The sequence below is a fragment of the Ideonella aquatica genome (genome assembly GCF_018069755.1).
Lineage (GTDB): Bacteria > Pseudomonadota > Gammaproteobacteria > Burkholderiales > Burkholderiaceae_C > Ideonella > Ideonella aquatica.
This window is the reverse complement of record NZ_JAGQDE010000013.1, coordinates 1-53,027: the sequence shown is the minus strand read 5'-3', so window position 1 is coordinate 53,027 and position 53,027 is coordinate 1. Positions and strand designations below refer to the sequence as shown.

Annotated in this window: 62 protein-coding genes (1 of these 62 running past the window's edge); 42 read left to right on the top strand and 20 right to left on the bottom strand. The window is 69.1% G+C overall.

All coding sequences use genetic code 11. The annotated features are described in order from the left end of the window. The 4 genes from KAK06_RS15070 to KAK06_RS15055 form a co-directional block, all read left to right on the top strand. Positions 1-963: the final stretch of an NADP-dependent malic enzyme gene (locus tag KAK06_RS15070; RefSeq protein ID WP_210802947.1), read on the top strand. The gene continues 1,335 nt to the left of window position 1, outside the view; only the last 963 of its 2,298 coding nucleotides appear in the window; the start codon falls outside the window, past its left edge; its stop codon occupies positions 961-963. A gap of 181 nt (positions 964-1,144) precedes the next feature. Then, the gene (locus KAK06_RS15065; protein WP_375140896.1) at positions 1,145-1,537 is read left to right on the top strand and encodes a guanyl-specific ribonuclease; all 393 of its coding nucleotides are present in this window, start codon (positions 1,145-1,147) and stop codon (positions 1,535-1,537) included. Between the two features lie 50 nt (positions 1,538-1,587). Then, a complete protein-coding gene (locus tag KAK06_RS15060; RefSeq protein WP_210802946.1) occupies positions 1,588-1,983 on the top strand; it encodes a barstar family protein in 396 nt (131 codons plus the stop codon). Beyond that, entirely contained in the window at positions 1,962-2,153 is a 192-nt protein-coding gene (locus KAK06_RS15055) for a hypothetical protein (RefSeq protein WP_210802945.1), read from the top strand. Before KAK06_RS15060 ends, KAK06_RS15055 begins: the two co-directional genes overlap by 22 nt. A gap of 540 nt (positions 2,154-2,693) precedes the next feature. On the opposite strand, the gene KAK06_RS15050 is transcribed toward KAK06_RS15055, so the two are convergent. Further along, positions 2,694-3,515: an exodeoxyribonuclease III gene (locus KAK06_RS15050; protein WP_210803038.1), complete on the bottom strand. Its 822-nt coding sequence runs from the start codon at positions 3,513-3,515 to the stop codon at positions 2,694-2,696. Here KAK06_RS15050 and pyrE point away from each other — a divergent pair. The 4 genes from pyrE to KAK06_RS15030 are packed head-to-tail and all read left to right on the top strand — an operon-like array spanning position 3,514 to position 5,472. Next, complete coding sequence (gene pyrE, locus KAK06_RS15045) at positions 3,514-4,194, top strand: orotate phosphoribosyltransferase (protein ID WP_210802944.1); 681 nt, start codon at positions 3,514-3,516, stop codon at positions 4,192-4,194. The genes KAK06_RS15050 and pyrE overlap by 2 nt on opposite strands. After that, on the top strand, positions 4,194-4,529 hold the full coding sequence (locus KAK06_RS15040) for a hypothetical protein (protein WP_210802943.1): 336 nt from the start codon (positions 4,194-4,196) through the stop codon (positions 4,527-4,529). Before pyrE ends, KAK06_RS15040 begins: the two co-directional genes overlap by 1 nt. Before the next feature lie 45 nt (positions 4,530-4,574). Then, entirely contained in the window at positions 4,575-5,039 is a 465-nt protein-coding gene (locus KAK06_RS15035) for a PACE efflux transporter (protein ID WP_247652893.1), read from the top strand. Then, the gene (locus tag KAK06_RS15030; protein ID WP_210802942.1) at positions 5,023-5,472 is read left to right on the top strand and encodes a GNAT family N-acetyltransferase; all 450 of its coding nucleotides are present in this window, start codon (positions 5,023-5,025) and stop codon (positions 5,470-5,472) included. Before KAK06_RS15035 ends, KAK06_RS15030 begins: the two co-directional genes overlap by 17 nt. Here KAK06_RS15030 and KAK06_RS15025 read toward each other — a convergent pair whose 3' ends face one another. Then, a complete protein-coding gene (locus KAK06_RS15025; RefSeq protein ID WP_310741100.1) occupies positions 5,473-5,931 on the bottom strand; it encodes a MarR family winged helix-turn-helix transcriptional regulator in 459 nt (152 codons plus the stop codon). 5 nt (positions 5,932-5,936) lie between these two features. Continuing rightward, positions 5,937-6,614 carry a ribulose-phosphate 3-epimerase gene (gene rpe, locus KAK06_RS15020; protein WP_210802941.1) on the bottom strand — a complete coding sequence of 226 codons (678 nt, stop codon included), beginning with the start codon at positions 6,612-6,614 and terminating at the stop codon, positions 5,937-5,939. Positions 6,615-6,686: 72 nt separating this feature from the next. On the opposite strand from rpe, the gene apaG reads away from it, so the two are divergent. Genes apaG through KAK06_RS14970 form a run of 11 tightly spaced genes read left to right on the top strand, consistent with a single transcriptional unit; the run spans position 6,687 to position 15,341 of the window. Beyond that, entirely contained in the window at positions 6,687-7,061 is a 375-nt protein-coding gene (gene apaG, locus KAK06_RS15015; RefSeq protein ID WP_210802940.1) for a Co2+/Mg2+ efflux facilitator ApaG/CorD, read from the top strand. Then, a complete protein-coding gene (locus KAK06_RS24420) occupies positions 7,061-7,669 on the top strand; it encodes a transporter-like protein (RefSeq protein ID WP_259373631.1) in 609 nt (202 codons plus the stop codon). The genes apaG and KAK06_RS24420 overlap by 1 nt, the downstream gene beginning before the upstream one ends. Before the next feature lie 28 nt (positions 7,670-7,697). Continuing rightward, positions 7,698-9,047 (top strand): transporter-like protein, encoded by a 1,350-nt coding sequence (locus tag KAK06_RS15010; RefSeq protein ID WP_310741099.1) that lies wholly within the window; start codon positions 7,698-7,700, stop codon positions 9,045-9,047. A 16-nt stretch (positions 9,048-9,063) separates the two neighbouring features. Next, positions 9,064-10,218: a murein transglycosylase A gene (gene mltA, locus KAK06_RS15005; protein WP_210802939.1), complete on the top strand. Its 1,155-nt coding sequence runs from the start codon at positions 9,064-9,066 to the stop codon at positions 10,216-10,218. A 10-nt stretch (positions 10,219-10,228) separates the two neighbouring features. After that, positions 10,229-11,197 (top strand): AEC family transporter, encoded by a 969-nt coding sequence (locus KAK06_RS15000; RefSeq protein WP_210802938.1) that lies wholly within the window; start codon positions 10,229-10,231, stop codon positions 11,195-11,197. After that, positions 11,194-11,697, top strand: a complete 504-nt coding sequence (locus KAK06_RS14995; protein ID WP_210802937.1) for a hypothetical protein — start codon at positions 11,194-11,196, stop codon at positions 11,695-11,697. Before KAK06_RS15000 ends, KAK06_RS14995 begins: the two co-directional genes overlap by 4 nt. Positions 11,698-11,733: 36 nt before the next feature. Then, positions 11,734-12,255, top strand: a complete 522-nt coding sequence (locus KAK06_RS14990; protein ID WP_210802936.1) for a DUF2796 domain-containing protein — start codon at positions 11,734-11,736, stop codon at positions 12,253-12,255. 2 nt (positions 12,256-12,257) lie between these two features. Then, positions 12,258-12,971 (top strand): ATP-binding cassette domain-containing protein, encoded by a 714-nt coding sequence (locus KAK06_RS14985; protein WP_210803035.1) that lies wholly within the window; start codon positions 12,258-12,260, stop codon positions 12,969-12,971. Continuing rightward, the gene (locus KAK06_RS14980; protein ID WP_210802935.1) at positions 12,968-14,233 is read left to right on the top strand and encodes an ABC transporter permease; all 1,266 of its coding nucleotides are present in this window, start codon (positions 12,968-12,970) and stop codon (positions 14,231-14,233) included. The genes KAK06_RS14985 and KAK06_RS14980 overlap by 4 nt, the downstream gene beginning before the upstream one ends. After that, positions 14,233-14,787: a DUF3299 domain-containing protein gene (locus tag KAK06_RS14975; RefSeq protein ID WP_210802934.1), complete on the top strand. Its 555-nt coding sequence runs from the start codon at positions 14,233-14,235 to the stop codon at positions 14,785-14,787. The genes KAK06_RS14980 and KAK06_RS14975 overlap by 1 nt, the downstream gene beginning before the upstream one ends. Continuing rightward, the gene (locus KAK06_RS14970; protein ID WP_210802933.1) at positions 14,787-15,341 is read left to right on the top strand and encodes a GNAT family N-acetyltransferase; all 555 of its coding nucleotides are present in this window, start codon (positions 14,787-14,789) and stop codon (positions 15,339-15,341) included. Before KAK06_RS14975 ends, KAK06_RS14970 begins: the two co-directional genes overlap by 1 nt. Before the next feature lie 7 nt (positions 15,342-15,348). On the opposite strand, the gene KAK06_RS14965 is transcribed toward KAK06_RS14970, so the two are convergent. Then, positions 15,349-16,386: an RNA methyltransferase gene (locus KAK06_RS14965; protein WP_210802932.1), complete on the bottom strand. Its 1,038-nt coding sequence runs from the start codon at positions 16,384-16,386 to the stop codon at positions 15,349-15,351. Between the two features lie 3 nt (positions 16,387-16,389). Beyond that, complete coding sequence (locus KAK06_RS14960) at positions 16,390-16,917, bottom strand: gamma carbonic anhydrase family protein (RefSeq protein WP_210802931.1); 528 nt, start codon at positions 16,915-16,917, stop codon at positions 16,390-16,392. Between the two features lie 102 nt (positions 16,918-17,019). Here KAK06_RS14960 and KAK06_RS14955 point away from each other — a divergent pair, with 102 nt between their 5' ends. Beyond that, on the top strand, positions 17,020-17,676 hold the full coding sequence (locus KAK06_RS14955; protein WP_210802930.1) for a putative pterin-binding protein: 657 nt from the start codon (positions 17,020-17,022) through the stop codon (positions 17,674-17,676). Here KAK06_RS14955 and KAK06_RS14950 read toward each other — a convergent pair whose 3' ends face one another. After that, complete coding sequence (locus KAK06_RS14950; RefSeq protein ID WP_310741098.1) at positions 17,677-17,967, bottom strand: AraC family ligand binding domain-containing protein; 291 nt, start codon at positions 17,965-17,967, stop codon at positions 17,677-17,679. Positions 17,968-18,126: 159 nt separating this feature from the next. Here KAK06_RS14950 and KAK06_RS14945 point away from each other — a divergent pair, with 159 nt between their 5' ends. Continuing rightward, entirely contained in the window at positions 18,127-18,402 is a 276-nt protein-coding gene (locus KAK06_RS14945; protein WP_210802929.1) for a hypothetical protein, read from the top strand. 16 nt (positions 18,403-18,418) lie between these two features. Here the strand turns inward: KAK06_RS14945 and KAK06_RS14940 are convergent, their stop codons facing one another. After that, on the bottom strand, positions 18,419-19,072 hold the full coding sequence (locus KAK06_RS14940; RefSeq protein WP_210802928.1) for a lysoplasmalogenase: 654 nt from the start codon (positions 19,070-19,072) through the stop codon (positions 18,419-18,421). Between the two features lie 100 nt (positions 19,073-19,172). Between KAK06_RS14940 and KAK06_RS14935 the strand changes: the two genes are divergently transcribed. Next, complete coding sequence (locus KAK06_RS14935) at positions 19,173-19,457, top strand: hypothetical protein (protein WP_210802927.1); 285 nt, start codon at positions 19,173-19,175, stop codon at positions 19,455-19,457. A gap of 149 nt (positions 19,458-19,606) precedes the next feature. Here KAK06_RS14935 and KAK06_RS14930 read toward each other — a convergent pair whose 3' ends face one another. The 5 genes from KAK06_RS14930 to KAK06_RS14910 form a co-directional block, all read right to left on the bottom strand. Then, positions 19,607-21,094 (bottom strand): aldehyde dehydrogenase (NADP(+)), encoded by a 1,488-nt coding sequence (locus KAK06_RS14930; RefSeq protein ID WP_210802926.1) that lies wholly within the window; start codon positions 21,092-21,094, stop codon positions 19,607-19,609. Positions 21,095-21,110: 16 nt separating this feature from the next. Continuing rightward, positions 21,111-22,451: a glucarate dehydratase gene (gudD, locus tag KAK06_RS14925; RefSeq protein ID WP_210802925.1), complete on the bottom strand. Its 1,341-nt coding sequence runs from the start codon at positions 22,449-22,451 to the stop codon at positions 21,111-21,113. A gap of 7 nt (positions 22,452-22,458) precedes the next feature. Beyond that, the gene (locus KAK06_RS14920; protein WP_210802924.1) at positions 22,459-23,415 is read right to left on the bottom strand and encodes a Bug family tripartite tricarboxylate transporter substrate binding protein; all 957 of its coding nucleotides are present in this window, start codon (positions 23,413-23,415) and stop codon (positions 22,459-22,461) included. Between the two features lie 20 nt (positions 23,416-23,435). After that, a complete protein-coding gene (gene kdgD / locus KAK06_RS14915) occupies positions 23,436-24,347 on the bottom strand; it encodes a 5-dehydro-4-deoxyglucarate dehydratase (RefSeq protein WP_210802923.1) in 912 nt (303 codons plus the stop codon). A 152-nt stretch (positions 24,348-24,499) separates the two neighbouring features. Next, entirely contained in the window at positions 24,500-25,231 is a 732-nt protein-coding gene (locus tag KAK06_RS14910; protein ID WP_210802922.1) for a FadR/GntR family transcriptional regulator, read from the bottom strand. Positions 25,232-25,373: 142 nt separating this feature from the next. Here KAK06_RS14910 and KAK06_RS14905 point away from each other — a divergent pair, with 142 nt between their 5' ends. Together KAK06_RS14905 and garD are read left to right on the top strand one after the other, a co-directional pair. Then, positions 25,374-26,333: a Bug family tripartite tricarboxylate transporter substrate binding protein gene (locus KAK06_RS14905; protein ID WP_210802921.1), complete on the top strand. Its 960-nt coding sequence runs from the start codon at positions 25,374-25,376 to the stop codon at positions 26,331-26,333. A gap of 7 nt (positions 26,334-26,340) precedes the next feature. Beyond that, on the top strand, positions 26,341-27,897 hold the full coding sequence (gene garD, locus KAK06_RS14900) for a galactarate dehydratase (RefSeq protein WP_210802920.1): 1,557 nt from the start codon (positions 26,341-26,343) through the stop codon (positions 27,895-27,897). Here the strand turns inward: garD and KAK06_RS14895 are convergent. Then, a complete protein-coding gene (locus KAK06_RS14895) occupies positions 27,875-28,807 on the bottom strand; it encodes a LysR family transcriptional regulator (protein WP_210802919.1) in 933 nt (310 codons plus the stop codon). The two genes, garD and KAK06_RS14895, sit on opposite strands and share 23 nt — an antisense overlap. A gap of 71 nt (positions 28,808-28,878) precedes the next feature. On the opposite strand from KAK06_RS14895, the gene KAK06_RS14890 reads away from it, so the two are divergent. Continuing rightward, on the top strand, positions 28,879-29,865 hold the full coding sequence (locus KAK06_RS14890) for an NAD-dependent epimerase/dehydratase family protein (RefSeq protein ID WP_210802918.1): 987 nt from the start codon (positions 28,879-28,881) through the stop codon (positions 29,863-29,865). Here KAK06_RS14890 and KAK06_RS14885 read toward each other — a convergent pair. Together KAK06_RS14885 and KAK06_RS14880 are read right to left on the bottom strand one after the other, a co-directional pair. Next, positions 29,817-30,527: a haloacid dehalogenase type II gene (locus tag KAK06_RS14885; RefSeq protein ID WP_210802917.1), complete on the bottom strand. Its 711-nt coding sequence runs from the start codon at positions 30,525-30,527 to the stop codon at positions 29,817-29,819. The two genes, KAK06_RS14890 and KAK06_RS14885, sit on opposite strands and share 49 nt — an antisense overlap. Next, positions 30,524-31,129 carry a DNA-3-methyladenine glycosylase I gene (locus KAK06_RS14880; RefSeq protein WP_210802916.1) on the bottom strand — a complete coding sequence of 202 codons (606 nt, stop codon included), beginning with the start codon at positions 31,127-31,129 and terminating at the stop codon, positions 30,524-30,526. The genes KAK06_RS14885 and KAK06_RS14880 overlap by 4 nt, the downstream gene beginning before the upstream one ends. Before the next feature lie 73 nt (positions 31,130-31,202). Here KAK06_RS14880 and KAK06_RS14875 point away from each other — a divergent pair, with 73 nt between their 5' ends. Next, positions 31,203-31,646 (top strand): hypothetical protein, encoded by a 444-nt coding sequence (locus tag KAK06_RS14875; RefSeq protein WP_210802915.1) that lies wholly within the window; start codon positions 31,203-31,205, stop codon positions 31,644-31,646. Here the strand turns inward: KAK06_RS14875 and KAK06_RS14870 are convergent, their stop codons facing one another. Continuing rightward, entirely contained in the window at positions 31,647-32,060 is a 414-nt protein-coding gene (locus tag KAK06_RS14870) for a DUF6249 domain-containing protein (RefSeq protein ID WP_210802914.1), read from the bottom strand. A 127-nt stretch (positions 32,061-32,187) separates the two neighbouring features. Between KAK06_RS14870 and KAK06_RS14865 the strand changes: the two genes are divergently transcribed. Genes KAK06_RS14865 through KAK06_RS14855 form a run of 3 tightly spaced genes read left to right on the top strand, consistent with a single transcriptional unit; the run spans position 32,188 to position 34,430 of the window. Further along, positions 32,188-32,769, top strand: a complete 582-nt coding sequence (locus KAK06_RS14865) for an RNA polymerase sigma factor (protein WP_210802913.1) — start codon at positions 32,188-32,190, stop codon at positions 32,767-32,769. Positions 32,770-32,780: 11 nt separating this feature from the next. Beyond that, positions 32,781-33,185 (top strand): DUF1192 family protein, encoded by a 405-nt coding sequence (locus tag KAK06_RS14860; RefSeq protein WP_210802912.1) that lies wholly within the window; start codon positions 32,781-32,783, stop codon positions 33,183-33,185. A 57-nt stretch (positions 33,186-33,242) separates the two neighbouring features. Then, a complete protein-coding gene (locus KAK06_RS14855) occupies positions 33,243-34,430 on the top strand; it encodes a cation:proton antiporter (RefSeq protein ID WP_210802911.1) in 1,188 nt (395 codons plus the stop codon). A 9-nt stretch (positions 34,431-34,439) separates the two neighbouring features. Here KAK06_RS14855 and KAK06_RS14850 read toward each other — a convergent pair whose 3' ends face one another. Both KAK06_RS14850 and KAK06_RS14845 read right to left on the bottom strand, forming a co-directional pair. After that, positions 34,440-36,002, bottom strand: a complete 1,563-nt coding sequence (locus tag KAK06_RS14850) for an acyl-CoA carboxylase subunit beta (protein ID WP_310741097.1) — start codon at positions 36,000-36,002, stop codon at positions 34,440-34,442. Further along, on the bottom strand, positions 35,999-36,988 hold the full coding sequence (locus KAK06_RS14845; RefSeq protein WP_210802910.1) for a Bug family tripartite tricarboxylate transporter substrate binding protein: 990 nt from the start codon (positions 36,986-36,988) through the stop codon (positions 35,999-36,001). The genes KAK06_RS14850 and KAK06_RS14845 overlap by 4 nt, the downstream gene beginning before the upstream one ends. A gap of 112 nt (positions 36,989-37,100) precedes the next feature. Between KAK06_RS14845 and KAK06_RS14840 the strand changes: the two genes are divergently transcribed. Both KAK06_RS14840 and KAK06_RS14835 read left to right on the top strand, forming a co-directional pair. Beyond that, a complete protein-coding gene (locus tag KAK06_RS14840) occupies positions 37,101-37,319 on the top strand; it encodes a biotin/lipoyl-binding carrier protein (RefSeq protein WP_210802909.1) in 219 nt (72 codons plus the stop codon). After that, a complete protein-coding gene (locus KAK06_RS14835; protein WP_210802908.1) occupies positions 37,316-38,869 on the top strand; it encodes a class I adenylate-forming enzyme family protein in 1,554 nt (517 codons plus the stop codon). The genes KAK06_RS14840 and KAK06_RS14835 overlap by 4 nt, the downstream gene beginning before the upstream one ends. On the opposite strand, the gene KAK06_RS14830 is transcribed toward KAK06_RS14835, so the two are convergent. Further along, positions 38,870-39,616 carry a GntR family transcriptional regulator gene (locus KAK06_RS14830; RefSeq protein WP_210802907.1) on the bottom strand — a complete coding sequence of 249 codons (747 nt, stop codon included), beginning with the start codon at positions 39,614-39,616 and terminating at the stop codon, positions 38,870-38,872. 103 nt (positions 39,617-39,719) lie between these two features. Between KAK06_RS14830 and KAK06_RS14825 the strand changes: the two genes are divergently transcribed. The 11 genes from KAK06_RS14825 to KAK06_RS14775 all read left to right on the top strand — a co-directional run bounded on the left by KAK06_RS14825 (position 39,720) and on the right by KAK06_RS14775 (position 51,460). Beyond that, entirely contained in the window at positions 39,720-40,733 is a 1,014-nt protein-coding gene (locus KAK06_RS14825) for a hypothetical protein (RefSeq protein WP_210802906.1), read from the top strand. Between the two features lie 169 nt (positions 40,734-40,902). Next, positions 40,903-42,018 carry a TRAP transporter substrate-binding protein gene (locus KAK06_RS14820; protein ID WP_210802905.1) on the top strand — a complete coding sequence of 372 codons (1,116 nt, stop codon included), beginning with the start codon at positions 40,903-40,905 and terminating at the stop codon, positions 42,016-42,018. A 90-nt stretch (positions 42,019-42,108) separates the two neighbouring features. Then, positions 42,109-42,744 carry a TRAP transporter small permease subunit gene (locus KAK06_RS14815; protein ID WP_210802904.1) on the top strand — a complete coding sequence of 212 codons (636 nt, stop codon included), beginning with the start codon at positions 42,109-42,111 and terminating at the stop codon, positions 42,742-42,744. After that, on the top strand, positions 42,741-44,801 hold the full coding sequence (locus tag KAK06_RS14810) for a TRAP transporter large permease (protein ID WP_210802903.1): 2,061 nt from the start codon (positions 42,741-42,743) through the stop codon (positions 44,799-44,801). The genes KAK06_RS14815 and KAK06_RS14810 overlap by 4 nt, the downstream gene beginning before the upstream one ends. Before the next feature lie 486 nt (positions 44,802-45,287). After that, positions 45,288-45,479 (top strand): hypothetical protein, encoded by a 192-nt coding sequence (locus KAK06_RS14805; RefSeq protein ID WP_210802902.1) that lies wholly within the window; start codon positions 45,288-45,290, stop codon positions 45,477-45,479. A 4-nt stretch (positions 45,480-45,483) separates the two neighbouring features. Continuing rightward, positions 45,484-46,044, top strand: coding sequence for an ABC-three component system protein (locus KAK06_RS14800; RefSeq protein WP_210802901.1), 561 nt, complete (start codon positions 45,484-45,486; stop codon positions 46,042-46,044). Further along, the gene (locus KAK06_RS14795; protein ID WP_210802900.1) at positions 46,038-46,538 is read left to right on the top strand and encodes an ABC-three component system middle component 5; all 501 of its coding nucleotides are present in this window, start codon (positions 46,038-46,040) and stop codon (positions 46,536-46,538) included. The genes KAK06_RS14800 and KAK06_RS14795 overlap by 7 nt, the downstream gene beginning before the upstream one ends. Continuing rightward, the gene (locus tag KAK06_RS24210; RefSeq protein ID WP_247652891.1) at positions 46,525-48,432 is read left to right on the top strand and encodes an ATP-binding protein; all 1,908 of its coding nucleotides are present in this window, start codon (positions 46,525-46,527) and stop codon (positions 48,430-48,432) included. Before KAK06_RS14795 ends, KAK06_RS24210 begins: the two co-directional genes overlap by 14 nt. 217 nt (positions 48,433-48,649) lie before the next feature. Next, entirely contained in the window at positions 48,650-49,030 is a 381-nt protein-coding gene (locus tag KAK06_RS14785) for a hypothetical protein (RefSeq protein WP_210802899.1), read from the top strand. A 342-nt stretch (positions 49,031-49,372) separates the two neighbouring features. Further along, positions 49,373-50,371, top strand: coding sequence for a TIR domain-containing protein (locus tag KAK06_RS14780; RefSeq protein WP_210802898.1), 999 nt, complete (start codon positions 49,373-49,375; stop codon positions 50,369-50,371). A gap of 30 nt (positions 50,372-50,401) precedes the next feature. Then, a complete protein-coding gene (locus KAK06_RS14775; protein WP_210802897.1) occupies positions 50,402-51,460 on the top strand; it encodes a hypothetical protein in 1,059 nt (352 codons plus the stop codon). Between the two features lie 277 nt (positions 51,461-51,737). Here the strand turns inward: KAK06_RS14775 and KAK06_RS14770 are convergent, their stop codons facing one another. Next, entirely contained in the window at positions 51,738-52,538 is an 801-nt protein-coding gene (locus KAK06_RS14770) for a hypothetical protein (protein ID WP_210802896.1), read from the bottom strand. Positions 52,539-53,027: the final 489 nt, after the last annotated feature.

Here is a 53,027-nt window from a genome sequence, read left to right as displayed (position 1 = left end):
GCCAAGAACCGCCGCGTGGCCTTCGCCGAGGGCGAGGACCGCCGCGTGCTGCGCGCGCTGCAGGTGATCGTCGACGAGAACCTGGCGCGCCCGGTGCTGGTGGGCCGCGCCAGCGTCATCAAGGCCCGCATCGAGAAGCTCGGCCTGCGCATCACCGAGGGCCGCGACTTCGAGATCGTCAACATCGACGAGGACACCCGCTACCGCGACTACTGGCAGACCTACCACCGCCTGATGGAGCGCCGCGGCGTGACCGAGCAGTTCGCCAAGATCGAGATGCGCCGCCGGCTGACGCTGATCGCCAGCATGCTGCTGCACAAGGGCGAGGTCGACGGCATGATCTGCGGCACCTGGGGCACCACCGCCATGCACATCCACCACGTGGACGCGCTGATCGGCAAGCGCCCCGGCGTGCGCAACTACGCCTGCATGAACGGCCTGGTGCTGCCGGGCCGCCAGGTCTTCGTGGTCGACACCCACATCAACTACGACCCCAGCGCCGAGCAGCTGGCCGAGATCACCATCCTGGCCGCCGAGGAGATGCGCCGCTTCGGCATCGCGCCCAAGGCCGCGCTGCTGTCGCACAGCAATTTCGGCTCCAGCGACCAGCCCTCGGCGGTGAAAATGCGCCAGACCCTGGCCCTGGTGCGCGAACAAGCGCCGTGGCTGGAGATCGACGGCGAGATGCACGGCGACACCGCGCTGGACGCCGCCTACCGCGCCGAGCTGATGCCGCGCAGCACCCTGAGCGGCGAGGCCAATCTGCTGGTGATGCCCAACATCGACGCTGCCAACATCAGCTACAACCTGCTGAAAACCGCCTCCGGCGGCGGCATCGCGATCGGCCCGGTGCTGCTGGGGGCGGCCAAGCCGGTGCACATCCTGACGCCGTCCGCCACGGTGCGCCGCATTGTGAACATGACCGCACTGACGGTGGTGGACGCCAACGCCGCCCGCCATTGACAACGTAAAGCAAGTAAGCAAATGCTTACTTGAAAGGCCTTGCGCTGCGCCGCCATGGTGCAGCGCACTTGTGGTTTTCCCGCCAATCCGGTAGCATGACTGTTTAAGTCTTCAGGGTAAACCCGTGGTCTCGTGCGATCCGCTGCTGGTGGGCAGAACCTTACGCAAGTGGGGGCTCACCATCGCATCAGCGGCGGTCGTCGGTGTGGCCGCAGTGGGTGTCCTGGGGGCTGCCGCGACGGCGGCGCAGGCCCGTGACACAGGCCCTGCGACCGACTCGGCGATGGCCACGGTCCGGCTGAACGATCTGCCGGACGAGGCCCGCCGCACCGACAGCCTGATCCGCGCCGGCGGTCCGTTCCCGTATGCCAAGGATGGCACGGTGTTCGGCAACCGCGAGCGACTGCTACCGCGCCAGCCCCGAGGTCACTACCGCGAATACACCGTGCGCACGCCAGGCTCACGCGACCGGGGTGCCCGGCGCATCGTCTGCGGTGGCGAGCGACCCAGGGAACCAGAAGCCTGTTATTACACCCAAGACCATTACGCGAGCTTCCGGCGCATCGTGCCCTGAAACCCGCGGACGACGAACGACAGACATTTGATCAACGGAGGAACGAGACCATGCTCTTGCAGACCGTCCGTCCCAACATCGTGCAGGCGATACGCGCGTACCGGGTCGATGACCTGATGCGCGCGGCACAGGAGTCGGGCCAGCATTTCCTGTATGCCAACCTCACCGAGGCACAGTCCAAACAGGACGTGCTGGAAGGCATCGCGAGCGCGTTCCTGTTCCCATCGCACTTCGGCAAGAACCTCGACGCCCTGTACGACTGCATGACCGACCTGGTCCACAAGTCGGGCCAGCAGCCGGGCTTTGTGGTCGTGCTTGAACAGATCCCCGACAACAGCCGCTTCGACCGCGAGTCGCGCGAGCAGTTGCTGGATGTGTTCCGCGACGCAGCTGACTTTTGGGGAGACCGGAAGATACCCTTCCGATGTTTCTATTCTTTTCAGTAGCCCGCTCCCAGGAAAACGGGTCATGGGAGCGGGCTGCTGAGACGGCCCAGGAAGCAGCCAAGCCTGCCGCGAAGGCGGCAGCCAAGAACGGCATCAATCCAAACTTCGGCATGAACATGCCGATGATGAGCAGCGCCTTCGACACGGCGATGTGGCTCAGCGCCGCCTGACCTGCTGGTCTGGCGCACAAGGCAAAGCCCGCTTCGGCGGGCTTTGTTGTTTTCGGGGGGCCTGACTGCTGCCCTGACCGGCCGCTGGGATGACTGCGGTGGTGTGACGCGGCGGGCGAGGGGGAGTTCGCTTGTCCTCATGTCCCCCGGCCTGCGGCCTCCTCCTTGACTTCGGCCAAGCGAACTCCCCCTCACCCGCTGCCCACGTTCACGCACTGCCCGCGCGAGCAGTCCCGCAACGGCTGCCCCAGACAAGGACCGAACGGCCAGGGCCTGGCGGCGCTGTCGGGGGCGCCGAGGAGCGCAGGACTGCAGGGCATTCCCTTCTGACTGGCCCACACTGTTTGAGCAGAGCGAGCCGCAGGCGAGCGGAGCGAGTTTGTGGGCCGCCCTGCAGGCCGAGCACCGCAGGGAAGTCGGCGCAGCCGACCGCCACCGTCTGCGACGACAGGCCCTGGCCGTTCGGGCCTTGGCTGCGCCACCACCTTTGCAGTCAACCCCCTCGACTGACTGCAAAGGGCAGTCAGCCGCCTTCAGGCGCTAGAGCTTGAACCCGTAGTCAATCGTCAGCGGCGCATGGTCGCTGAACTTCTGGTCCTTGTAGATCGCCGCCGCCTTCGCGTGTTCGGCCAGCGCTGGCGTGGCCAGGTGGTAGTCCAGGCGCCAGCCCACGTTCTTGGCGTAGGCCTGGCCGCGGTTGCTCCACCACGTGTAGCACTCATCGGTGGTGGTCGGGTGCAGGCGGCGGTAGACGTCGACCAGGCCGCCCTGGCCCTTGCCGGTGCCCAACAACTGGGTCATCCAGGCACGCTCCTCGGGCAGGAAGCCGCTGTTCTTCTGGTTGGACTTCCAGTTCTTCAGGTCGGCTTCCTGGTGCGCGATGTTGACGTCGCCCACCAGGATGAACTCGCGCGTCTTCTTGAGCTTGGCCAGGTGCGGCGCCATCGCATCCAGAAAGCGGAACTTGGCCTGTTGGCGGTCCTCGCCGCTGGAGCCGCTGGGAAAATAGCAGCTGATCAGGCTGAGCTGGCGGCCGGGCTTGTCGAAGCGCAGCTCCACCCAGCGGCCTTCGTCGTCGAACTCGGGCACCCCGAAGCCGATCTTCACGTCGCTGGGCTCGTGGCGGGTGTACAGGCCCACGCCGGAGTAGCCCTTCTTCTGGGCGTAGTGGAAGTGGCCGCGCAGCTCGCCCAGGTGGTCGAAGACCCCCTCGACGTCCGGCGCCTGCGCCTTGACCTCCTGCACCCCCATACAATCCGGCGCGTGGGCCTGCGCCCACTCGCGAAAGCCCTTGGTAGCCGCCGAACGGATGCCGTTCAGGTTGAGCGAAACCAGTCTGAAACCCACCGTCTGTCCCTTCATGTCGACCACGCCCACCACCGACGCCCTGGCCCAGGCATTCGTCATGTTCTCGGTGGAGGCGGGGGTGCTGCGCTTCGGCGATTTCACCACCAAGGCCGGCCGGAAGTCGCCCTACTTCTTCAACACCGGCCTCTTTGACGACGGTGCCAAGCTGATGCGGCTGGGTGAATTCTATGCACGCCGGCTGATCGCCTCGGGCCTCGAATTCGACATGCTGTTCGGCCCGGCCTACAAGGGCATCACGCTGGCCGCGGCGGTGGCCATCGGCCTGGCCAAGGAAGGCCGCAGCGTGCCCTTTGCGTACAACCGCAAGGAAGCCAAGGACCACGGCGAAGGCGGCACGCTGGTGGGCGCGCCGGTGCGCGGCCGCGTGCTGATCATCGACGACGTGATCACCGACGGCGCCTCCAAACGCGAAGCCGCCGACATGATTCGCGCCGCCGGCGCCACCCCGGTGGGCGTGGCCATCACCATGGACCGCCAGGAGCGCGCCAGCGACGACCCGGCCAACCGCCGCTCGGGCGTGCAGTATGTGGAGCAGGAGCTCGGTTTGCGGGTGGTCTCGATCGCCACGCTGGCCGACCTGATGGCCTTGCTGCAGACCACCGGCGATGCCGCGCTGGCCGCCAACCTCGAGCGCGTGGCGGCCTACCGCGCCCGCTACGGCATCGACGCCTGATGCGCCCGCTGGCCGCCGTGCTGCTCACGCTGCCGCTGGCCGTCCAGGCCGCGCCGGCCGACTACCGCTGCGAGGACGGCCGCGTGCTCAAGCTCACCAGCACGCCCTTCATGGCGCATGTGGAGCTGGACAGCAAGCGCTGGTCGCTGCGCCGCGTGCGCGAGGGCCGCGAGGCCGTCTACGTCGACGGCGCCCACAAGGCCAAGGTCGAGCTGCGCGGCCCGCGTCTGGACTGGACCGTGGCCGGTGAAGCCCTGCACTGCCGGCTGGTCCCGCGCAGCATCGCTCCTGAGAACGTCTACGTGCCGCCGGTGGCCTCAGCGCCCGCACGCTGATCCCTTGTCAGCGCGCCGGCAGCTTGGCGCCCCTATGATGGGCCGATGCCCCTGGCCCTGACCCCCATCGCCCGCCGCGTTGTGCAGGCCGTGCTCTATGAGGCGATCGCGATCACCGCGGTCGGCCCGGCCATGGCCTGGCTGTTCGACGCGCCGATGGCCTCATCACTGGCGCTGGCGCTGTTGTTGTCCAGCGTGGCCTTGGTCTGGAACGGGGTGTTCAACAGCCTGTTCGAGCGCTGGGAGGCACGCCAGGCGGTCAAAGGCCGCTCGTGGCGGCGCCGGCTGGCGCACGGCATCGGCTTCGAGGGCGGGCTGGTCGTGATGCTGGTGCCGCTGATGGCCTGGTGGCTCAACACCACGCTGTGGGCCGCGCTGCTGGCTGACCTGGGTATCGTCGCCTTCTTCTTCATCTACGCGGTGGCCTTCACCTGGGCCTTCGACCGCGTCTTCGGGCTGCCCGAGTCGGCCCGAGCCAACCCCGGGAACCCCCATGCTGAGCACGCGTGACGCCGCCCTGTCCGACCTTCCGAGGCTGGGCGAGCTGTTCGAGCAGTATCGCCAGTTCTACCACTGCCCCCCGGGCCGCGTGGCGGCCCAGGCCTTCCTGCAGCAACGCCTGGTGACGGGCGAATCTCGGGTGATCGTGGCCGAAACCGCTGCGGCCGGCGTGATCGGCTTTTGCCAGCTCTACCCCAGCTGGTGCTCGCTCGAGCTGGCGCCCATCTACGTGCTCTACGACATCTACGTGCAACCGGTGGCGCGGCGCCTGGGCGCCGGCCGGCTGCTGCTGCTGTCGGCCGTGAACGCGGCGCGCGACGACAACAAGCAGCGCATCGACCTGACCACCGCCCACGACAACATCGGCGCGCAGGCGCTGTACGAGTCGATGGGCTGGGTGCGCGACCAGGTGTTCCGGGCTTATTCGCGCACGGTGCGCTGATCAGCCCAGCTCGCCCGGCGCCCGGGCCAGCTCGTTGTTGCCCTGCACCAGGGCCACCAGCATGCGCAGGAACTCGTCGCGCTGGTCCGGCGGCAGCGGCGCCAGCATGCGGTGCTGGGCGCGCTGCATGGGCGCGATGATCAGCATCAGCACCCGCTCGCCCTCGGTCGTGAGGACCAGCTGGCGCACGCGGCGGTCGCTGGGCGAGGCCTGGCGCTGCAGCAGGCCGCGCTTTTCCAGGCGGTCGACCACGCCGCCGATGGTGGAGGTGTCGTAGCCGATCGTGCGCGCCAGGCTGCGCTGGTCCAGGCCCGGCTGCTGGCGCACGGCCTGCAGCGCGGCGAACTGCACCGGCGTGATGCCGAACTCGGCCGTCTCCTCCAGGAAGACCGCCACCGCGATCTGCTGCAGGCGCCGGATGTAGTGGCCCGGCAGGGCGTCGAGCGGGAAATCGGCCAAGATCGTCAGGCCAGCGCGGCGCGCATCTCGTCGATCACGGCCTTGTAGTCGGGCTTGCCGAAGATCGCGCTGCCGGCCACGAAGGTGTCGGCGCCGGCGTCAGCGATGCGGTGGATGTTGTCGCCCTTGACACCGCCGTCGATCTCCAGGCGGATGTCGCGGCCGCTGGCATCGATCAACTTGCGCACCTGCTCGGCCTTGCGCAGCGTGTGCTCGATGAAGCTCTGGCCGCCGAAGCCGGGGTTCACGCTCATCAGCAGGATCACGTCGAGCTTGTCGATCGTCCACTCCAGCACGTCCAGCGGCATGGCCGGGTTGAACACCAGGCCACACTGGCAGCCGGCACCCTTGATCAGCTGCAGCGTGCGGTCCACGTGGGTGGAGGCATCGGGGTGGAAGGTGATGATGTCGGCGCCCGCCTTGGCGAACTCCAGCGCCAGCGCGTCCACCGGCTGCACCATCAGGTGCACGTCAATCGGGGCGGGCGTGCCATCGGGCTTGACGGCGTGCTTCTTCAGCGCCTGGCAGACCATCGGCCCAAAGGTCAGGTTGGGCACGTAGTGGTTGTCCATCACGTCGAAGTGGATCCAGTCCGCCCCGGCTGCCAGGACGTTCTTCACCTCCTCGCCCAGGCGGGCAAAGTCGGCCGACAGGATGCTGGGAGCGATGCGGTAGGTGGTCATGACGGGTGTGGCGTGAAGGGGCTTGGCGCGGGCCGAAACCTTGATTTTACGGAGCCGCGCTAGGATGACCCGATGTCGACTCCGCAATTCAGCGTCTCGGTGGCCACGCAGTACCTGCCCGAGCAGTCCTCGTCCGCCGACCATGTCTGGGCCTTTGCCTACACCATCACGGTGCGCAACACCGGCGACATCGCGGCGCAGCTGGTGGCGCGCCACTGGATCATCACCGACAGCGCCGGCCACACCGAGGAGGTGCGCGGCCTGGCCGTGGTGGGCCACCAGCCACTGCTGCAGCCGGGTGAGCAGTTCGAGTACACCAGCTGGACCCGGCTGGCCACGCCGCGCGGGCGCATGCAGGGCAGCTTCTTCTGCATCACCGAGGACGCGCACTGGTTCGACACCCCGATCGCGCCCTTCGAACTGGCGCAGGCCAGCGCGCTGCATTGATGACCGGACTGGCCGCGCTGCTGGCGCAGGCGGATGCGGCGGCGCCCGCGGTCGAGCGCCACCTGTGGCTGGTGCGTCTGCTGGCCTGGGTGCGCGCCGACGGCCCGGCGGTGGACGAAGCCGATCCGCTGCGCGACGTGCCCTGGCCGGTGCGCCGGCTGCGCCACCTGCTGAGCGCGCTGGACCACGACGCCGACGCCCACGGCCGCGTCAGCGCGCTGCTGCGCCAGACGCTGGCCGCGCTGGACCCGGCCGGCCTGCTGGCCGATTTCGGGTTCTCGCCGCGCCAGGGCTTTGTCAGCGAACTGGCCGAGCGGCTGCGCCTGGGTCTGCTGCCGGGCACGCCGCAGACCCATGACCTGGGCGAGCTGTTCCAGCTGCTGTGCGCCGAGGGCGACGCCACCTGGCTGGCCGCGCTGGACGACGCCACGCTGCTGGGCCTGGCCGCGCTGTGCACCGACACGCCCGAGGAGCCGCCGCAGGCGGTGCTGATTGACGCCCTGCAGCTGCTGGCCGGCCAGATGCGCGCCGCCGGCCTGGCCGGGGGGGGGGGGCCCCGCCGCCCCCCCCCCCCCCCCGGCCGCGCTGGCCCAGCGCCCGTTTCATGAACTGGCGCGCACCGCGGAGGCCCTGCGCGTGGCCCACCGTGACGGCGCCGACGCCGCCGAGCGCCTGCAGCAGGCGCAGTACCTGCGCGCCGTGCTGCAGGCCTGCGTGGCCGCCGCCGACAGCGTGCGCCAGCACCTGGACGAACACGGCATCTCGGTGGACCTGGTGTTCCAGATCGACCAGCTGCGCCGCCGTCGCGAGCGCATGGAGCTGCTGCTCGATCTGCTGCTGGCGCCGCAGCCGGCCTCGGCCTGGCGCCGCCTGATCGAGGCCCTGGCCGAGGCCGCCGCCGAGCGCCGCGGCCTGGGCCGGCTGTTGGCGCGTCACTACGCGCTGCTGGCGCGCAAGGTCACCGAGCGCAGCGCCGAGACCGGCGAGCACTACATCACCCGCGACCGCGCCGGCTGGCTCGAGATGCTGCGCCACGCGGCCGGCGGCGGCGCGGTGATCGGCTTGACCACGCTGGCCAAGTTCGCGCTGGGCGCGCTGGCGCTGCCGATCTTCTGGGCGGGCCTGGCCGCCGGGCTGAACTACGCGATCAGCTTTGTCATCGTGCAACTGCTGCACTGGACCGTGGCCACCAAGCAGCCGGCGATGACCGCGCCCAGCATGGCCGCGCGGCTGGACGGCATCGGCCGCGACGAGCAGGCGGTGGAGGGCTTCGTCGACGAGGTGGCCCACCTGCTGCGCTCGCAGATGGCCGGCATCGTCGGCAACCTGGCGCTGGTGGTGCCGGTGGTGCTGGCGCTGCAGGGCCTGGGCTGGTGGTGGGCCGGCGCGCCGCTGGTGGGCCAGACCGACGCGCATTACGTGCTGCATTCGCTGGACATCCTGGGCCCCAGCGCCCTCTTTGCCGCCTTCACCGGCGTGCTGCTGTTTGCCTCCAGCCTGATCGCCGGCTGGGTGGAGAACTGGTTCGTCTTCCAGCGCCTGGACAGCGCCATCGCCTGGAACCCACGCAGCCGCGCGCTGCTGGGCCCTGAGCGCGCGCAGCGCTGGGCGCTGTGGTGGCGCGCGAATGTCTCGGGCCTGGCCGCCAACACCTCGCTGGGCCTGCTGCTGGGCCTGGTGCCGGCGCTGGGCAGCTTCTTCGGCCTGCCGATCGAGGTGCGCCACGTCACGCTGGCCATGGGCCAGCTGGCCGCCGCGTTGGGCGCGCTGGGCACCGAGCTGCTGCAGCAACCCGAGTTCTGGCGCTGCCTGGCGGCGATTCCGGTGATCGGCGCGCTGAACCTGGGCGTCAGCTTCTTCCTGGCGCTGCGCGTGGCGCTGGCCTCGCGTCAACTCAAGCTCAAGGACCAGGCCCGGCTGCGTGACGCCATCCTCGGGCGGCTGCGGCGCGCGCCGGCCAGTTTCTTCTGGCCGCCGCGTGGGTGACCTACCATCTGGGGCAATGCATTCGTCCCGTTACCTTGCCGCCTCGGCGCTGCTGGCGGCGCTGGCTGGCTGCGGCTTGCTGGCGACGCGCCCCGAGGGCCCGGCCCCTGTGGAGCAGCGCCGGCCCGACCTGAAGCTCAGCACCGAACCCGTGCCGCTGCCACCGGGCGGCCTGGCGCGCCCGCGTGCCCACTGGATTCCCGCCGCCTGGGGCGAGCTGCCCGGCTGGGGCGTCGATCGCCTGAGCGAGTGGCTGCCCGCACTGCGCGCCGGCTGCGCGGTGCCGGTCGACCCCTGGGTGGCCCTGTGCAGCCAGTTGGCGGCGCTGAAGGCCCCTGACGACGCTGCGCTGCGGCGCTTCCTGGAAGACCGCCTGGTGGTCTACCGCGTGGAATCGCCCGATGCCAACCCCGAGGGCCTGCTGACCGGCTACTTCGAGCCGCTGGTGGCCGCCAGCCGCAAGCCCACCGCCACGCGCCGCGTGCCGCTGTACACGGTGCCGGCCGATCTGGCTCAGCGCAAGCCCTGGTACACCCGCCAGCAGATCGAGACCCCCGGCGCCGCCGCGGTAGCGCTCAAGGGCCGCGAGATCGCCTATGTCGACGACCCGCTGGACGCGCTGGTGCTGCAGATCCAGGGCTCGGGCCGGCTGCGCCTGACCGAGCCCGACGGCAGCGAGAAGCTGGTGCGCGTGGCCTTTGCCGGCCACAACGACCAGCCCTACCGGTCGGTCGGCCGTTGGCTGCTGGACCAGGGCGAGCTCAAGCCCGGCGAGGCCAGCTGGCCCGGCATCAAGGACTGGGCGCGGCGCAACCCCAGGCGGGTGCAGGAGCTGCTGTGGCAGAACCCGCGCTATGTGTTCTTCCGCGAGGAGCCGTTGCCCGACCCGTCGCTGGGCCCCAAGGGCGCCCAGGGCGTGCCGCTGACGCCCGGCCGCTCGATCGCGGTGGACCCGCAGAGCATTCCGTATGGCACCCCGGTGTGGATCGACAGCACCGAGCCGCTGTCCACCCGGCCACTGCAGCGCCTGGTGATGGCCCAGGACACCGGCAGCGCGATCGTCGGCGCGGTGCGCGCCGACTTCTTCTGGGGCTGGGGCGACGAGCCCGAGGCCCAGGCCGGCCGCACCAAGCAGGCGCTGCGCGTGTGGGCGCTGTGGCCTAGACCCTGAGGACATCCGCGTGAACGGTGTAGTGCAGGTGCTGGGCGTGACCACGCCATTTTTCGCGCTGGTCGGCCTGGGCTGGCTGGGCTGGCGGCGCGGCTGGCTGCCGATGGCGGCCATCCCGGGCATGAACACCTTCGTGCTGTGGGTGGCGCTGCCGTGCATGCTGTTCCGCTTTGGCGCCAGCACACCGATCGAGCGCCTGCTGGACCCGGCGGTGGCGCTGACCTGGGGGCTGGCGGCGGCGGTGATCGTGGGCTTGACGATCGCCACCACCCGCCGCGGCGCGGTGGGCTGGAACGATGCGTCCTTCGGCGCGCTGGTGGCCGCCTTCCCCAACTCGGGCTTCGTGGGCGTGCCGGTGCTGGTGGCGCTGCTGGGGGCCCAGGCGGCGGGGCCGGTGATCGTCACGGTGGCGGTGGACATGGTCATCACCACCTCGGTGTGCATCGCGCTGTCGCGCATCGGCGCCGGCCATGCGGGCGAGGCGGTGGGGCGGATGTTCAAGGGCATGCTGACCAACCCGCTGCCCTGGGCGATCGTGCTGGGCGTGCTGGCCTCGGCCACCGGGTTCCAGCTGCCGGCGCCAGCGGCGCGCTTGCTGGGCCTGCTGGCCGATGCCGCCAGCCCGGTGGCGCTGTTCACCTTGGGGGGCGTGCTGGCCCGCTCGGCGGGTGCCGGCGAGGCGCCGCATGGCGCGGTGGACGAGGGCTGGATCGTCGCCATCAAGCTGGCGCTGCACCCGCTGGCGGTGTGGCTGGCCAGCCTGGGCGTGGCGGCGCTGGGCTTTCCGATGGACCCGTTCACACTGGGCGTGGTGGTGCTGGCCGCCACGCTGCCCTCGGCCAGCAACGTGACCATGCTGGCCGAGCGCTACGAGGCCGATGCCGGCCGCATCGCCTGGATCGTGCTGCTGTCCACCGCGCTGGCGGTGATCAGCGTGCCGCTGCTGGCGGCCGGCTGGGTGCCGAGGGTGGCGCATTGAAGGCTGTCGCCGCGCCCCTGCCCGAGGCCGCGCTGCTGCGCGCCTACGCCGAGCGCGGCGCGCTGGTCGACTGCTGGGCGCTGACGCTGCCGCACAGCCTGGACCTGACCGACTACCTGCTGGGCTTTGCCCACAGCTGGCTGTTCCGGCTGGAGCGCCGCCTGCTGGGCTGGGCCGGCCACCCGACCACCGCTTCTGACGTGCAGGCGCTGGCCATGGGCAGCGCGCAGCAGTTCGCCCTCTGGCGCGTCGAGGCCCGCGTGCGCGATCAGTTGCTGATGGCGGTGCAAGGCGAGCGCATCCGCAGCTGGTGGATGGTCGAGCGGCTGCCGCAGGGCGGCACGCGCTTGCTGTTTGGCTCGGCGCTGCTGCCGCGCGCGGGCACCAGCCGCTGGCGGCGCTTCGGACTGGCCGGGCTGCTGGTGGGCCTGCACCACGCCTATGCCCGCGCCCTGTTGCGGGCCGCGGCCGCGCGCCTGGGCCGCGCACCGGGCGCCTGAGGCACACTGGCGGCCCGCGATCCGCCGGACCCCCCGATGAACCTTGTCACCTTGATTCGTCGACTGCCCCTGCTGGCGCTGCTCACGGCCTCGGCCTGGGCCGGCCCCGCCCACCAGCATGGCATCGCCCGCGTTGACCTGGCATTGGACGGCGCCGAGCTGACGATCGCGCTGGAGATGCCGCTGGACAGCCTGCTGGGCTTCGAGCGCGCGCCGCGCACGCCGGCCGAGCGCCAGGCCGCCCAGGCGGCACTGGCCCGGCTGCGTGACGGCGCCGCGCTGTGGCGCCCCGATGCCGCCGCGCAGTGCACGCTGCAGGCGGCCACGGTGTCGGCCCCGGTGCTGGAGCGGCCGGGGGCAGCAGCCGGCGCGCATGCCGATGTCGACGCCGAATACCGCTTCCGCTGCGCCCAGCCGGCGCGGTTGGCGGAGGTGGACGTGCGCCTTTTCGAGGCTTTCAGCCGCCTGGAACGCGTCGATGTGCAGACCGCCCTGCCCAGCGGCCAGCGCCAGGCCCGGCTGAGTCGCAGCCAACCCCGCCTGCGCCTGGCGCCGTGATCGTGAGCGGCCCGGTGCTGTCCTTCGACGGCGTGCGCTTCGCCTACCCCGGCGAGGCCACCGACACGCTGGACCTGCCCGCGCTGGCACTGGCCGTGGGCGAGCGCGTGCTGCTGCGCGGCGACAGCGGCTGCGGCAAGAGCACGCTGCTGTCGCTGGCCGCGGGCGTGCTGCTGCCGCGCGCCGGCCGCGTGGCGCTGCTGGGCCAGGACTGGCAGGCGCTGCGCCCGGGTGCGCGCGATGCGCGGCGCGTGGACCACGTCGGCTACCTGTTCCAGCAGTTCAACCTGCTGCCCTACCTGAGCGTGCTGGACAACGTGCTGCTGCCCTGCCGCTTCTCGGCCCGCCGTGCGCAGCGCGCCCGCGCCCACCATGCCAGCGAGCGCGCCGCCGCCCAAGCGCTGCTGCAGGCGCTGGGGCTGGAAGCGGCGCTGTGGCCGCGCCCGGCCACCGCGCTGTCGGTGGGTCAGCAGCAGCGGGTGGCGGCGGCGCGGGCGCTGATCGGCGAGCCTGAATTGGTGATCGCCGACGAGCCCACCTCGGCGCTGGACGAGGGCCGGCGCGACGCCTTCATGCGCCTGCTGATCGCGCAGTGCGAGCGCGTCGGCAGCGCGCTGCTGTTCGTCAGCCACGACCAGCGCCTGGCCCAGCACTTCGTGCGCGTGCTGGATCTGCCGGCCATCAACCGCGCGGGGCACGCCGCGCTGCCGTCATGAGAGGCCTGCTCGCGCTGGCTGCGCGCAGCGCCTGGCACCGCCGCTTTGCGCTGTCGCTGGTGGTGCTGTCGGTGGCGCTGTCGGCCTTGTTGCTGCTGGCGGTGGAGCGGCTGCGCCACGATGTGCGCGAGAACTTCGCCAGTGCGGTCTCCGGCACCGACCTGATCGTCGGCGCGCGCACCGGCGGCGTGCAGCTGATGCTCTACGCGGTGTTCCGCCTGGGCCAGCCCACCAACACCATCCGCTGGTCCAGCGTGCAGGCGCTGGCGCAGGACAAGGCGGTGGCCTGGACCGTGCCGCTGTCGCTGGGCGATGCGCACCGCGGCTTCCCGGTGGTGGGCACCACGGCCGACTACTTCACCCACTTCCGCTGGGGCGCGCGTCAGCCGCTGGTGCTGGCCCAGGGCCGGCGCTTCGAGGGCGTGTTCGACGCCGTGATCGGCGCCGAGGTGGCCGAGCGGCTGGGCTACGGTCTGGGCCAGCCGCTGGTGCTGCGACACGGCGGCGGCGAGCTGGACAGCAACGACCACGCCGACAAGCCCTTCACCGTGGTGGGCATCCTGGCGCGCACCGGCACGCCGGTGGACCGCTCGGTGCACATCGGCCTGGCCGGCATGGAAGCCATCCACCTGGACTGGGCGGCCGGCGTGCCGCTGCCGGGCCTGGCGGTGCCGGCCGACCAGGTGAACCAGCATGACCTGAGCCCCAAGACCGTGACCGCGGTGCTGGTGGGCCTGAAGTCGCGCGCCGCGGTGTTCGGCCTGCAGCGCCGGGTGGCCGAGTTCGAGGCCGAACCGCTGATGGCGGTGCTGCCCGGCGTGGCGCTGGACGAGCTGTGGGACGCCGTGGGCCAGGCCGAGCGCGCGCTGGTGCTGATGAGCGTGCTGGTCGGCGCCGTCAGCCTGGCCGGCCTGGTGGCGGTGGTGGTGACCGCGCTGGAGCAGCGCCGCCGCGAGTTGGCGGTGCTGCGCTCGGTGGGCGCCGGGCCGTCGCGGGTGTTCACGCTGCTGGCGCTGGAAGGCACGGTGCTGGGCGCCAGCGGCGCCTTGCTGGGCGCGCTGGCCTGGGCCATCATCCGGGCGCTGGCGGCGCCCTGGGTGCAGACGCGCTGGGGCATCACGCTCAGCGGCGGCGGGCCCCGGCCCGTTGAGTGGCTGCTGCTGGGCAGCGTGGTGCTGGCTGGCACACTGGCCGGCCTGCTGCCGGGCTGGCGCGCCTACCGGCTGTCGCTGGCCGATGGCCTGACTCCCCGAGGAAGCTGATGTCCAAGAGCTGTGTCCACCCGCGGCGCCGAGCCGTTCTGATCGCCACCGCGGCAGGCCTGGCCGGCCACCGCGCCTGGGCCCAGGGCAGCGCACCGCGCACCCTGGCCTGGTCCGAGCTGGTGCCCAAGGACTGGGACCCGTTCAAGGGCCAGCGCAACCGCGACCCCGCCAAGGTGCGCGAAGGCAGCGCCAACGAGCTGGCGATGATGCGCGAGATGCGCACGGTCTGGGACAACGCCCCCACCCGCGCCGACCTGGAGGGCGCCCGCATCCGCCTGCCCGGCTACGTGGTGCCGCTGGACAACCAGCCCGGCGGCAAGATCGGCGAGTTCCTGCTGGTGCCCTACTTCGGCGCCTGCATCCACAGCCCGCCGCCACCGGCCAACCAGATCGTCCATGTGCGGCTCAAGACCCCGGCGGTCTGGCACGCGATGGACACCGTCTGGGTCACCGGCGCGCTGGCCACCGAGCGCAGCAACACCGACATGGGCGTCAGCGGCTATGCACTGGCGGCCGAGCTGGTCGAGCCGTACAAGGCGCCGGCGCGCTGATGCCCGACTTCTCCACGCTGCAGCTGCTCACGCCGCGCCTGCACCTGCGCCCACTGCAGCCCGGCGATGCGCCGGCCCTGTTCGCAATCTACGGCGACGCCGACTTCATGCGCTTCTGGAGCACGCCGCCGTGGACCTCGATCGACCAGGCCCACGCGATGATCGAGCGCGACCAGCGCGAGCTGCCGGCCGGCGAGCACCTGCGCTTGGGCGTTGTCCTGCGCGACGGCGGCGCGCTGATCGGCACCGTGTCGCTGTTCCACCTGGACGCCGGCTGCCGCCGCGCCGAGATCGGCTACGGCATCGCGCCCGCGCACTGGCGCCAGGGCTACCAGCGCGAGTCGGTCAGCAGCGTGATTGACCACGCCTTCGGCCCGCTGGACCTGAACCGCCTGGAGGCCGACATCGACCCCGACAACCTGGCCTCGGCCCGCGCGCTGGAGTCGCTGGGCTTTCGGCTGGAGGGCCGGCTGCGCGAGCGCTGGATCATCGACGGCCGACCGTCGGACTCGGCGATCTACGGCTTGCTGGCGCGGGAGTGGGCGGCCCGCTGATCACCGCTCAGGCACGCCGCCGCGCCGGCCCGCGCACCACGCTGACGCCATCCTCGGCCCGCGCGCGCAGCTGGCCGCAGCCGCCGTCCACGTCCTGACCCGCCGAGTGCCGCAGCTTGGTCAGCACGCCGCGGCGGTACAGCCGGCGGGCGATGTCAGCGGCGGCCTCCCAGCTGGGGCGCTCGAAGGGCAGGCCGGGCACGGCGTTGTAGGGGATCATGTTGAGCACCATGCGCCGGCCGTGGAGCAGGCGCACGATGCCCTCCAGCTCGTCGTCGCCGTCGTTGACGCCCTGCAGCAGCGTCCACTGCAGCTGCACCGGGTAGCCGCTGAGGCGCCCGTAGGCGTCGGCGCGTTCCACCAGTTCTTCAGGCGCGATGCGCGGCGCGCGCGGCAGCAGCTGCGCGCGCAAGTCGGCCTTGGTGGTGTGCAGCGACAGCGCCAGCGCCGGCTTCACGCGCATCTGCGCCAGGGCCTCGAAGGCGCGCTCGTCCCCCACGGTGGAGAAGACCAGGTTCTTGTGGCCGATCTGGCCCACCGTGCCCAGCAGCTCGATCGCCTCGAGCAGGTTGTCCAGGTTGTGGGCCGGCTCGCCCATGCCCATGAAGACCACCTTCTTCACCGGCCGCAGCGTGCGCGCCAGCACCACCTGGGCGACGATCTCGGCGCTGCCGAGCTGGCGCACCAGGCCGCCGGTGCCGGTCATGCAGAAGGCGCAGCCCACGGCGCAGCCGATCTGGGTGGAGACGCACACGCCATCGCGCGGCAGCAGCACCGCCTCGGCAGCCTGGCCGTCGTGCAGGCCCACCAGCAGGCGCGAGGAGCCGTCCTCGCCCGGGTGCTGCTCGCGCAGCGTGGCCAGGCCGGCCAGCTCGGTGCGCAGCGCGGGCAGTGCGTCGCGCAGCGCCAGCGGCAGGAAGTCGTCGTTCCGGCGTTTGTGGGCGTCGGGCGGCAGCGCGTGGGTCCACTCGCGCAGCACGCGCTGCAGGTGCAGCGGCTGCGCGCCCAGCGCCTGCAGGCGCTGGCGCAGCTCGGTCACGCGCATGGCTCAGCCGATGCGCTTGAGGCCCCGGGCATAGCGCTGGGCGTTGTGCACATAGTGGGCGGCACCGAAGGCCAGGCGCTGCTGCTGCTCGGGGCTGAGCTGGCGCTTGACCACCGCCGGGCTGCCCACCACCAGCGAGCCATCCGGGATCTGCTGGCGCTCGGTGACCAGCGCGCCGGCACCGATCAGGCAGCCCTGGCCGATCACCGCGCCATTGAGCACCACCGCGCCCATGCCGATCAGCGTGCCGTCGCCCACGGTGCAGCCGTGCAGGATGACCTTGTGGCCCACGGTGACGTCCTCGCCGATCGTCAGCGGCAGGCCGGCATCGGCGTGCAGCACGCTGCCGTCCTGGATGTTGCTGCGTGCGCCGATGGTGATCGGCTCGGGCTGGTCGCCGCGCACCACGGCGCCGAACCAGACGCTGGCGTCCTCGCCCAGGCGGACCTGGCCGATCACCTCGGCCGAGTCGGCCACCCAGGCGCCGGGGGCGAGTTCGGGCTGCTGATCATCGAGTGCATAGAGGGCCATGGTGCGGTGCAGGTGCGGTGAAGCCCGCCATGGTAAAGGCTGGAGCCACCGCGCAGGAGCCCGCTAAGATCAGCCCCCTTTGTCTGTTCACGGACCCTGCCCATGAACCTGCTCAAGCGTGCCTTCCTGCTGGGCGCCGTGGCGGCCGTGCTGCCGGCCGCCCAGGCGGCACCGGTCAAGCGTGCCGCGCCGGCGCGCAAGGCGCCGCCGCGCCGACCCACGGCACCGGCCCGTGCGCCCGCCCCGCCGCCGCTGCGCAGCCCGGTGCTGCTGACGATCAGCGGCGCCATCAAGAAGAGCAACCGCGGCCCGCTGGACAAGGCGCTTGACCAGATGGCCGCCAAGCACGGCCTGGCCTGGGAGCAGGCCTACACCTTTGATGCCGCCGCACTGGCCAACCTGCCGGCCGAGACCATCCAGCCCACGCTGGAGTACGACGCCAAGGCGCACACGCTGAGCGGCCCGCCGCTGGAGATGGTGCTGGCCACGCTGGGCATCACCCCCGGACAGCCCGGCGTGATGCTGGCGCTGCGCGCGGTGGATGGCTACCGCATGGAGCTGAGCCTGGCCGATGTGCGCGCCTGGAAGATGATCCTGGCCACCCGCATCGACGGCCAGAGTCTGGCGATCGGCGGCCTGGGCCCGCTGTGGGCGGTCTATGACGCCGACCGCCTGCCCGGCATCCAGGACCTGCCGCTGGCCGAACGCTTCCAGCGCTGCCCTTGGGGCCTGTACCACATCGAGGTCATCCAGACCTGATCAGGCGTGGCGGCGCGCGGCCCAATAAGTGGCGCCGTCGGGGCCGTAGCGCTCGTCGTGGGGCTGCCCGACCGCCAGCGTGAAGCGGTCCCCAGGCCGCAGGTGGCGCGGCACACCGTCGCCGGTGCCCAGCCACATCTCGCCGGCCACCATCAGCGCCTCCACCGCGAAGGGATGGGCGTGGGTGGGCACCACCGCCTCGGGTGGCCAGTGGCGCTCGGCCACTTCGTCGAAGCCCTGGGCGCGCCGGGCCTGTGCAAACTCGTCGAAAGAGGGCAGCGGGGCATCCACGGGGGGCTCCTGGGGGTCGGGCCGGTTCAAGGGTTTACTGCCAATCGTGGGACGGGCCGTCAACGGCGGCGAGCACCGCCGCGTTGGCTGATCACCCGGCAGCAGTCTCTGGCTGTATTGTCGGGGCCCTCATCCAACCCTTTTTGTCACAGGCCCACCATGAACTTCCGTCTGCCCCTGCTGTCCCTGCTGTTCGCCTCGGCCACCGCGTTCGCGCAAGCCCCTGCCGCTCCCGCTCCGGCCGCCCAGGCGGCGCCGGCCGCATCGGCAGCCAATGCCGACAAGAAGGCCGCCCGCAAGGAAGCCCGTCAGGAGGCCCGCCAGGACAAGCGCCAGGATGGCAGCCAGACGGCTCGCCAGGAGGAGCGCAAGGCCGATCGCAAGGCCGCCCGCAAGGCTGACAGGAAGGCCTCGGGCGCTTCCGGCGCCCAGTAAGGTCTGCCGCGGCCGCTCAGCTGGCCGATCGCGGCGGTGGCAACGCCGCCGCGATGCAGGCCTGGGCGGCCCAGTAGCTGGCCAGGATCCACAGCGAGGCCAGCGGCACCGGCGCTGCAAAGCGGTCAAACGCCAGCGTGGCGTCGGACAGCATGAACAGCGCCCCGCCCAGCGCACCCCAGGCCGCGCCGACACTGCGCAGCCGCCGCCAGCGCGCGGCCGCCAGCGCCGCCATGGCGGCCAGGGCCAGCACATAGGCCACCACCGGCCCCTGCAAGGCCGGTGCAATGCCCGGCCACAGGCGCTGCAGCACCGCCAGCGCCACCACGGCGTAGAGCGCGATCGCCGGCCACCAGGGCCGCGCACCGCCGCGCCACAGCGCCACGCCATAGGCCACATGGGCCAGCAGAAAGCTCACCAGCCCCGGCAGGAAGCCCTGCTGCGGCCACAGCAGCGCGACATCACCCACCCACGAGCACACCAGGCCCAGCAGCAGCGGGCGGCGCATCGGGTCGCTCAGGCCCCGACCGGCCGCCCAGGCGATCAGCAGCGCGGTGGTCAGCGGCTTGCAGACCCAGGCCAGCGGCGGCATGGCCAGCGCCCACGGCGCGGCCAGGATCGTCAGGAGGCCGCTCACCGCGGCGAGCTTCAGCAGAACGGAACGCGACATGCGTGCATTCTGACGCGCTCGACCCGCCCTAGAAACAAATGGTTGCACTCCGAGGGTGGCCGCCGCTCAAGGCGGCCCCCGATCGGCCGATGCGCGCGGCATGAACACCTCCACCGCCAGTACGCTGACGGCGTTGCAGACCGCCGTGACGCAGGCCCGGCTTGAGACGCTGGGGCCGCGCCGCGACCCCCGCGCCGCCGTGACCGCCGCCACGCACCGTCCGCCGACGCCCAGCCCGGCGGCCCAGAACGCCGAAGCCATGGGGCGACAGCTGGAGCAGGAGATGCAGTCCGAGCGCCGCGCGCTCGAGCGCCTGCAGGCCAGCCTGAAGAGCCTGCCGCGGCACGACCCGGTGCTGGGCTCGCTGCTCGACGTGTCGGCCTGAGGCCGGCGCAGCGCCGACAGCGCGCGGCTGAGCACCGCCCCACGCTCGAAGACCGCCGCCGGGTTGGCCAGGACCCGCTCGGCGCTCGCCCGGCCGGCGTGTGTGGCAGCGCAGCTCGGGCGAGTGGCCGATGCGGGTCTGCGTGAGGTTCACAGTGGGCGCCCGGCCCGCTCGGTCAACCAGGCCGGGGCCTCCTGCAAGGCCACCGGCCGCAGGAAGCGGCCCAGGGCGGCGTCGCCGACTGAAGTGCTCTCGGGCCGCGTGCTGCTGGGCCAGGGGCCGCCGTGCTGCTGCGCCGCGGTCACGGCCACGCCAGTGGGCACGCCGGCGAACAGCACGCGGCCGGCGATGGCCATCGCGCCGCGCACCAGGTCGCGTACCGGTGCGCTGTCGGCCTGGGCGCCCCAGACGGTCACGGTCAGCGAGCCGCCCACCGCCTGCAGCACCTGCAGCGCCTGCGCGTGCGAGGCGCAGCGCACCACCAGGCTGGACGGCCCGAAGACCTCGTCGCGCAGCGCGGCGCGGGCGATGAACTCGGTCGCGCCGACCTGGGCCAGCACCGGCCGCGGCGGCTGGTCGTCGGCGGCGGCCTCACGCTGCAGGAACTGCGCGCCAGCCTCGGCCCAGTGGCCGACACCGGCGTCAAAGGCCCGGCGCATCCCCGCGGTCAGCATGGCGTGCGGCTGCTGCGCCTTCAGGGCCTCGGCCAGCTGGGCCACGAACGCGTCGTTGACAGCGCGTGCGTCCAGGCCCGCGGCCTCGTCGATCAGCACGACCACGCCGGGGTTGGTGCAGAACTGGCCGCAGCCCAGCGCGATCGAGCCAGCCAGCGTGGTGGCCAGCGCGGCGCCCTGGGCCGCCAGCTCGGTGGGCAACGCGATCACCGGGTTGATCGAGCCCAGCTCGCCGAAGAACGGGATGGGCCACGGACGCGCCGCCGCCTCGGCCGCCAGCGCCGCACCGCCGCGGGTGGAGCCGGTGAAGGCGCCGGCAGCGATCAGCGGGTGGCGGATCAGCTGCACGCCAACCTCCACCGCCGCGCCCTGCACGCCGCCGATCAGACCCGCCGGCAAGCCCTGCGCGGCCAGCACGCGCTGGATCAGCGCGAAGGTCTGCTGCGACAGCTGCGGATGCCCCGGATGGGCCTTCACCACCACCGGGCAGCCGGCGGCCAGCGCCGAGGCGGTGTCGCCGCCCAGCACCGAGAAGGCGAACGGGAAGTTGCTGGCGGCGAACACCGCCACCGGGCCCAGCGGCACGCGCCAGCGCTGCATCGCCGGGTGGCCCGCGGGCGGCGCACCGGCCACCGCCGGATCGTCTACGACCTTGAAGGGCTCCCCACGCTCGGCGATGTCGGCGAAGCGGCGCAGCTGGAAGGCCGTGCGGTCGAGCTCGCCGTTCAGGCGCACCGGGCCCAGCGCGGTCTCGCGGTCGGCCAGTGCCACCAGGCTCTCGCGTTCGGCCTCCAGTGCCGTGGCCAGCGCGCGCAGCAGCGCGCCGCGGGTGACGCCGTCGCTGCCCTGCCAGGCGGCGAAGGCGGCGGCGGCGGCCGCGCAGGCGGCGTCGATGTCGGCGGGGCCACTGGCGGTCAGTTCGGCCAGCGGTACGCCAGTGCGGGCGTCGAAGGAAGTCAGCATGGGTGGAGGTCCGTGTTCAGCGGACCAGGCAGGGCCGCTTGTTGTCAAAGGTCCAGCCGGGGATCAGGAACTGCATCGCGATCGCGTCGTCGCGGGCGCCCAGGCCGTGCTGCAGGTAGAGCTGGTGGGCCTTGTCGACCTCGACCATGTCGAGCTCGACGCCCAGGCCCGGCTTCTTCGGCACCTCGACATGGCCGCCGATGATCTGCAGCGGGTCCTTCGTCAGGCGCTGGCCGTCCTGCCAGATCCAGTGGGTGTCGATGGCGGTGACCTTGCCCGGGGCGGCAGCGCCCACATGGGTGAACATGGCCAGCGACACATCGAAGTGGTTGTTCGAGTGGCTGCCCCAGGTCAGGCCCCAGTCGCGGCAGGTCTGGGCCACGCGCACGCTGCCGGCCATGGTCCAGAAGTGCGGGTCGGCCAGCGGGATGTCCACGCTCTGCAGGCTCAGCGCATGGACGAACTGGCGCCAGTCGGTGGCCACCATGTTGGTGGCCGTGGGCAGGCCGGTGGCGCGGCGGAATTCGGCCATCACCTCGCGGCCACTGAAGCCGCCCTCGGCGCCGCAGGGGTCTTCGGCATAGGCCACCACGCCGCGCATGCGCTGGCCCAGGCGGATCGCGTCCTTCAGCAGCCAGCCGCCGTTGGGGTCCAGCGTGACGCGGGCCTCGGGGAAGCGTTCGTGGAGTGCGGTGACGGCGTCCACCTCGGCGTCGCCGGTCAGCACGCCGCCCTTGAGCTTGAAGTCGTTGAAGCCGTAGCGCGCGCGCGCTGCCTCGGCCAGGCGCACCACGGCGTCGGGTGTCATCGCCGCCTCATGGCGCAGGCGGCACCAGTCGTCGGCGTCGTCTGCCTCGTCGGCCGGGCCGGCGTAGGGCAGATCGGTCTTCGTGCGATCACCGACGAAGAACAGATAGCCCAGCATCTCGACGCGGTCGCGCTGGCGGCCTTCGCCCAGCAGGTCACACACCGGCAGGCCCAGGTGCTGGCCGAGCAGGTCGAGCATCGCCGACTCGATGGCGGCCAGCGCGTGGATGGTGATGCGCAGGTCGAAGGTCTGCAGGCCGCGGCCGCCGCTGTCGCGGTCAGCGAAGGCCTGCTGCACCGCCTGCAGCACGCCCAGGTGGGCGCCCACCCGTTGGCCCACCACCAGCGCGGTGGCGTCCTCCAGCGTGGCGCGGATCTTCTCGCCGCCGGGCACCTCGCCGACACCGGTGCGCCCGGCGCTGTCGGTGAGGAGCAGCAGGTTGCGGGTGAAAAAGGGCGCGTGTGCGCCCGAGAGGTTCAGCAGCATGCCGTCCCGGCCGGCAACCGGGATCACGCGCAGCGCGGTGATGCGGGGGGCGTCGTGCGTCATCGGGGGCTCAGTCGGCGGTGATCTTGCGGGTCTCGATCAGCGTCTTCCAGCGCGCGTTCTCCCTGACCTGGAAGGCGGCGAACTGCTCCGGCGTGCTGCCAACGATCTCCAGGCCCACCGCAGTGAACTGCTGGCGCAGCTTGGCGTCGGCCAGCGCGGCCTGCAGGCCCTCCGTCATCTTGGTGCGCACCTCGGCCGGCAGGCCCTTGGGGGCGACGATCGCCTGCCAGGAGTAGACGTCCACGCCCTTCACACCGGCCTCGGCCAGCGTGGGCACGCCCGGCAGCACGGGCGAGGGCTTGTCGCCGGTCACCGCCAGCGCACGCAGCTTGCCGGCGTTGATGTGCTGCAGCACCGCGTTGACGTTCTGGAACGAGGCGTCGACCTGGCCGCCCAGCAGGTCGGAGATGGCCGGCGCGCCGCCCTTGTACGGGATGTGCAGGCCGCTGGTGCCGGTCTGCAGCCAGAACAGCTCGGCCGTCAGATGGTCGGACGAGCCGTTGCCCGAGGACGCAAAGCTCAGCTTGTCCGGGTTGGCCTTCAGCGCCGTCAGCACATCGGCCACGCTCTTGTACGGCGAGGCCGCCGGCACCACCAGCACGTTGGGCGCCTGCACCAGCACGCTGAGCAGGTCGAAGTCCTTGCCGGCGTCGTAGGGCACGTTCTTCAGCAGGTGCGGCGCCACCACCAGCGGGCCCAGCGAGGTGACCAGGAAGGTCTGGCCGTCTGGCGCCGCGCGCTTGACCTGGGTGGCGCCAATCGTGCCGGTGGCACCGGCCTTGTTGTCGACCAGCACGGTCTGGCCGAAGCGTTCCTGCAGCTTCGGGCCGATGGCGCGGGCGATGGTGTCGGTGGAGCCGCCAGGCGGGAAGGGCACCACCAGCGTGACGGGCTTGTCGGGCCAGGCGAAGGCCGACAAGGTGGTGGCCGCCAGGGCGGCGACGGCGAAGCAGTGCTTGAACATGGTCTGTCTCCGGTGGTGGTTTATTGGGGGCCCAGGCGGGCGATCAGCGTGGCCAGCTCGTCACGCTCGGCGGCCTTCAAGTCCGACAGCGGCGGGCGCACCGGGCCGGCGCCATGGCCGACGAGGTCGGCACCGGCCTTGACGATGCTCACCGCATAGCCCTGGCCGCGGTTGCGCAGCGCGATGTAGGGCATGAAGAAGTCGTCGAGCAGGCGGTTGCAGGTGGCCTGGTCGCCCTGATCGAGGGCCTTGTAGAAGTCCATCGCCGTCTTCGGGATGAAGTTGAAGACCGCCGACGAGTACACGTGGCAGCCCATCGCGTAGTACGGCGCAGCGTAGAACTCGGCGGTGGGCAGGCCGCCCAGGTAGGTCACGCGCTCACCCAGGGTGCGGCGCATCTGCACGAAGTGCTCGATGTCGCCCACGCCATCCTTGTAGCCGATCAGGTTGGGGTTGCGCTCGCACAGCCGGGCCACGGTGTCGGGGGCGTAGCGGGCACCGCCGCGGTTGTAGAGCACCACGCCGATCTTCACGCTCTGGCAGATCGCATCGACATGGGCCAGCAGGCCGTCCTGGCTGGCTTCGGTCAGGTAGTGGGGCATCAGCAGGATGCCCTGGGCGCCGCGGCGCTCGGCCTCCTGGGCGTACTGGATGGCCATGCGGGTGGCGCCGCCCGCGCCAGCGATGATCGGGGTGTGGCCCCGGCAGGTGTCCACGGCCACGCTGATCACCTCACCGAATTCCTTCGGCTCCAGCGAGAAGAACTCGCCCGTGCCACCGGCGGCGAACAGCACCGTGGCGCCATAGGGCATCAGCCACTCCAGACGCCGGCGGTACCCGACCGGGTCGAACTCGAGCTGGGCGTCGAAGTCGGTCAGCGGGAAGGACAGCAGGCCGTGGGACATGGCCTGCTTCAGCTCGTGGGGACTCATGGGGTGGGCTCCGGTCGGATGGGCGTCGGGGATGCGGACAGTCAGGTCGGCTATGTTGTCCGTCATCGTACAACTATCCACGGACTTTGCAAGTCCTTCCGGATCCGTGGGAACACGTAGGCAGGCGCTACGGGCCGGCCCGGACGGGTCCTTCAGCCGGCGCCCAGGCTGGCGCGGCGCCGACGCTCGCGGCTGTTGGCCAGATGCGTGCGCATGGCGGCGCGGGCCGCGTCGGCATCGGCGCCGGCGATCGCGTCGAGGATGTTCTCGTGCTCGGCGTTGACGCGGCGCAGGTAGGCGCGGCGCTCGTCGGTCATGGCCTCGGCGCCCTCCAGGCGGGCGCGCGGGATGATGCGCGAGCCCAGCGTGCTCACCAGCTCGGCAAAGTGCGGGTTCTGGGTCGCGCGGGCAATTGACAGGTGAAATGCAAAGTCAGCACTCACTGCGTCCTTGCCCTGCTCCAGTGCCTGTGCCACGGCGTCCAGGGCCTGGCGCATCTGGGCCAGGTCCTCGGCGGTGCGGCGCTGCGCGGCCAGCGCGGCGGCCTCGGTTTCCAGGCCGATGCGCAGCTCCAGCACGGCGATCACGTCGCGCAGCGTGGCCATCTGCTCCGGGGCGATGCGAAAGCCCCCGGCCTCGCCCACCCCCACCACGAAGGTCCCGATGCCATGCCGCGTCTCGACCTGGCCGGCGGCCTGCAGCTTGGAGATCGCCTCGCGCACCACGGTGCGGCTGACGCCGAACTCGGTCATCAGCGTGGCCTCGGTCGGCAGCTTGTCGCCAGGCGCCAGGCGGCCATCGCGGATGCGGTCGCCCAGGTCCTGCACCAGTTCCAGGGCGAGGGAGCGGGGTCGGCGGCGTTCGGTGGCGGGCGGCAGGGTCATGGCTGGGGATATCCCGGGGCCGGGTGGCATTGACAGGGACGGCAGGTCCCGACGATCATAGTTGTACGACAACCGACAACGGATGACAAGCCGGTCACCCACTGTAGCCGAGTCGTCACCCCACCGCCCTTTCGGAGTTCCCATGCAACGCCGCACCCTGCTGACCGCCGCCGCCCTGCTGCCCCTGATCGCCCGGGCGCAGAGCTGGCCCACCAAGCCGATCCGCTATGTCGTGCCCTTCGCCGCTGGCGGCACCACCGACATCCTGGCGCGCCTGATCGCCCCCAAGCTGGGCGCCGCGCTGGGCCAGACGCTGGTGGTGGACAACAAGGCCGGCGCCGGTGGCGTGCTGGGTGCCGACTCGGTGGCCAAGTCGCCGGCCGATGGCTACACGATCCTGGGCAGCACCATCTCCACCCAAGCCATCAACCCGGCGCTGAACCCGAAGATCCCCTACAACGCCGGCAAGGACTTTGCCCCGGTGACGATGATCGGCGCCACCAGCAACTGCCTGATCGTGCCTGCGGGCAGCCCATTCAAGACGGTGCAGGAGCTGCTGGCCTTTGCCCGCAGGAACCCCGGCAAGCTCAGCTTCAGCTCAGCCGGCAGCGGCACCAGCCAGCACATGAGCGGCGAGCTGCTGAAGCAGATGGCCGGCACCTTCATCCTGCACATCCCCTACCGCGGCAGCGGTCCGGCGATCCAGGACGTGATCGCCGGCCAGGTGGACTTCGGCATCGACACCCTGGTGGCCGCCGCCGCCCACATCAAGGCCGGCACGCTGCGGGTGCTGGCGGTGACCGCCGGCAAGCGGGTCAAGGGCTTCGAGAGCGTGCCCACGCTGGCCGAGTCCGGCGTGCCCGGCTACGACGTGCAGAGCTGGCAGGCCGTGCACGCCCCGGCCGGCACGCCGCGCGAGCTGGTGCTGCGGCTGCAGACCGAGATCGCCAAGGTGCTGCAGAGTCCCGACATCCGCCAGCGGCTGGAAACCATGGGCCTGGAGCCCTCGGGCATGGCGCCCGACGAGCTGGCCGCCTTCGAGGCGCGTGAGCGCGACAAGTGGCTGAAGGTGGTCCAGGCCGGCGGCCTGAAGGTCGAGTGAGCGCGGCGTGAGCACGCCGGTCCTCATCCGCCTGCAGCCGCAGGACAATGTGGCCATCGTCGGCAACGACGGCGGCCTGTCGGCGGGCACCGTGCTGCCCGGCGGTCTGGTCCTGCGCGAGGCCGTGCCGCAGGCGCACAAGCTGGCGCTGGTGGACATTCCCGCCGGAGCCGCCGTCACGCGCTACGGCGTGACCATTGGCATGGCGACGCAGGACCTGCCGGCCGGCAGCTGGGTGCACGAGCAGCGCCTGGCCATGCCCGCCGCACGCGAGCTGCGCGACCTGCCCATGGCCACCCAGGCCGAGCCCCTGGCGCCGCCGCTGGTCGGCCAGACCTTCCAGGGCTACCGCAACGCCGACGGCTCGGTGGGCACGCGCAACCTGCTGGCCATCACCACCACCGTGCAGTGTGTGGCGGGTGTGCTGGCGCACGCGGTGCGGCGCATCGAGCAGGAGCTGCTGCCGCTGTACCCGAACGTGGACGGCGTGGTGGGCCTGGAGCACACCTACGGCTGCGGCGTGGCGATCGACGCCCCCGGCGCCGAGATCCCCGTCCGCACGCTGCGCCACATCAGCCAGAACCCCAACTTCGGCGGCGAGGTGCTGGTGCTGAGCCTGGGCTGCGAAAAACTGCAGCCGGCGCGCCTGCTGCCGCCGGGCAGCTTCCCGCTGGTCGATGGCCGCCGCGCCGAGGACGGCCCCGAGACGGTGTGCCTGCAGGACGCTGCCCACGTGGGCTTCGCGTCGATGATCGACGACGTGCTGGTGCGCGCCCGGCCGATGCTGGCGCGCCTGAATGCGCGCCGCCGCGAGACCGTCCCCGCCAGCGCGCTGGTGGTGGGCGTGCAGTGCGGCGGCTCCGACGCCTTCTCGGGCGTCACCGCCAACCCCGCCGTGGGCGCCTGCGCCGACCTGCTGGTGCGCGCCGGCGCCACGGTGATGTTCAGCGAGAACACCGAGGTGCGTGACGCGGTGGAGCAGCTCACCGCGCGCGCCGCCACGCCCGCGGTGGCCGAGGCCATCGTGCGCGAGCTGGCCTGGTACGACGCCTACCTTGAGCGCGGCCACGTCGACCGCTCGGCCAACACCACGCCGGGCAACAAGGCCGGCGGCCTGTCGAACATCGTCGAGAAGGCGATGGGCTCGATCGTCAAGAGCGGCAGCGCCGCGATCGCCCATGTGCTGCCACCGGGCGAGAAGCTGGCGCGTGATCAGCGCGGCCTGGTCTTCGCCGCCACACCGGCCAGCGACTTCATCTGCGGCACGCTGCAGCTGGCCGCCGGCATGAACCTGCACGTCTTCACCACCGGCCGCGGCACGCCCTACGGCCTGGCGGCCTGCCCGGTGGTCAAGGTGGCCACGCGCAGCGAGCTGGCACGCCGCTGGCACGACCTGATGGATGTGGACGCCGGCCGCATCGCGCGTGGCGAACAGACGGTGGAGGAGGCCGGCTGGGCGCTGTTCCAGCAGCTGCTGGCGGTGGCCAGCGGGCAACGCACCTGGGCCGAGCAGCACCGGCTGCACAACGCCCTGGTGCTGTTCAATCCGGCACCGGTGACCTGAGCTCGCGCCGGGCCAGCACCTGCGGAATCGCCTCCGCCAGGTGCTCCCACACCCGCCGCACCAGCGCGCTGCCGCGCAGCTCGCGGTGCACCGCCAGCCAGCAGGGCATCGGCGGGATGGCGATTTGCGGCAGGATGGGCACCACCCCCGGCAGCAACGGCAACGCATAGCGCGCGGCAAAGCCGATGCCGGCACCGGCCGCGAGCAGCGCGGAGGCGGCCAGCTGGTTGTCGCAGCGCAGCGCAAAGGCCTCGCGGCCCAGCGGCAGGCCCATGCGGGCAAAGCCGCGCAGGATGGTGTCGTCCTGGTCGAAGCCGATCAGGCGATGCCGCGCCAGGTCCTCGGGGCGCTGCGGCGTGCCGTGGCGGGCCAGGTAGTCGCGGTGGGCGCAGGGCACGATGGGCAGCTCGGCCAGTTGACGCGCCACCAGCGTGGCCTGGGCCGGGCGGACCATACGCACCGCGATGTCGGCCTCGCGCGCCAGCAGGTTGCTCACGGTGTTGGACACCACCAGCTCCACCTGGATCCCCGGCTCGGCCTGCTGCAGCGTCACCAGCACCTCGGGCAGCAGGTAGAACGCCGCCACCTCGCTGGTGGCCAGTCGCACCGTGCCTGAGAGGCTCTCGCGCCGGGCCGCCACCGCCTGCGACAGCGCCTGAGAGGCGCTGCGCATCTGCCGTGCCGCGTCGGCCATGGCCAGCGCCACCGGCGTGGCGCGCACGCCGCGGCCGGTGCGCTCGAACAGTGGCGCGCCCAGCTGCGCCTCCAGCTCGGCCACATGGCGCGACAGCGTGGGCTGGTGCAGGCCGTGGCGGCGTGCCGCGGCGGTCAGGCTGCCGGCCTCCAGCACCAGCAGGAAGCTGCGCACCAGGGTCCAGTCGAAGGCGTCGGGGCGGGCCAGGGTGCTCATGCGGATCCGTATGGTTGAGATACAGGGTTCGCCAATTGTCGGATGGATCGCCCGCGCGCAGACTGCCGGGCATGGAATACACCACTGCTCCTTCCGTGCTGGTCCTGGGCAGCCAGGGCCGACTGGGCCAGGCTGCCGTGCAGGCCTTTGCCGCCGCCGGCTGGCGCGTCTGGGCCCAGGCCCGCCGCCCGCAGCCCGACCTGCCCGCGGGCGCCCGTGCGCTGAACGTGCCGCTCGCCGACACCGCCGCCCTGGCCGCCGCCGCCCAGGGCGCGCAGACGGTGGTCTACGCGGTCAACCCGCCCTACACCCGCTGGCCGCAGCAGATGCTGCCGCTGGCGCGCCAGGGCATGGACGTGGCCGAGGCGCTGGGCGCGCGCTTGCTGCTGCCGGGCAACGTCTACAACTTCGGGCGCGAGCTGCCAGCGCAGCTGACGCTGGACACGCCCGAGGTGGCCAACACCCGCAAGGGCGCGCTGCGCATCGCGCTGGAAGCCGAGCTGCGCCAGCGCGCCCAGGCCGGCAGGCTGCGCAGCAGCGTGCTGCGTGCGGGCGACTTCTTCGGCGGCGGCCCGGGCAGCTGGATCGACCTGGTCATCGCCAAGCACCTGGGCGCCGGCCGGCTGGACTACCCCGGGCCGATGGGCGTGCCCCACGCCTGGGCCTTCCTGCCCGACCTGGCGCGCGCCTTCGTGGATGTGGCCGCCCATGCCGAGTCGCGCCCCTTCGCCCGCTGGCAGTTTGCCGGCCACACGCTGACCGGCGCCGAACTGCTGCAGGGCCTGCGCAGCGCCGCCGAGGCCCAGGGCCTGCAGCCCGCGCGCGGCTGGCGCGAGCGGCGCATGGCCTGGTGGCCGATCCGGCTGGCCGCGCCGCTGGTGCCGATGGCGCGCGAGATCGCCGAGATGGCCTACCTGTGGGAACGCCCGCACGCGCTGGTGGACGCGCTGCCGCGGCCCGCCACCGTCACGCCCCTGGCGCAGGCGATGGAGGTGACGGTGCAGGGACTTCAGCAGCCCAGCGTGTCGGCCAGCGCGGCCAGGTCGGCGGCCTCGTAGTCCACCGGCACCTGGGCGCGGGTCTCGCCCACGCCGGGACCGTGCTCGTTCGGCCGGGCGATGAAGGCGGTGCGCAGACCGGCCCGCGCGGCGGCGGCCAGGTCCCAGGAGTGGGCCGCCACCATCATCACCTGCTCGCGTGGCAGGTCCAGCGCGGCGGCGGCGGCCTGGTAGACGACGGGCGTGGGCTTGTAGTCGCGGGCGATCTCGGCGCCCAGCACCGCGTCCCAGCGCAGGCCGTTGCGCCGCGCCAGGTTCACCATCAGCGCGATGTGGCCGTTGGAGCAGGGCGCCAGCACAAAGCGCTGGCGCAGCCGGGCCAGCGCGGCCGGCACCTCGGGCCAGGCGTCCAGGCGGTGCCAGGCCTGGTTCAGCGACTGGCGCGTGGCCTCGTCCACCCGCGCATCCAGGCCCAGCTCGCGCAGCACCACATCCAGGTTGCGGCGGTGCAGGACATCGAGCTTGCCGAAGGGGATCAGGCCGCGGCGCACCTCGTCCATCGCCGGCTGGTACTGGTTGCGCCACGCCAACGCAAAGGCCGGGGCATCCACCTCGATGCCCAGCGGCGCCAGGTGGGCGCGCACCTCGCGCACCACACCGCCGTGCCAGTCCACCAGGGTGCCGAAGACGTCAAAGATCAGCGCGCGGATCGGCTGACTCATTGGGGCACCTTGAAACGCTGGCGCGCCGCCGTCACCGCGGCGCGGATGGTGCAGGCGGGAGCGTGGTCGTTGACCAGGCCCATCGACTGCATGAAGGCATAGGCGGTGGTGGGGCCGACGAACTTCCAGCCGCGGCGCTTGAGCTCGCGCGCCAGCGCCACCGACTGCGGCGAGGTGGCGCGCATTGGCGGATCCTCGTCGGCCGGCTCCTCAAAGCGCCACAGAAAGGCCGCCAGCGAGCCCTCAGCCTGCACCAGCTCCACCGCGCGCGCGGCGTTGTGGATCACCGCCTCGATCTTGCCGCGGTGGCGCACGATGCCGGCGTCGGCCAGCAGGCGGGCCACGTCGCGTTCGGTGTAGCGGGCCATGCGGGCAAAGTCGAAACCATCGAAGGCGGCGCGGAAGTTCTCGCGCTTTTCCAGGATGGTGCGCCAGCTCAGGCCCGACTGGAAGGCCTCCAGGCTGAGCTTCTCAAAGAGGCGCCGGTCGTCGGCCACCGGAAATCCCCATTCCTGGTCGTGGTAGGCCAGGTACTGGGCGGTGGACAGGCACCAGCGGCAGCGCGGGCGGCCGTCGGGGCCGGCGTCGGTGGTCAGGCTCATGCGCGGATTCTGCGCCAGCCCCGACAATGCCGCGGTCAACAGCCCGGGCCGACGCCGCGTTGAGCCCCGACCGATGCGAAACCACCCCCTTGTCGCGCTGGCGCTGGCCGGCCTGTGCGGCGCCGCCGCGGCCCAGTCCGACCCCTCGCCCGCCGATCTGGCCCGCTGGCAGCAGGCCTCGGCCTGCGTGGCGGTGCTCAAGGCCGATGTACTGGCCCTGCGCGACCGCAGCTGGGCCGGCACGCCGGGCCTGAAGCCCGAGATGAAGCGCCTGACCGAGCAGGGCTTTGCCTTCATCGGCACCGCCTACAAGCAGGGCCTGCGCGAGCCGCTGGCCGATCGTCTGCTGGAGGAGGCCGAGGCGGCGCACAAGCGCGCGTCGGCCGAGTCGCTGCGCACGCTGTCGCAGAACTGCCGCGCCGACGGCGCCCGGCTGCTCAAGCAGGCCAATGTGCTGGAGCGGCTGCTGGTGGGCAACCGCGCCGAGGCGCGGGTGGACAAGCTGCTGGCGCGCTGATCAGTCCGGCTTGGCCATCGTCGGGCCCAGGCGCACGAAGATCAGGTTGGCGATGCCGATGGCGATCGGGATCAGGCCCCAGGCCGCGGTGTCGATGTCGCGGTTGATCGCCAGCGCCGCCGAGACGGCCAGGCCGCCCAGCACGAAGGTCAGGCCGCGGCGCAGCGCGCGGCTGCGCACATCCAGCGGGTCGACCCGGTCCTCGGGGTCGAACAGCTCCTGCGGCAAGGGCGGCACTGGCAGGCCACGCTCGATGGCCAGCATGCGCTCGCGGTGCGACTGCTCCAGCAGCTGGCTGCGGCGCTTGTGCTCGGTGCCCAGCCACAGCAGGGCCACGGCCACGCCGCCGACGATGCCGCAAATGGGGATCAGCAGACCCAGCAGCTGCTTGAGAAGAAGGGCTTCGGCGTCCATGGAGTCGGCTCCGTGCAGTAGGTGATGCCCTTGATAGCCGGGCTGGGCCGGATCGGTTTCAACCAGACCACAATTTTTTTCTGCGCTGCGATGAAACCGGGGCGCCCGGCCGGCACTATCAGGCCCCATGACCTCCGACGCCCGCGCGCGCGATGCCGACCTGGTCGCCGCGCTGGGCCGTGGCGAGCGCGCCGCCGCTTTCGATCTGCTGGTGGTGCGCTACACGCCGCGCCTGTACCGCCTGTGCTGGCTGCTGCTGCGCGACAGCGCCCACGCCGAGGACGCGGTGCAGGACAGCCTGCTGCGCGCCTGGCGCGCGCTGGACAGCTACGACCCGGCGCGCGCCGCGCTGTCCACCTGGCTCTACAGCATCACCCGCCACCACTGTCTGGGCCTGCTGGGCCGCCCGGCGCTGCAGGCGCTGTCCCTGGACGAGCCCGACGGCGAGACCCTGGCCGCCACGCTGGCCCAGCCCGAAGCCGCGCCGGCCGACGCCCGCGCCACGCTGCAGACGCTGATCGACGCGCTGCCCGAGACGCCGCGCGCCTGCCTGCAACTCTTTTACTGGGAGGACCGCTCGGTGGCCGAGGTGGCCGCCCAGCTGGGCCTGCCCGACAACACCGTGAAAACCCACCTGCACCGCGCCCGCGCGCGGCTGCGCCAGGCGCTGGCCGATCAAGGCCTGGACGACCCCGCGCTGTGGCTGTGAAGGAGACCGCGATGACCGATCCCACCCCCGACTGGCTCGATACCGCCCTGCAGCGCCACGCGCTGCCGCCCCCCGTGCCCGGCGCTCTGCTGGCGAGGGTGCAGGCGAGCCTGGCCCAGGCCCGTCAGCCCCTGTCCGTGGCCGAGCTGCAGCATCGGCAGGCCGCCCTGGAGGCCGAGCTGGCCCGGGCTCGCGCGCAGCTGCGCCAGCGCCGCTGGCGCGGCAGCGCCCAGGTGCTGGGCGCGGCGGTGGCGGTGTCGTTTGCCAGCGGCGCGCTGGCCGCCTGGACACTGCCCTGGTGGCAGCCCTGGCTGGACCAGCCGCCCGACACCGTGTTGCCGCTGATCGCGCTGGCGCTGGGCGTGGCCAGCGCCGCGGTGGCGGCGCGCGCGCACTGGGGCCGCGGCTGGCTATGACCCGCGCGTCTTCCCGCAGGCCGGGCGCTGGCGGGCATGGCACAGTGCGCCCCTGCGATGAACACCTCTGAGCTCTTCCTGATCGCGATGACGATCATCTTCGGCCTGCCCTACCTGGTGTGGCGGTTGGGCCGCACCGAGTACTGGGCACCGCTGGTGGTGGTGCAGATCGTCGGGGGCATCCTGCTGGGCCCCGGCGTGCTGGGCGCCGCCGTGCCGGCGTACTACCAGTTTGTCTTCACGCCGACGGTGATCCAGTCGCTCAATGGCCTGGCCTGGTGGGCGGTGATGCTGTTCGTCTTCATCGCCGGCATCGAGCTGGACCTGCGCGCCGCCTGGCAGCACCGCCGCGAGAGCGGCATCACCGCCGGCCTGGCATTGGGCATGCCGCTGCTGCTGGGCAGCGGCGCCGCGCTGGTGCTGCTGAACCAGGCCGGCTGGATGGGCGCCCAGGCCCAGCCCTGGCAATTCGTGCTGGGCATCGGCATGGCCTGCGCGGTCACCGCGCTGCCCATCCTGATCCTGTTCATGGAAAAACTGGCCATCCTGCGCCAGCCGCTGGGCCAGCGCATCCTGCGCTATGCCAGCCTGGACGACATCGCGATCTGGGGCGTGCTGGCGCTGATCCTGATGGATTGGCAGCGGGTGGGCCGCCAGGCGGCCTTCCTGGGGATCTTTGTGCTGTGCGCCTGGGCCATGCGGCGCCTGATGCAGGCCGTGCCCGAGCGCGACCGTTGGTACCTGGCGCTGGTGTGGCTGGCGCTGAGCGGCTTTGTGGCGGACTGGGCAGGCCTGCACTTCATGGTGGGCGCCTTCCTGGCCGGCGCGGTGCTGGACGCACACTGGTTCGACCAGGACAAGATGGACCTGCTGCGCCACCATGTGCTGCTGGTGCTGATGCCGGTGTTCTTCCTGTCGACCGGCCTGCGCACGCATTGGGACAGCGGCGGCGTGGCGGTGTTCGGCGCCGCCGCGCTGCTGCTGGTGGCGCAGCTGATCGGCAAGCTGGCCGGGTTGCGCCTGGCCGGCCGGGTGCTGGGCTGGCCGCCGGGCGAGGCCAGCCTGATTGGCTGGCTGCTGCAGACCAAGGCGCTGATCATGATCATCTTCGCCAACATCCTGCTGGACAAGCAGGTCATCACCGCCGAGACCTTCACCGCGCTGCTGCTGATGGCGGTGGCCAGCACCATGCTGACAGTGCCGGTGGTCACGCCGATGCTGGCGCGCACGGCCGCGCCGCGCTGAGCCGCGGGCTCAGCGCCCGCGGTCGCCCTGCACCACGTACCAGGCGTCTTCCACCCAGTCGCACAGCACGCGCCGGGTCTCGCGAGGGTCAATGATCTCCAGCACGCCGAACTTCTCGGCGGTTCGGAAGGGTGACGTCATCGCCAGGTAGTGCGCTTCCAGCGCGGCGCGCTGGGCGGCGGGGTCGGGGGCGGCCTCGATCTCGGCCTTGTGGGCGGCCATCACGCCGCCTTCAATCGGGATCGAGCCCCAGCGCGCCGACGGCCAGGCGAAGCGGTGGTTCAGCCGGTCGCCGCCCTTGGGCCCGTGCAGCGCGCCGGCCATGCCGAAGCAGCGCCGCACCAGGATCGACACCCAGGGCGAGCGGCACTCGGCCAGCGCCTCGCCCAGGCGCGTGGCGCCCAGCAGCGTACCGGCCAGCTCGGCCTCTAGGCCGGTGGCGTTGCCGGGCTGGTCGACCAGGTTGACCACCGGCAGGCCGAACAGGCTGCACAGCCGGGTGTGGCGCTCCATCTTGGTGGCGGCCTGCAGCGTCATCGCGCCGCCGGCCACCTTGGGGTCGTTGGCGATCACGCCCACCGGGATGCCCTGGAGGCGGCCCAGCATCGTGATCACCGAGCCCCCCTGCCAGCGGCCGATCTCGAACAGGCTGCCGCGGTCGAACACCGCGTCCAGGATCTTGCGCGGGTCGTAGATCTTGCGGCGGTCGTGCGGGATGGCGTCCTTCAGCCAGTCATCGGCGCGGCCGGGGTCGTCGTCGCAGGGCAGCACCGGCGCCAGCTCGTGCACGCTGCGCGGCAGGTAGGACAGGAAGCGGCGCACCTGGGCCAGCGCGTCGGCTTCGTCCACCGCCTCGTTGTGGACCAGGCCGCTCTTGCGGTGGGCCTTCCAGCCGCCCAGCTCGTTCTTGTCCACCTCCACGCCATAGGCCTGGCGCACCACGTGCGGGCCGGCGGCCATCACCTGCGCCTGCTCGCGCACCAGCACCGAGAAGTGCGAGGAGAGCACCTTCACCGCGCCCTGGCCCACGCAGGCGCCCAGCGCCACGCCCACCACCGGCACGGTGTTCAGCAGGTCCTGCGCGGGCCAGGTGGTGTATTCGGGGATCTTGGTGCCGCCGATCTGCATCAGCAGCTTGACGCTGCCGCCGGCCGAATCCACCAGCCGCACCAGCGGCATGCGCAGCTGGTGCGCCAGGCGCTCGATGTAGATCCACTTGTCGGCGATCGTGCCCTCGGAGCTGCCGGCCTTGATGGTGAAGTCGTCCACGTGCAAGGCCAGCTTGCGGCCGTCGATGCGCGCGGTGCCAACGATGGCGTTGGTGGGGTCGGTGCGGTCGTAGCGGCCATCGGCGTGGTAGTGGCCCTTGCCGGCCAGCGTGCCCAGCTCATGGAAGCTGCCTTCGTCGACCAGCGCGGCGATGCGCTCACGCGCGTTCATCCGGCCGGTGGCCTTGAACCTGGCCAAGGCCTCGGGCCCGCCCATGGCCAACGCGCTGCGGCGGCGGGCCTGCAGCTCGCTCAGCTCGTCGGCCCACTCGCCGCCGGGCTCGAAGGCGCTGTCGATGCTCACTTGCCCGCTCCCAGGTTGAGCTGGCGCACCAGCTCGGTGGTGGCGGTCCACTCGGACTGCAGGTAGCGGTGCGAGTCGACATAGCCGCGGAAGATCGGCTTGTTGCCCGACTTCTCGACCATCGCGATCCAGGCCTTGTCGTGCGCCACCTGGCGCAGCGCCTCTTCCCAGAAGCGGATCTGATCGGCGTTGACGCCGGGCGGCAGCGTCACGCCGTTGTAGCTGACGTAGTCGGCCGCCACGCCCAGCTGGCGCCAGGTCTTGACCCCCGCCAGCGCGCCGTTGCCCGGCTCGGGTGCGGCGCTGGCCAGGATGCGCAGTTTGCCGGCCTGCACCTGGGGCAGGATGACCGGCGCGGTGGCCGAGACCACGTCCACATGCCCGCCGATCAGCGCCGTGACCGACTCGCCCGAGGAGCGGAACGGCGCGATCGTCAGCTGGCCGATGGCCACGCCGGCCACGCTCAGCGGCTTGGCCAGCGCCAGGTGGGTGTTCTGGCCCAGGGCCGGTGCCACGGCGATGCGCAGCTTGGCGGGCTCGGCCTTCAGCGCGGCCACCAGGTCCAGGCCGTCCTTCAGCGGCGAGTCGGCGCGCACCGCCACCAACGAGGTCTCCTCGACCAGCATCGCCACCGGCAGGAAGTCGCGCGGGTCGGCCTTGATCAGCCCGCTGACCGCGCCGGCAATCGCGCCGGTGTGGAAGGTGCCCAGGTAGTGGGCGTTGCCGGCCTGGCCCTTGAGGAACTGCATCGCAATCGCGCCGCCTGCGCCCACCTTGTTCTCGACCAGCACGGATTGGCCGTGGGTCAGCTTGAGGCTGTCGAGGGTGTCCTTGATGCCGCGGGCGTACAGGTCCACCGTGCCGCCGGGTGCCACGCCGATGATGTAGTTGATGCGCTCGCTGGGGTTCCAGCTGGCCTGGGCTGGCGCGGTCAGGCCGGACAGGCCCAGCCCGGCGATCCAGGCGGTGGCGGTGCGACGGTGCATGCGGTCTCCTCGGGGTGGCGACAAGGATTGAAGCACCCACCCCCTGGATTGTCAACAATCGTAATGTCACCTAGGATGCTTGGACTTTCAGCTTGCTTTCCAGGAGCCCGCCATGCCCCAGACCCGCCTGCCCGCCGATGTCACCGGCACCGTCTGGAAGGTGGAGGTGCGCGAGGGCGACACCGTCAGCGCCGACCAGACCCTGGTCATCCTCGAGAGCATGAAGATGGAGATCCCCGTCACCGCCCCACACGCCGGCACCGTGCTGCAGCTGCTGGTGCAGGAGGGCGAGCTGGTCAACGAAGGCCAGGACGTGGTGGTGATCGGATGATCGCCGGCCGCCTGATCAGCTGGGCGGCGGCCCAGCACGGCGAGCGGCCCTCCCTGGTTTTTGGCGAGCGCTGCTACAGCCACCGCGAGGTGGAGGCGCGCAGCAACCGCTTTGCGCAGGCACTGATCGCGCTGGGCCTGCAGCCCGGCGAGCGCTTCGCCGTGCTGCTGGAAAACTCGCCCGACAGCCTGGACAGCCTGTTCGGCGCCGAGAAGGCGGCCCTCACCTGTGTGGCCCTGAACGCCCGCCACACGCTGGCCGAGCACCTGGACATCCTGGCCGACGCGCAGGCCAGCGCAGTGCTGCTGGGACCGCAGTTCGCCGAGCTGGCCGGCGCGCTGACGGCCGCCGCCGGCCAGCGTCTGCCCGCCTTGCGCCTGGTGCTGGGGCTGGATGTGGCGGCCCCGGGCGTGCTGGACTTTCGTGCCGCCTGCGCCGCCGCGCCCGAGCAGGCGCCGGCCATCGAGATCGGCCCGCAGCACCTGGTGCGCATCGCCTACACCAGCGGCACCACCGGCCAGCCCAAGGGCGTGGCCTACACCCAGGAGCGCCTGCAGGCCCGGCTGACCAACCACTTCATGGCCATGGAGTACGGCCTGTCGGTGGACGACGCGATGCTGCACGTGGGCCCACTCACCCACGCCGCCGGCGTGTACCTGTTCCCCTGTTTCCTGCGCGGCGCGCGCAATGTCATCCTCGACCGCTTCGACCCGCGCTCGCTGTTGGCCGCGGTGGAGCAGCACCGCATCACCCACCTGATGCTGGTGCCCACGATGATGAGCCGGCTGGTCGAGGCGATCGAGCAGGGCCTGCGCGCCGACTGGTCCTCGCTGGTGCGCATCCACTACGGCACCGCGCCCACGCCGGTGGCGCTGATCCGCCGCGCGCTGCGCATCTTCGGCCCCATCCTGCGCCAGCAGTACGGCATGACCGAGGCGGTGCAGCCGCTGACCGTGCTGTACCCGCACGAGCACCTGGGCGACAGCGAGGACGGCGCCGACGAGCCCATCGGCTCCTGCGGCCGGCCCAGCGCCAACGTGCGCATCGTGCTGCGCGACCCGCAGGGCCGCCCGGTGCCCCCAGGCGAGGTGGGCGAGGTCACGCTGGCCCATGAGGGCGCCGCCGCGGTGCAGCTGTGGCGCCGCCCCGAGCTGATGGCCGAGCTGGTGCGCGACGGCTGGTTCCACAGTGGCGACCTGGGCCGCTTCGACCGCCACGGCTTCCTGCACATCGTCGGCCGCAACAAGGACATGATCATCAGCGGTGGCTTCAATGTCTACGCCCGCGAGGTGGAAGACGCGCTGGCCGCCCACCCCGCGGTGCTGGAGTCGGCCGTGCTGGGCCTGCCCGATGCCGAATGGGGCGAGGTGGTGGCCGCCGCGGTGGTGCTGCGCGACGGCGCGCAGGCCGACGCCGCCGCGCTGCAGGCCTTTTGCGCCGAGCGCATCGCCGGCTACAAGAAGCCGCGGCGGCTGGTCTTCGTCAGCGCGCTGCCACGCAATGGCGCGGGCAAGGTGATGAAGGCGCCGCTGCGCGAGCGCTTCGGCTGATCAGCCGCGGACGGCGGCGTCGCCGATCACGCGCGTGGCCTCTTCGGCCGAGGCCTGGGCGCGCTCGCGCGCCAGGCGCATCACGCCTTCAGCGTCGCCGCGCGCCAGCGCCTGCGTGGCCTGCTGCCACAGCCGCACCGACTCGCGCCGTCGCACCGCCGAGGCCAGGCCCAGCTTGCTGTAGCGCAGGCTCTGCAGCGACAGCGCGGTGAGCAGGCGCCGCAGCCGCTCATTGCCGGCAAAGCGCGCGCTGACCAGCATCAGCCGGTGCACGGTCTCGGCGTAGGCGTCGCCGCCGGCCGGGTCGTCGACCAGCGCCGCCAGCCGTGCCACGCCGGCGCGCATCACCGCCAGCAGCTCGGGCGGGCGCTGCTCGGCCAGCTTGCGCACGACGATCTCGTAGAGCCCGGCGCGCACCTCGAACAGCTCGCGCAGCTCATCGGCCGACAGGCTGGTGACCACCGCGCCGCGGCGCGGCAGCACCACCGCCAAGCCCTCGCGCTCGAGGATGCGGATGGCCTCGCGCACCGGCCCGCGGCTGGTGGCAAATTCGTCGGCCAGTTCCTGCTCGCCCAGCCGCACCCCCGGCGCCAGGCGGCCGCTGACGATGCGGTCGCCCACCTTGGCGGCAATCTGCTCCGAGACCGTCAGCGTCGGTCCCGCCGAATCGGCGAACAGGCGGAACTCGATCGGCGCCGCCCAGTGATCAAAGGCGGCGTGGTCGGCGGCGGTGGCGGTGGCAGGCATGGCGGGGCGGGTTCAAGGCATGTTAACAATCGACCGCGATCGTGGGGATGGCAGCGGCGGCCGGGTGCCCGCATGCTGTTCGCCGCTTTTCAGGGAGTCCTCCATGCGTCCCACCCTCCGCCTGCTCGCCGCCTGCGGCGCCCTGCTGCTCGCCGGGCTGGCCCAAGCCACCAGCTACCGAATCAGCCTGCCGGGGCCACACAACCCGCACGGCGGCAGCATCGGCCGTGCTCTGAACGAGCGGGGCGACGTGGCGGCGCTGTGGCTCGCCCGAGGCGACGAGTGGCGTGCAGTGCTGTACAAGGCTGGCCGCCGCATCGACTTGGCGCGCCACGCCGGCCTGGCCGATGAATTCAGCGAAGCCCGGGGCCTGAACGACCACGGCGTGGTGGTGGGTCAGATCCGGCTGGACGGCCGCGACCTGCCCTTCGTTGACCAGCACGGGGCCATGCAACTGCTGCCTGTGCCCGAAGGCCTCGGCGGCGCGGCCCAGGCGATCAACAGCCACGGCGACGTGCTGGCCGTGTGGATCGACCCCGCGTTCGACAGCAGCACGGCCGTGCTCTACCACCAGGGCGTGGCGCAGGTGTTGCCGCACCTGCGTCAGGCCGTGAGCAGCTACCCGAGGGCGCTGAACCAGCGCGGCGTGGCGGTGGGCCTGTCGCGCCTGGCCAGCGACGCCGTTCTGCCGGTGATGTGGCACCACGGGCGCGTGCACCGGCTGGGCCGCGGGCTGTTCGGCCAGGCCGAGGACCTGAACGATGCCGGCGACGTGGTGGGCGGCGCCGGGCCGCGCCAAGCGCTTCAACACGCCATGCTGTGGCGCAACGGCCAGAGCATCGACCTGGACCCTTCACCATCGGGCTCCAGTGGCGCCCACGGCATCAACAACCGCGGCCAGATCGTCGGCCAGCGCGGCCTGAACGGCCGCTACGGCCCCTTCCTGTGGGAGAACGGCCAGATGCGCTGGCTGGACGACCTGATCGTGCCCGAACAGCAAGGCCTGTGGCAGCTCTACGATGCCTACGACATCAACGACGCTGGCCAGATCCTGGCGTGGGGTTACCGCCCGGAAGAGGGCATTCAGGCGCTGCTGCTGGAGCCGGTCGAGCCCTGATCGGCTGGCCGGCGGCTGCGTCAATGTGTCGCGCGCGTCTACGGGTCGGTCCCCCGTTCCCTCCGGGGTATCTACGAGTTGAGTCTGATTTGCGGCTTCCCAGAACATCAGGTGCTTGATGTCGCAAACCACGGCACATCGCAGTGCCGTCCAACCCCCTGGAGACAGCATGGAATCGAACCCCACCCCGGCCAAGCGCCGCCGTTTCCTGAAGACTGCCGCCGCGGCCACCGCGGGTGCCGGGGCGCTGGCGGCGCCCGCCATCTCGCGCGCGCAGACAGTGACCCTGCGCTTTCAGAGCACCTGGCCGGCCAAGGACATCTTCCACGAGTACGCCAACGACTTTGCCAAGAAGGTCAATGACATCGCTGGCAACCGGCTGAAGATCGAGGTGCTGCCCGCCGGCGCGGTGGTGCCGGCCTTCCAGCTGCTGGAAGCGGTGGCCAAGGGCACGCTGGACGGCGGCCACGGCGTGCTGGCCTACCACTACGGCAAGAACTCGGCGCTGGCGCTGTGGGGATCGGGCCCGGCCTTTGGCATGGACCCGAACATGGTGCTGGCCTGGCACTACTACGGCGGCGGCGAGGCGCTGCTGCAGGAGATCTACAAGAGCCTGAACATGGACGTGAAGTCCTTTGTCTACGGCCCCATGCCCACCCAGCCGCTGGGCTGGTTCAAGAAGCCCATCGCCAAGGTGGAAGACTTGAAGGGCCTGAAGTACCGCACCGTGGGCCTGGCGGTGGACGTGTTCACCGAGCTGGGCGCGGCGGTGAACCCGCTGCCCGGTGGCGAGATCGTGCCGGCGCTGGACCGCGGCCTGATCGACGCGGCCGAGTTCAACAACGCCAGCTCCGACCGCGTGCTGGGCTTTGCCGACGTGGCCAAGAACTGCATGCTGCAGAGCTTCCACCAAAGCGGCGAGCAGTTCGAAATCCTGTTCAACGGCCCGAAGTACAACGGCCTGCCGGCCGAGCTGAAAAAGGCCATCGACGTGGCCGTGGAAGCCGCCAGCGCCGACATGAGCTGGAAGGCCATCGAGCGCAACTCGAAGGACTACGCCGAGCTGAAGAAGGCTGGCGTCAACTTCTACAAGACGCCCGACGCCATCCTGCGCGCCCAGCTGGAGGCCTGGGACAAGGTGATTGCCAAGAAGTCCGGCGAGAACCCGATCTTCAAGAAGGTGCTCGACAGCCAGAAGGCCTACGCCCAACGCGTGATCCCCTGGCAGAACGACTACATGGTCGACTTCAAGATGGCCTACAACCACTACTTCGGCCGCCGCTGAGCGCCTGCGCTGGCTGTGGTCCGCGGGTGGCGCGTGCCGCCCGCGGCTTTTTTGTGTGTGCATTTCACCCGGCCGCTGGCCGCGCTCGCCATGCAGAAGCTGCTGCTTGCTGTTGACCGGCTGTCCACCTGGATCGGCCAGTTCTTCGCCTGGTCCATCGTGCTGCTGACGCTGGGCATCTCGTATGAGGTGTTCAGCCGCTACGTGCTGAACAACCCGCACGACTGGGCGCTGAACGGCCAGATCATGCTGTACGGCACGCTGTTCATGATGGCCGGCGCCTACACCCTGGCCAAGGCCGGCCATGTGCGGGGCGACGTGCTCTACGGCTTCTTCCAGCCGCGCACCCAGGCCAGCATCGACCTGCTGCTGTACCTGGTGTTCTTCCTGCCCGGCATCGTGGCGCTCACCTGGGCCGGCTGGACCTACGCGAATGAATCGCTGGCCATCCGCGAGAAGACCTTTTCGGCCACGCCGCTGCCGCTGTACCCGTTCAAGTTCATCATCCCGCTGGCCGGCGCGATGCTGCTGCTGCAGGGCGTGGTGGAGATCGTGCGCTGCGTGGCCTGCCTGAAGACCGGCGAGTGGCCATCGCGTGAGCAGGACGTGGAAGAGGTGGACGTCGACAAGCTCAAGCAGATGGTGCACGTGAAGGACGAGGACATCGAGGCGCTGGACCGCTTTGTCACCGGCACCGCCCCCGCCGCGCAGGAGCAGGCCCGATGACACTGCGCAAGGAACTGTGGTTCGGCTTCACGCTGATGGGGCTGATCCTGGCCGGCACGGCGGCGATGGTGCTGAGCACCGATCAGCTCACCAACGGCCACTACGGATTGCTGATGCTGGCGCTGGTGGTGGTGGCCATCATGCTGGGCTTTCCCACCGCGTTCACGCTGATGGGCATGGGCATGCTGTTCGCCTTCTTCGCCTACCACTCGGGCGGACAGACGGTGGGCGGCGCGGTGACGCAGACGCTGGACCTGATGGTGCAGCGCGCCTTTGCGGTGATGGGCAACGACGTGCTCATCTCGATCCCGCTGTTCGTCTTCATGGGCTACCTGGTGGAGCGGGCCAACCTGATCGAGCGCCTGTTCCGCAGCCTGCACCTGGCGCTGGCGCGCCTGCCCGGCTCGCTGGCCGTGGCCACGCTGTTCACCTGCGCGGTGTTTGCCACCGCCACCGGCATCGTCGGCGCGGTGGTCACGCTGATGGGCCTGCTGGCGCTGCCGCAGATGCTGCGCGGCGGCTACGACGTGCGCGTGTCGGCCGGCGCCATCACCGCCGGCGGCTGCCTGGGCATCCTGATCCCGCCGTCGGTGATGCTGATCGTCTACGGCGCCACCGCGGGGGTGTCGGTGGTGCAGCTGTATGCCGGCGCCTTCTTCCCCGGCCTGATGCTGGCCGGCCTGTACATCGTCTACGTGGTGATCCTGGCCAAGTTGAAGCCCGCGCTGATGCCGCCGTTGAGCGCCGCCGAGCGCCTGGTGCCGCTGCCCCCGCTGAGCGAAGACCTGGCCCGCGCCTTCAGCCCGCTGGCGCTGCCGTCGCTGCTGCGCGCGCTGGCCGGCCCGCGCAATGCCAACGTGCCCATCGGCCTGCTGCTGCGCGAGCTGCTGGTGGCGCTGCTGCCCGCGCTGGTGTTTGCGGCGGCCACCGGCCTGGCCTGGCACCTGAACACCAGCGCCAGCGTGGATGCCAATGCGCCAGCCGTGGTTCAGAGCGGCGGCGTGGCCGAGCCGCCCGGCGCGTCATCCAGCCTGCGCGAGCCGGCGGCCGCTGGTGGACTGCAAGAACCCCCTGGCAGCAGCGGCGGCCTGCAGGAGCCCCCTGGCGCCGCGGGTGGTGGCCTGCAGGAGCCGCCCGGATCGGCCGGCGGTGGTCTGCAGGAACCCCCGGGCGCCGCACCCGGCGGCCTGGCCGAGCCCCCTGGCGCCACCAGCGGCGTGCGTGAACCCCCCAGCGCCAGCGGCGGCACGCTGACCACCCCGGCCGGCGCGGCCGCAGCCGATGCGCCACGCGCACGCACCCCCGCCACCCAGGGCTTCTGGATCGGCACCGGCGTGGGCGCTGTGGCACTGGTGGCGCTGTACGCACTGCTCAGCTTCCAACGGCTGGAGGTGTTCAAGATGCTGCTCAGCAGCTTCTTCCCGCTGCTGGTGCTGATCCTGGCCGTGCTGGGCTCCATCGTCTTCGGCCTGGCCACCCCCACCGAGGCTGCCGCGGTGGGCGCTTTCGGCGGCTTCCTGCTGGCCGTGGCCTACCGGCAGTTCACCTTCGGCGTGCTGAAGGAATCGGTGTTCCTGACCGCCAAGACCAGCGCCATGGTGTGCTGGCTCTTCGTCGGCTCGGCCATCTTCTCGGCCGCGTTTGCGCTGCTGGGCGGGCAGGAGCTGGTGGAGCAGTGGGTGATGTCGATGAACCTGACCAAGACCCAGTTCCTGGTGCTGAGTCAGGTGATCATCTTCCTGCTGGGCTGGCCGCTGGAGTGGACCGAGATCATCGTGATCTTCATGCCCATCTTCATCCCGCTGCTGGACAACTTCGGCGTCGACCCGCTGTTCTTCGGCCTGCTGGTGGCGCTGAACCTGCAGACCGCCTTCCTCAGCCCCCCGGTGGCCATGGCCGCCTTCTACCTGAAGGGCGTCAGCCCGCCCCACGTCACCCTGAACCAGATCTTCGCCGGCATGCTGCCCTTCATGGGCATCCAGGTGGTGGCCATCGTGCTGCTGTACCTGTTCCCGGGGATTGGGTTGTGGTTGCCGGAGGTGTTGTACGGGAGGTGAGGGGGAGGTGGTCGGCTGAGGTGGGGGGGCTGCTTCGCAGCGTCAGCAGTCAATGGTTCGGTTCCGGCGAAGTCACGCTGACCGCCACCAAGCTGCCCGTCAGCCAGACGGCTGGCGATGCCGTCGATGACAGCGACGCGATGGACAGCGGTCACCTGAGCTGCCAGCTTGCCTGCCCGGGGCGAATGGCCGGTCCGTATCAGGCCGGCAGACTCGACTCGACCCTAAGCTGCCCCTCGCCGTTCGAGACTAGCCTCCGGCCTCGGTCGCGGTCTACGCATTTGCGCGTTTGGCTCCCCCAGCAGGTAAGACCGCGCCTGCGCCTGGGGCTCAGTCGCTACGCCGGCTGGACGCCTGCGCAGCCCAAACGGACGGAGGACTTTGGGATACGGGCGGCGCCCACTAGCAACGGCGCAAGACTTCTCGTATCCTCCAACGCTTACATTCTTACGCGCCCACTTGTAGGGGCGCTGACGGGGAGGTCAAATGGACTGGGTAGCCATCGGAAAATGGGCCGCGCCGATTATTGCGGCAATAATCGCAGCGGGCATTGCATTTAAGTTCACCATTGACCGCCGTAAATCTTCGAAGTCGTCAGTTCGCATTACATCGCAAAAGAACAACAAGGCAGGTGGAGACATCATTGGCGGCGACAGTGTGAAGAAGAACGCGAAGTAGAACGATGTTCACTTCGCAGTCAGGCAACAAAGCTGATGGCGATATTGTTGGTGGCAATCAGACGAAGACGGTAACCAACGTCTACGCCTCTCCGTCGCCATTGGCGAAGCTATACGAGAAGTTCCGCGCTGCTAGCGAGGGGCAACCTTACATCGCTCAAATTTCGGAACAGCTTCAGCATTACTGCTCTGTTGATACCGATGGAGACGTGCGAGGCTTAGATGTCAAACTCACCGCGGCAGACCGCCAAGACTTAATCCGCGCAGCATCCAAGCTAAAGGAAGCAGCCACTAAGATTATTATGAAGTGGCAGACTTCCGGCATAGCACAGGATATTCTGACGATTATCCTCGGCCAGCTTTATTCAGCATTCTTGCTGAACGTCACGCCAGCCATTGAAGCAGGGAAAAGCCGAGAAGAAGTCGATGCACTGATTAACGAGAAGGTCATTAAACCTGCAGCAGACATGCTGGGCGATAATGATCTTATGCTTTCTCCAGCAGACATTCTGGGCTTACTGTTTTATCTCGGTGGCAATTGTCATGTGAGGTGGGACAAATGCTAGTCTATCACCCGGCTTATGACGCATACCACTGCGTTTTTCGGTCGCTGCTCATTACCAATCACATAAAGGTAATCGAGGTTGCGAAACTGCGCATTCTCGATTTCTTCTTGTGCTTTCCAGCGGAAATACAGCGCATTCGGCTGCCGCGCGAACACTCAGAGGCGCGACGCCTGGCTCAGTCCTCAGCAAACCATTATCACGGACCGGTGAGCATGCATCAGGCGTTCCGGGATATGGAGCACATCCAGATTGCGGCGTTTAAAACGCTTGCGGCGTCCCAGCTTATTACGTCGAATGAGTTCGAGTCCGGTCTAGTTCGTCGCACCGACCTTGCGATTCCCGACGAACTTAAAGCACCGCTGGCGGGCGCACTTGTTGGCAACAAAACACTTGTAGATTATCTGGTGAATAAATTAGGCCAGCTTGATTTACTTGGCACTGACGGGCTTAAACACCGGACCGGCCTCATGGAACACCGTTATGACGTTGCTTAAGCCTACACTAGCGCTGCGTCGCCTGTGCATCCATAAAGACAATCGAGTAGTGTTTAACTCGACGTTTCACAATGGCGTAAACATTATTCACGGGCACAACAGTAGCGGTAAAACGACAATTCTTGACTTTATCGCCTACACGCTAGGAGCAGAATACATTCCGTGGAAGCAAGAAGCGCTTCTCTGTGATTGGTCGACGGCAGAGGTCGCCCTCAACGGAAAATTAGTCACCGTGCGTCGCGCGGTTAATAATAGGCCACTTAACCCGCTGTATATCTACTGGGGCTCATTTGAAGAGGCGGATAAAGCCCCGATTACCTCTTGGGAAATTTTTGGCTTTCGTCGCAGCAGCACAAAACTGAGCTTTACACAAGCTCTTCTGCTAGCTATGGACTTGTCTGAAGCCCAAGGTGACGGCGCGTCGAACATCACACTGCATCAGCTTCTCCGGGTGCTTTATGCGGACCAACCGTCCCTGCACAGCCCAATCTTCCGAACTGATGCATTTGATAGTGCACTTAATCGCGAGACCGTTGGTTCGTATCTGACCGGCGTCTACGATGACAAGCTGTACGTAGCTCAGCTCGAAAAGCGGGAGCTTGAAAAGCAGATGCAATCGCTTGATGCCGAATTAAAGAGCATCTTCAGAGTGCTTGCCAAATCCGAGCAAAATACCGGCTTCGAGCTCATCGGGCAGGAGATTTTGAACTTGGAGCGCGAGCGAGACATCTCCAACGCCGAGCTTGCGCGTCTGCGCAAGGAGCGTACCGTCTCCGCAGATATAAAGAAAGCCGTTGGCGATATCAACTTGCGCGCTCAACTTGATGCCGCCAAGAAGGCGCTTAGCGAGGCGCAAGACCAGATTTCACGAGGTGAGGTCGATATCACTGACTCAAAGAAGTTCGTCGAAGAACTTGAATTGCGATTAAGGACACTCGACGAGTCGAGTACCACGAGAAATTACTTTGGGAAGCTGGCATTTGCGTTTTGCCCATGCTGCCTTTCAGAGGTGCAGCCTCCCGAAAAGGAGAGCACGAATTGCAGCCTTTGCAAGAGTCCACTCAATGCCGTTGCCGCAGATGCGCAAGTTTTGAGGATGCGAAACGAGCTACGCATTCAGCTATCTGAGTCGACCGCACTAATCGCAGAGCGCGAAACGGAGTTGCAGCGTCTTCACAACGCAGTCCCTGCGCTACGGCAACGCCTAAAGTCCCTTGAGAAGAGATACGCAGAGTCCAGCACTACATGGTCGTCCGATATCGAAACGGCCATTGAGGAGACCGCTAGGAAAATCGGCGGACTTGAGCAAGAGATTAAGGGGCTCTATGAAAATCAGCGCCTTGCAGAGGCCATCCGTCAGCTTCAGGCGAAGCGGGAAGAGCTTGGAAATCGCATTAACGAGCTTGATTCTTCTATTGAGTCACTGTTTTACACGCAAGAGACTAGAAAACAAAAGGTGCAGGAAGAAGTCGCATCAACTCTCGGCAGACTGTTGCGACAAGACCTGAATAGACAGGCGGAATTTTCCAGGGCAGGAAATATCCAATTCAGCTTCACGGATAATATGGTTTCCGTGGAAGGTTCAACGCAATTTTCCGAGAGCTCAACCGTAGTTCTGAGGCATCTTTTCCATCTCGCACTGCTCAGCGCATCGACACGGATACCAGAAATGCGACTGCCTCGACTCTTAATCCTCGACGGCATTGAAGACGGCGGGATGGAGCTTGAGCGCTCCTATCGCCTCCAAGAGATTATTGTGGAAGAATGCAGTCGCTTCGAATGTGATTATCAGTTGATTTTCTCGACTTCGCAGATTTCCCCCAAGCTCGAAAACGATGCATACGTCGTTGCCCGGCAGTTCTCAGAGAACAGCAGGTCGCTCGCCATCTTGTGACGACACAGCCGCCGTGGGCCCGGCAGTAAGGCGGTCTGCATTGCGGTCATTGCCCGCTTAAAGACTCCGGCCCCTTTCCCGACATCGACGGCTTCAGCCTACACGCAGCAGTGCGGGTCGAGGCGAACGACGGCAAGCGGCTGGGGCAGTTGTGCCGCTACAGCACCCGGCCGGCGCTGTCGAACTAACGGGGGGATAGCTCGACGCCGCCGGCCAGGTGGAGCTGAAGTTCAATACGACTTTGCTCGAAGGCACGACGCATCTGATGATGAACCTGCTGGAGTTCATGAAGCGGCTGGCCGAGTTGGTGCCGCGGTCGCACCTGATCGGCTGCCTCTGTAGCTGGCTTTCACCGGCGGCCGTTCCTGGCCGAGTCCGGGCCCTCGTTCGCGTGCCAGGTGGCTGTCGGTGGCGGCCGGATGGCACGGCGCGGCTCTGCCACGCACGCGGCTCCGTAAGTTTTGAAGGGCGGCTGATTGCAGCAAGCGCGTCTGGAAGCATCCGGCCATCAACGGTCGCTCGCCACCGGCACCTGTTGTTGCTCGAATTTCAGGGAGACCTTATCCTGAGAGCACGCCTGCATATCAGCAACCTGTAGGCGCCCCCGCAATTGATATCCTGCTCCTGACGACATAAATCAATGCGAAGCGAACGCGCCCCTTCCGCTCCCCCGATGCTTGTTGGCTTGGCGATCGACGTATCCGGCTCGATGACGAGCGCGATCCAGAACCCTTCTGGTCCAAGTCTCAACCGCTTGGAGGCTTTTCGTGACTCGCTCAGGAAGCTGGCGGAACGCGGAAGGGAGCTTTCGCGTAGGCCGCCCCACGAGGGTGGATCGCTAGTTCGGCTGTTTGCATACGGTTTCGGCTTTGGCAATCCCCTCTCCGTGCTACTCGGGCGTCAAGGGCCAACCGTTCGCGATCTCTTTGACCTACCGGGAATGAACACATCGCTTGTCTCGATTGTTGAGGTTGCCGACAACTGGGGGCGATACGAGGCCCACCTTACCAATCTCGCCGTTGATATGCTGGGCAGCACGCCCATGCGAGAAGCGCTGGAAATGGTCAGAGACAGGTTCGACGCCGAACTCAGGAGTGACGCCTTCCATGAGACTAGTGTTCTGTTTCTGCTGTCCGATGGTATGCCAAACCGGGGAACGGAAGCGGCCGTGGATGCCTTGGCCGCCTCCATAAAGGGCCGGCACCACATAGTGGTCTCCTGTTACGTCACTGACGAAGATATCACGGAGCCGCGGCGCCTGTATGACCGCCCTGATCCTCACTGGCCGGATGGCGCGAAGTTAATGTTCGACTGTGCCTCACAAGTTGCTGCCGAATCGGCATTTACCGACTACCTATTGGAATTCGGCTGGACGATCGATCGCCCAGCGCGGCTATTCGCGCAGATCAATCGATCCGATGTGCTCACTGAGTTCATGAACGCAGTCATCACGCCTGTCTCAACGCCGACATCTCCCGCGGCGGACGAGTCATTCCAGGTCTTCATTTCCTATGCACACGAGGATGAAGATTTCCGTGTTCAGCTCGAGAAGCATCTTTCCGCTCTTCGGCGGCAGGGCCTCGTCGACATCTGGAACGATCGAAAGATCACCGCTGGAGCGGAATGGAAGGGTGCGATTGACGCCAATCTCAATTCGGCCGATCTGATCCTCCTACTCATTAGCGAGGACTTCTTGCATTCCGACTACTGCTACGACATCGAGCTCAAGCGCGCGTTGGAACGGCATGAAGCAAACGAGGCGATCGTCGTGCCGATTATTCTCAAACCAGTCGATTGGCACGGTACGCCATTCAGCAAGCTTGCCGCACTTCCTACTGACGCACGTCCGATTACGAAATGGAGGAGCAGAGCATCAGCGTTCGCTGAAGTGGCGGCTGGCATTCGGAATACGCTCCAGTCGCTCAAAAAGCGGCGATAGCTTTCAGGATCAGTAGAGAACTGACTGAGTATGTTAGAGCCCGAGATCTATTGGCACTATTTCGGCAAGCTCCGGGCTGAGTTGGAGGATGCAGCGTGTGAACAGGCAACCCGGAGCCTGCAGGCTGCGCTCACCTCGGAAGTGCAGGCTCGTTCGTGCTTCGTGATTCCCGCAACTTCAGAAGGCGTGTTGTTCGAAGCAATTATTCGCTGGCTAAGAGCCACTTCCATGAAGGTCTACGCGACGACCCTCGACGGCCTCGTGGAGAGAAGGCTGTCGACGGTTTACAGACAGGAGGACGCCGACTTCGCCTTGACCTGCTATGTAGGAGCGCTCGGCGCCTTGGCAGATAAACTGCAACCGAACACTCTTCTGCGCCGGATTTTTAGTGGTGGAGGAAATGGACGCTCTTCCAATCTCCTAGTCGTCAGCTTGATGCACCAACTAGATCGTCCTGCTGACACATCCGCGCACTCTCGGATGTGCCATGACATGGCAAAGTGTGCCGAAAGGCGCGGCTACCGTACAGTCATTCTCCCGGAGCCCGGAATGAGGCTCGACGCGCTGCTTCATTTTGTCAGGACTGCGCCCTCGCGAATACTTGATGGCAGCCACAAATCTGAACGAGAGTTGGAGCGCCGTCTCGCCGATGTCTCGGATTCACCGTCGATAGGGCCGCTGCTCGCGGTGGCGTGGCGACATCTTAAGTCCGGCACTGATCCCGGACTTCTGGTCAGGCGTGAGTTCGATCGCAGAGTTCGAGAAGTGGGCGAAGCGGCGCAGATCTACCCATGGGAGGCGATTATCAGCCTTTGGAGCGCAGTTCTCCATGGTCTCGAAAGCGACGAGGAATATGCAGGTCGCTGGTATTCAAAAGTCAATGCACGTCGCGACGGTTGGGTGCCTCTCGACGCCATTAATGACATGCTGCTTCACGAAGCTGCAATCTACTGCCTCCATGCGCGCGTCGATCCTGCATGTATGTCATATCTCGTTGTGTACCACGGTTCGCGTTGGCTCCAACAACGCATGGCGCTGGCGTCGTTCGGTGGTATCTCTCCGGCCTCGGCTAGGCCCGTCTGGGAATGATCGTTGGCGACTGGCGTACAAGCGCGCGCCAAAGCAATGAGTCTGCATGAGCCAAGTTCGCTGGTTTCCGCGCGATGGTCGGCTCTTGGGTGACGAATCCAGCCAGGCGAATGTCGCTGATGAGTCGTCCGCCGCCGGCAGTTCCCCCGAACTCGCCGTAGGACAGCTGGCATTCAAGGCGGATGATTAGGAAGCTGACGTTCATGGCTGTGGGCGGTCGGCCAAGAGCGGTCGGTTGCAAAGACTGCTTGGCGGGTTGAAGCAGCATCCGACGAAGTTACCGTGACCTAATGGCAAACTCCGACGCGTTGAAGTCGGCACGTACAAGCGGCGCTGTTTTGTATTTTTCGGCCAGATGGTGAAGAACTGGATCGTAGAGCGGAAAAGCCTGCGTAAACTCCTGTTCCTTTCGTTCAACCTTAGCGTCGGGGATATAAGCCCGACCGGCTTCTTCTTCTTCGATTGGGTCCAACACCGCTTTGTTAAATGGCACCAGGAACTCGGATGTCTTGAGCTTCAGATAGCGTGGCGAAAAAGGATTTAGGCAGATCCTCAGTATCTTTATGACGTCGTACGGTTGCACAAGTCCGACGATTGCGGCATCGGTCTCCTGTCTTCTATAGAAATCGCTGTTCCTGTAGAAGTAGCAATGCTTGAGTTGAGGTGGTTTGCCGTATTCGAAGACGCTCGTTCTACCGTAGAGCGTATCGACAAGCTGCTCACTTACAACATAAGCATTGATGCAATCCATCAGGACGAAAAGGACCTTGAATTCAGCGTCGACTCCGGCGTCGGCCTTCAACTGATTCGCGCCATTTCGTACAATGCCCGAGAGGGTCTCGTCTCGACCGAGTACGTGTTCGGAGACGTAGACTTCGCCGGAATCCAAGGCTCTCTCCCGCATGCTGGCCTTTTCAGAATCGTCGACCTTGAGCTTGGCTTCCACCAAAGCGCTTGCGACACCACGCCTAACGAGAAAGTCCGGCATCTTCTTGCCGCATTCCGCGGATTCAGGCAGTTTTTGTACGCTGAAACCTAGCTGCGTCAGCGCTTGTTGGGCTAAGTCATCAGATTTCAACGCATCCCCCCATGTAGATATTTACTATTTGTCCATTCTTCTGTGCGGACGGAATTCTGCACAGCTTCGGTAACGGGCGATGCTGGCATTTTGCCACCACGATGCTCACAGGACGCGCGCGCTTACTAGAGGCTATGATCCCGATCTGAATTTCTGCACGGCGGCAATAGCCTTGGTCTCGGTTATCCGCAGACTGCGCTATTACTCCCGCCTCCCGGTAGCGAAATCCACATCGGCGACCGTCTATCATGGGTCGGTACCTGACAGGTACCGCCACATGGCGCCCTGAGAGAGCTGACCTAGCAAAGCATCTGGGCGGATGCGTGCGGTCGGGTCTTGCCGATAGGCTCGGTGGCCGCTTCTGTTTAGGGTTGTGGGATACCTGCCCGCGCATGCGGCGGCGCATCGAGTCGATGCTGACCTGAGGGCAGGTGTCGCACAAGCCTCGAGGGAGGAAACCGCGGCGCATGCCACGGGCGTTGATTTGAC

What these genes read in the sequence shown, in the direction of transcription:
- KAK06_RS14895 (WP_210802919.1), bottom strand. Translation starts at nt 28,807, where the DNA reads ATGAGCACCCTGGCCCGCCCCGACGCCTTCGACTGGACCCTGGTGCGC.
- KAK06_RS15030 (WP_210802942.1), top strand. Translation starts at nt 5,023, where the DNA reads ATGCTGAGCACGCGTGACGCCGCCCTGTCCGACCTTCCGAGGCTGGGC.
- KAK06_RS15050 (WP_210803038.1), bottom strand. Translation starts at nt 3,515, where the DNA reads ATGAAGGGACAGACGGTGGGTTTCAGACTGGTTTCGCTCAACCTGAAC.
- rpe (WP_210802941.1), bottom strand. Translation starts at nt 6,614, where the DNA reads ATGACCACCTACCGCATCGCTCCCAGCATCCTGTCGGCCGACTTTGCC.
- KAK06_RS14775 (WP_210802897.1), top strand. Translation starts at nt 50,402, where the DNA reads ATGTTAGAGCCCGAGATCTATTGGCACTATTTCGGCAAGCTCCGGGCT.
- KAK06_RS14835 (WP_210802908.1), top strand. Translation starts at nt 37,316, where the DNA reads ATGATCGCCGGCCGCCTGATCAGCTGGGCGGCGGCCCAGCACGGCGAG.
- KAK06_RS14910 (WP_210802922.1), bottom strand. Translation starts at nt 25,231, where the DNA reads ATGACCCTGCCGCCCGCCACCGAACGCCGCCGACCCCGCTCCCTCGCC.
- KAK06_RS14805 (WP_210802902.1), top strand. Translation starts at nt 45,288, where the DNA reads ATGGACTGGGTAGCCATCGGAAAATGGGCCGCGCCGATTATTGCGGCA.
- KAK06_RS14795 (WP_210802900.1), top strand. Translation starts at nt 46,038, where the DNA reads ATGCTAGTCTATCACCCGGCTTATGACGCATACCACTGCGTTTTTCGG.
- KAK06_RS14780 (WP_210802898.1), top strand. Translation starts at nt 49,373, where the DNA reads ATGAACACATCGCTTGTCTCGATTGTTGAGGTTGCCGACAACTGGGGG.
- KAK06_RS15060 (WP_210802946.1), top strand. Translation starts at nt 1,588, where the DNA reads ATGCTCTTGCAGACCGTCCGTCCCAACATCGTGCAGGCGATACGCGCG.
- apaG (WP_210802940.1), top strand. Translation starts at nt 6,687, where the DNA reads ATGTCGACTCCGCAATTCAGCGTCTCGGTGGCCACGCAGTACCTGCCC.
- KAK06_RS14965 (WP_210802932.1), bottom strand. Translation starts at nt 16,386, where the DNA reads ATGCGCGTGACCGAGCTGCGCCAGCGCCTGCAGGCGCTGGGCGCGCAG.
- KAK06_RS14945 (WP_210802929.1), top strand. Translation starts at nt 18,127, where the DNA reads ATGAACTTCCGTCTGCCCCTGCTGTCCCTGCTGTTCGCCTCGGCCACC.
- KAK06_RS14845 (WP_210802910.1), bottom strand. Translation starts at nt 36,988, where the DNA reads ATGCACCGTCGCACCGCCACCGCCTGGATCGCCGGGCTGGGCCTGTCC.
- KAK06_RS14990 (WP_210802936.1), top strand. Translation starts at nt 11,734, where the DNA reads ATGAACCTTGTCACCTTGATTCGTCGACTGCCCCTGCTGGCGCTGCTC.
- KAK06_RS14840 (WP_210802909.1), top strand. Translation starts at nt 37,101, where the DNA reads ATGCCCCAGACCCGCCTGCCCGCCGATGTCACCGGCACCGTCTGGAAG.
- KAK06_RS14810 (WP_210802903.1), top strand. Translation starts at nt 42,741, where the DNA reads ATGACACTGCGCAAGGAACTGTGGTTCGGCTTCACGCTGATGGGGCTG.
- gudD (WP_210802925.1), bottom strand. Translation starts at nt 22,451, where the DNA reads ATGACGCACGACGCCCCCCGCATCACCGCGCTGCGCGTGATCCCGGTT.
- KAK06_RS14855 (WP_210802911.1), top strand. Translation starts at nt 33,243, where the DNA reads ATGAACACCTCTGAGCTCTTCCTGATCGCGATGACGATCATCTTCGGC.
- KAK06_RS14820 (WP_210802905.1), top strand. Translation starts at nt 40,903, where the DNA reads ATGGAATCGAACCCCACCCCGGCCAAGCGCCGCCGTTTCCTGAAGACT.
- KAK06_RS14970 (WP_210802933.1), top strand. Translation starts at nt 14,787, where the DNA reads ATGCCCGACTTCTCCACGCTGCAGCTGCTCACGCCGCGCCTGCACCTG.
- KAK06_RS14980 (WP_210802935.1), top strand. Translation starts at nt 12,968, where the DNA reads ATGAGAGGCCTGCTCGCGCTGGCTGCGCGCAGCGCCTGGCACCGCCGC.
- mltA (WP_210802939.1), top strand. Translation starts at nt 9,064, where the DNA reads ATGCATTCGTCCCGTTACCTTGCCGCCTCGGCGCTGCTGGCGGCGCTG.
- KAK06_RS14955 (WP_210802930.1), top strand. Translation starts at nt 17,020, where the DNA reads ATGAACCTGCTCAAGCGTGCCTTCCTGCTGGGCGCCGTGGCGGCCGTG.
- KAK06_RS14920 (WP_210802924.1), bottom strand. Translation starts at nt 23,415, where the DNA reads ATGTTCAAGCACTGCTTCGCCGTCGCCGCCCTGGCGGCCACCACCTTG.
- KAK06_RS14825 (WP_210802906.1), top strand. Translation starts at nt 39,720, where the DNA reads ATGCGTCCCACCCTCCGCCTGCTCGCCGCCTGCGGCGCCCTGCTGCTC.
- KAK06_RS15040 (WP_210802943.1), top strand. Translation starts at nt 4,194, where the DNA reads ATGCGCCCGCTGGCCGCCGTGCTGCTCACGCTGCCGCTGGCCGTCCAG.
- KAK06_RS14905 (WP_210802921.1), top strand. Translation starts at nt 25,374, where the DNA reads ATGCAACGCCGCACCCTGCTGACCGCCGCCGCCCTGCTGCCCCTGATC.
- KAK06_RS14940 (WP_210802928.1), bottom strand. Translation starts at nt 19,072, where the DNA reads ATGTCGCGTTCCGTTCTGCTGAAGCTCGCCGCGGTGAGCGGCCTCCTG.
- KAK06_RS14890 (WP_210802918.1), top strand. Translation starts at nt 28,879, where the DNA reads ATGGAATACACCACTGCTCCTTCCGTGCTGGTCCTGGGCAGCCAGGGC.
- KAK06_RS14930 (WP_210802926.1), bottom strand. Translation starts at nt 21,094, where the DNA reads ATGCTGACTTCCTTCGACGCCCGCACTGGCGTACCGCTGGCCGAACTG.
- KAK06_RS14860 (WP_210802912.1), top strand. Translation starts at nt 32,781, where the DNA reads ATGACCGATCCCACCCCCGACTGGCTCGATACCGCCCTGCAGCGCCAC.
- KAK06_RS14875 (WP_210802915.1), top strand. Translation starts at nt 31,203, where the DNA reads ATGCGAAACCACCCCCTTGTCGCGCTGGCGCTGGCCGGCCTGTGCGGC.
- KAK06_RS14870 (WP_210802914.1), bottom strand. Translation starts at nt 32,060, where the DNA reads ATGGACGCCGAAGCCCTTCTTCTCAAGCAGCTGCTGGGTCTGCTGATC.
- KAK06_RS14865 (WP_210802913.1), top strand. Translation starts at nt 32,188, where the DNA reads ATGACCTCCGACGCCCGCGCGCGCGATGCCGACCTGGTCGCCGCGCTG.
- KAK06_RS14975 (WP_210802934.1), top strand. Translation starts at nt 14,233, where the DNA reads ATGTCCAAGAGCTGTGTCCACCCGCGGCGCCGAGCCGTTCTGATCGCC.
- KAK06_RS14800 (WP_210802901.1), top strand. Translation starts at nt 45,484, where the DNA reads ATGTTCACTTCGCAGTCAGGCAACAAAGCTGATGGCGATATTGTTGGT.
- KAK06_RS14935 (WP_210802927.1), top strand. Translation starts at nt 19,173, where the DNA reads ATGAACACCTCCACCGCCAGTACGCTGACGGCGTTGCAGACCGCCGTG.
- KAK06_RS14815 (WP_210802904.1), top strand. Translation starts at nt 42,109, where the DNA reads ATGCAGAAGCTGCTGCTTGCTGTTGACCGGCTGTCCACCTGGATCGGC.
- KAK06_RS24210 (WP_247652891.1), top strand. Translation starts at nt 46,525, where the DNA reads ATGACGTTGCTTAAGCCTACACTAGCGCTGCGTCGCCTGTGCATCCAT.
- pyrE (WP_210802944.1), top strand. Translation starts at nt 3,514, where the DNA reads ATGTCGACCACGCCCACCACCGACGCCCTGGCCCAGGCATTCGTCATG.
- KAK06_RS14960 (WP_210802931.1), bottom strand. Translation starts at nt 16,917, where the DNA reads ATGGCCCTCTATGCACTCGATGATCAGCAGCCCGAACTCGCCCCCGGC.
- KAK06_RS14885 (WP_210802917.1), bottom strand. Translation starts at nt 30,527, where the DNA reads ATGAGTCAGCCGATCCGCGCGCTGATCTTTGACGTCTTCGGCACCCTG.
- kdgD (WP_210802923.1), bottom strand. Translation starts at nt 24,347, where the DNA reads ATGAGTCCCCACGAGCTGAAGCAGGCCATGTCCCACGGCCTGCTGTCC.
- KAK06_RS15055 (WP_210802945.1), top strand. Translation starts at nt 1,962, where the DNA reads ATGTTTCTATTCTTTTCAGTAGCCCGCTCCCAGGAAAACGGGTCATGG.
- KAK06_RS14880 (WP_210802916.1), bottom strand. Translation starts at nt 31,129, where the DNA reads ATGAGCCTGACCACCGACGCCGGCCCCGACGGCCGCCCGCGCTGCCGC.
- KAK06_RS15035 (WP_247652893.1), top strand. Translation starts at nt 4,575, where the DNA reads ATGCCCCTGGCCCTGACCCCCATCGCCCGCCGCGTTGTGCAGGCCGTG.
- KAK06_RS24420 (WP_259373631.1), top strand. Translation starts at nt 7,061, where the DNA reads ATGACCGGACTGGCCGCGCTGCTGGCGCAGGCGGATGCGGCGGCGCCC.
- KAK06_RS14830 (WP_210802907.1), bottom strand. Translation starts at nt 39,616, where the DNA reads ATGCCTGCCACCGCCACCGCCGCCGACCACGCCGCCTTTGATCACTGG.